General features: G+C 69.0%; 50 protein-coding genes and 1 riboswitch. Of the genes, 24 read left to right on the top strand and 26 right to left on the bottom strand.

The genetic code is table 11. From position 1 onward, the window contains the following. Positions 1 to 226 precede the first annotated feature (226 nt). A complete protein-coding gene (locus AC1RRS_RS00250) occupies positions 227 to 3,235 on the top strand; it encodes a TonB-dependent receptor domain-containing protein (RefSeq protein ID WP_492853455.1) in 3,009 nt (1,002 codons plus the stop codon). A 242-nt stretch (positions 3,236 to 3,477) separates the two neighbouring features. Here AC1RRS_RS00250 and AC1RRS_RS00245 read toward each other — a convergent pair whose 3' ends face one another. Further along, positions 3,478 to 3,753, bottom strand: a complete 276-nt coding sequence (locus AC1RRS_RS00245) for a FecR/PupR family sigma factor regulator (RefSeq protein WP_492853454.1) — start codon at positions 3,751 to 3,753, stop codon at positions 3,478 to 3,480. Between the two features lie 252 nt (positions 3,754 to 4,005). On the opposite strand from AC1RRS_RS00245, the gene AC1RRS_RS00240 reads away from it, so the two are divergent. Both AC1RRS_RS00240 and AC1RRS_RS00235 read left to right on the top strand, forming a co-directional pair. Continuing rightward, on the top strand, positions 4,006 to 4,368 hold the full coding sequence (locus AC1RRS_RS00240) for a CZB domain-containing protein (protein ID WP_110120960.1): 363 nt from the start codon (positions 4,006 to 4,008) through the stop codon (positions 4,366 to 4,368). Positions 4,369 to 4,465: 97 nt separating this feature from the next. Next, entirely contained in the window at positions 4,466 to 5,038 is a 573-nt protein-coding gene (locus AC1RRS_RS00235; RefSeq protein WP_492853453.1) for a hypothetical protein, read from the top strand. Positions 5,039 to 5,042: 4 nt separating this feature from the next. Here AC1RRS_RS00235 and AC1RRS_RS00230 read toward each other — a convergent pair whose 3' ends face one another. The 9 genes from AC1RRS_RS00230 to AC1RRS_RS00190 all read right to left on the bottom strand — a co-directional run bounded on the left by AC1RRS_RS00230 (position 5,043) and on the right by AC1RRS_RS00190 (position 18,026). Continuing rightward, on the bottom strand, positions 5,043 to 6,449 hold the full coding sequence (locus tag AC1RRS_RS00230) for an efflux transporter outer membrane subunit (RefSeq protein ID WP_492853452.1): 1,407 nt from the start codon (positions 6,447 to 6,449) through the stop codon (positions 5,043 to 5,045). After that, positions 6,446 to 9,649, bottom strand: a complete 3,204-nt coding sequence (locus AC1RRS_RS00225; RefSeq protein WP_492853451.1) for an efflux RND transporter permease subunit — start codon at positions 9,647 to 9,649, stop codon at positions 6,446 to 6,448. Before AC1RRS_RS00225 ends, AC1RRS_RS00230 begins: the two co-directional genes overlap by 4 nt. Continuing rightward, positions 9,646 to 12,780, bottom strand: coding sequence for a multidrug efflux RND transporter permease subunit (locus AC1RRS_RS00220; RefSeq protein WP_492853449.1), 3,135 nt, complete (start codon positions 12,778 to 12,780; stop codon positions 9,646 to 9,648). The genes AC1RRS_RS00225 and AC1RRS_RS00220 overlap by 4 nt, the downstream gene beginning before the upstream one ends. 14 nt (positions 12,781 to 12,794) lie before the next feature. Further along, positions 12,795 to 14,081: an efflux RND transporter periplasmic adaptor subunit gene (locus AC1RRS_RS00215; RefSeq protein WP_492853448.1), complete on the bottom strand. Its 1,287-nt coding sequence runs from the start codon at positions 14,079 to 14,081 to the stop codon at positions 12,795 to 12,797. Positions 14,082 to 14,185: 104 nt separating this feature from the next. Then, complete coding sequence (locus tag AC1RRS_RS00210) at positions 14,186 to 14,446, bottom strand: hypothetical protein (RefSeq protein WP_492853447.1); 261 nt, start codon at positions 14,444 to 14,446, stop codon at positions 14,186 to 14,188. A 175-nt stretch (positions 14,447 to 14,621) separates the two neighbouring features. Next, a complete protein-coding gene (locus AC1RRS_RS00205; RefSeq protein WP_492853446.1) occupies positions 14,622 to 15,791 on the bottom strand; it encodes a S41 family peptidase in 1,170 nt (389 codons plus the stop codon). Positions 15,792 to 15,866: 75 nt separating this feature from the next. Further along, the gene (locus AC1RRS_RS00200) at positions 15,867 to 16,628 is read right to left on the bottom strand and encodes a pseudouridine synthase (protein WP_492853445.1); all 762 of its coding nucleotides are present in this window, start codon (positions 16,626 to 16,628) and stop codon (positions 15,867 to 15,869) included. A 4-nt stretch (positions 16,629 to 16,632) separates the two neighbouring features. Beyond that, positions 16,633 to 17,673: a lysine-2,3-aminomutase-like protein gene (locus AC1RRS_RS00195; RefSeq protein WP_492853444.1), complete on the bottom strand. Its 1,041-nt coding sequence runs from the start codon at positions 17,671 to 17,673 to the stop codon at positions 16,633 to 16,635. A 227-nt stretch (positions 17,674 to 17,900) separates the two neighbouring features. Then, on the bottom strand, positions 17,901 to 18,026 hold the full coding sequence (locus AC1RRS_RS00190; RefSeq protein WP_492853443.1) for a hypothetical protein: 126 nt from the start codon (positions 18,024 to 18,026) through the stop codon (positions 17,901 to 17,903). Positions 18,027 to 18,155: 129 nt separating this feature from the next. On the opposite strand from AC1RRS_RS00190, the gene AC1RRS_RS00185 reads away from it, so the two are divergent. Then, positions 18,156 to 19,031, top strand: coding sequence for a LysR substrate-binding domain-containing protein (locus AC1RRS_RS00185; RefSeq protein WP_492853442.1), 876 nt, complete (start codon positions 18,156 to 18,158; stop codon positions 19,029 to 19,031). A gap of 81 nt (positions 19,032 to 19,112) precedes the next feature. Here AC1RRS_RS00185 and AC1RRS_RS00180 read toward each other — a convergent pair whose 3' ends face one another. From AC1RRS_RS00180 to epmA, 3 genes are all read right to left on the bottom strand, one after another. Beyond that, positions 19,113 to 19,553 (bottom strand): VOC family protein, encoded by a 441-nt coding sequence (locus tag AC1RRS_RS00180; protein ID WP_492853441.1) that lies wholly within the window; start codon positions 19,551 to 19,553, stop codon positions 19,113 to 19,115. Positions 19,554 to 19,666: 113 nt separating this feature from the next. Next, positions 19,667 to 20,029: a hypothetical protein gene (locus tag AC1RRS_RS00175; protein WP_492853440.1), complete on the bottom strand. Its 363-nt coding sequence runs from the start codon at positions 20,027 to 20,029 to the stop codon at positions 19,667 to 19,669. 4 nt (positions 20,030 to 20,033) lie between these two features. After that, positions 20,034 to 21,086 (bottom strand): EF-P lysine aminoacylase EpmA, encoded by a 1,053-nt coding sequence (gene epmA, locus AC1RRS_RS00170; protein ID WP_492853439.1) that lies wholly within the window; start codon positions 21,084 to 21,086, stop codon positions 20,034 to 20,036. 139 nt (positions 21,087 to 21,225) lie between these two features. Between epmA and efp the strand changes: the two genes are divergently transcribed. Beyond that, positions 21,226 to 21,792 carry an elongation factor P gene (gene efp, locus AC1RRS_RS00165; RefSeq protein WP_487292302.1) on the top strand — a complete coding sequence of 189 codons (567 nt, stop codon included), beginning with the start codon at positions 21,226 to 21,228 and terminating at the stop codon, positions 21,790 to 21,792. A 71-nt stretch (positions 21,793 to 21,863) separates the two neighbouring features. Here efp and AC1RRS_RS00160 read toward each other — a convergent pair whose 3' ends face one another. After that, entirely contained in the window at positions 21,864 to 22,799 is a 936-nt protein-coding gene (locus tag AC1RRS_RS00160) for an alpha/beta fold hydrolase (protein WP_492853438.1), read from the bottom strand. A gap of 194 nt (positions 22,800 to 22,993) precedes the next feature. On the opposite strand from AC1RRS_RS00160, the gene AC1RRS_RS00155 reads away from it, so the two are divergent. Beyond that, positions 22,994 to 23,395, top strand: a complete 402-nt coding sequence (locus AC1RRS_RS00155; protein ID WP_492853437.1) for a MerC domain-containing protein — start codon at positions 22,994 to 22,996, stop codon at positions 23,393 to 23,395. Here the strand turns inward: AC1RRS_RS00155 and AC1RRS_RS00150 are convergent. Further along, positions 23,392 to 25,212 (bottom strand): glycoside hydrolase family 9 protein, encoded by a 1,821-nt coding sequence (locus AC1RRS_RS00150; protein WP_492853436.1) that lies wholly within the window; start codon positions 25,210 to 25,212, stop codon positions 23,392 to 23,394. The two genes, AC1RRS_RS00155 and AC1RRS_RS00150, sit on opposite strands and share 4 nt — an antisense overlap. A gap of 98 nt (positions 25,213 to 25,310) precedes the next feature. Then, positions 25,311 to 25,967 carry a TetR/AcrR family transcriptional regulator gene (locus AC1RRS_RS00145; protein WP_492853434.1) on the bottom strand — a complete coding sequence of 219 codons (657 nt, stop codon included), beginning with the start codon at positions 25,965 to 25,967 and terminating at the stop codon, positions 25,311 to 25,313. Between the two features lie 57 nt (positions 25,968 to 26,024). Here AC1RRS_RS00145 and AC1RRS_RS00140 point away from each other — a divergent pair, with 57 nt between their 5' ends. After that, positions 26,025 to 26,864: an oxidoreductase gene (locus AC1RRS_RS00140; RefSeq protein WP_492853433.1), complete on the top strand. Its 840-nt coding sequence runs from the start codon at positions 26,025 to 26,027 to the stop codon at positions 26,862 to 26,864. A 103-nt stretch (positions 26,865 to 26,967) separates the two neighbouring features. On the opposite strand, the gene AC1RRS_RS00135 is transcribed toward AC1RRS_RS00140, so the two are convergent. Beyond that, the gene (locus tag AC1RRS_RS00135; protein WP_492853432.1) at positions 26,968 to 27,561 is read right to left on the bottom strand and encodes a metal-independent carbonic anhydrase family protein; all 594 of its coding nucleotides are present in this window, start codon (positions 27,559 to 27,561) and stop codon (positions 26,968 to 26,970) included. Positions 27,562 to 27,937: 376 nt separating this feature from the next. On the opposite strand from AC1RRS_RS00135, the gene AC1RRS_RS00130 reads away from it, so the two are divergent. Continuing rightward, positions 27,938 to 29,452 carry a DUF885 domain-containing protein gene (locus AC1RRS_RS00130; RefSeq protein WP_492853431.1) on the top strand — a complete coding sequence of 505 codons (1,515 nt, stop codon included), beginning with the start codon at positions 27,938 to 27,940 and terminating at the stop codon, positions 29,450 to 29,452. A gap of 147 nt (positions 29,453 to 29,599) precedes the next feature. On the opposite strand, the gene AC1RRS_RS00125 is transcribed toward AC1RRS_RS00130, so the two are convergent. Further along, positions 29,600 to 31,237 (bottom strand): pectate lyase, encoded by a 1,638-nt coding sequence (locus tag AC1RRS_RS00125; RefSeq protein ID WP_492853430.1) that lies wholly within the window; start codon positions 31,235 to 31,237, stop codon positions 29,600 to 29,602. Between the two features lie 533 nt (positions 31,238 to 31,770). Here AC1RRS_RS00125 and AC1RRS_RS00120 point away from each other — a divergent pair. The 4 genes from AC1RRS_RS00120 (at position 31,771) to AC1RRS_RS00105 (ending at position 35,353) form a co-directional block, all read left to right on the top strand. Continuing rightward, on the top strand, positions 31,771 to 31,950 hold the full coding sequence (locus AC1RRS_RS00120; protein WP_110120980.1) for a hypothetical protein: 180 nt from the start codon (positions 31,771 to 31,773) through the stop codon (positions 31,948 to 31,950). Between the two features lie 85 nt (positions 31,951 to 32,035). Continuing rightward, entirely contained in the window at positions 32,036 to 33,058 is a 1,023-nt protein-coding gene (locus AC1RRS_RS00115; RefSeq protein WP_110120981.1) for a sensor histidine kinase, read from the top strand. A gap of 100 nt (positions 33,059 to 33,158) precedes the next feature. After that, on the top strand, positions 33,159 to 35,096 hold the full coding sequence (locus AC1RRS_RS00110) for a transglycosylase domain-containing protein (RefSeq protein ID WP_492853429.1): 1,938 nt from the start codon (positions 33,159 to 33,161) through the stop codon (positions 35,094 to 35,096). Between the two features lie 80 nt (positions 35,097 to 35,176). After that, the gene (locus AC1RRS_RS00105; protein ID WP_492853428.1) at positions 35,177 to 35,353 is read left to right on the top strand and encodes a hypothetical protein; all 177 of its coding nucleotides are present in this window, start codon (positions 35,177 to 35,179) and stop codon (positions 35,351 to 35,353) included. A 907-nt stretch (positions 35,354 to 36,260) separates the two neighbouring features. Here the strand turns inward: AC1RRS_RS00105 and cuyB are convergent. Further along, positions 36,261 to 36,923: a cysteate racemase gene (gene cuyB, locus AC1RRS_RS00100; RefSeq protein ID WP_492853427.1), complete on the bottom strand. Its 663-nt coding sequence runs from the start codon at positions 36,921 to 36,923 to the stop codon at positions 36,261 to 36,263. A gap of 12 nt (positions 36,924 to 36,935) precedes the next feature. Next, complete coding sequence (gene cuyA, locus AC1RRS_RS00095) at positions 36,936 to 37,937, bottom strand: D-cysteate sulfo-lyase (protein WP_492853426.1); 1,002 nt, start codon at positions 37,935 to 37,937, stop codon at positions 36,936 to 36,938. 225 nt (positions 37,938 to 38,162) lie between these two features. On the opposite strand from cuyA, the gene AC1RRS_RS00090 reads away from it, so the two are divergent. From AC1RRS_RS00090 to ypfJ, 3 genes are read left to right on the top strand one after another with little or no spacing between them, the layout of a single operon-like run. Beyond that, a complete protein-coding gene (locus AC1RRS_RS00090) occupies positions 38,163 to 38,750 on the top strand; it encodes a tetratricopeptide repeat protein (protein WP_492853425.1) in 588 nt (195 codons plus the stop codon). A gap of 19 nt (positions 38,751 to 38,769) precedes the next feature. Further along, entirely contained in the window at positions 38,770 to 39,168 is a 399-nt protein-coding gene (locus AC1RRS_RS00085; RefSeq protein WP_492853424.1) for a hypothetical protein, read from the top strand. A gap of 17 nt (positions 39,169 to 39,185) precedes the next feature. Continuing rightward, complete coding sequence (gene ypfJ, locus AC1RRS_RS00080; protein ID WP_492853423.1) at positions 39,186 to 40,031, top strand: KPN_02809 family neutral zinc metallopeptidase; 846 nt, start codon at positions 39,186 to 39,188, stop codon at positions 40,029 to 40,031. Between the two features lie 2 nt (positions 40,032 to 40,033). Here the strand turns inward: ypfJ and AC1RRS_RS00075 are convergent, their stop codons facing one another. Continuing rightward, a complete protein-coding gene (locus tag AC1RRS_RS00075) occupies positions 40,034 to 42,178 on the bottom strand; it encodes a hypothetical protein (RefSeq protein WP_492853422.1) in 2,145 nt (714 codons plus the stop codon). 126 nt (positions 42,179 to 42,304) lie between these two features. After that, a riboswitch (TPP riboswitch) is annotated at positions 42,305 to 42,410 on the top strand. A 74-nt stretch (positions 42,411 to 42,484) separates the two neighbouring features. On the opposite strand from AC1RRS_RS00075, the gene thiC reads away from it, so the two are divergent. Both thiC and AC1RRS_RS00065 read left to right on the top strand, forming a co-directional pair. Then, on the top strand, positions 42,485 to 44,323 hold the full coding sequence (thiC, locus tag AC1RRS_RS00070) for a phosphomethylpyrimidine synthase ThiC (protein WP_492853421.1): 1,839 nt from the start codon (positions 42,485 to 42,487) through the stop codon (positions 44,321 to 44,323). Positions 44,324 to 44,431: 108 nt separating this feature from the next. Beyond that, the gene (locus AC1RRS_RS00065) at positions 44,432 to 44,626 is read left to right on the top strand and encodes a hypothetical protein (protein ID WP_492853420.1); all 195 of its coding nucleotides are present in this window, start codon (positions 44,432 to 44,434) and stop codon (positions 44,624 to 44,626) included. Positions 44,627 to 44,683: 57 nt separating this feature from the next. Here the strand turns inward: AC1RRS_RS00065 and AC1RRS_RS00060 are convergent, their stop codons facing one another. Next, the gene (locus AC1RRS_RS00060; protein WP_492853419.1) at positions 44,684 to 45,748 is read right to left on the bottom strand and encodes a type I restriction endonuclease; all 1,065 of its coding nucleotides are present in this window, start codon (positions 45,746 to 45,748) and stop codon (positions 44,684 to 44,686) included. Positions 45,749 to 46,006: 258 nt separating this feature from the next. Here AC1RRS_RS00060 and AC1RRS_RS00055 point away from each other — a divergent pair, with 258 nt between their 5' ends. Together AC1RRS_RS00055 and AC1RRS_RS00050 are read left to right on the top strand one after the other, a co-directional pair. Continuing rightward, positions 46,007 to 47,251: a S41 family peptidase gene (locus AC1RRS_RS00055; protein WP_492853418.1), complete on the top strand. Its 1,245-nt coding sequence runs from the start codon at positions 46,007 to 46,009 to the stop codon at positions 47,249 to 47,251. A 77-nt stretch (positions 47,252 to 47,328) separates the two neighbouring features. After that, a complete protein-coding gene (locus AC1RRS_RS00050; protein WP_492853417.1) occupies positions 47,329 to 47,682 on the top strand; it encodes a DUF1428 domain-containing protein in 354 nt (117 codons plus the stop codon). A 3-nt stretch (positions 47,683 to 47,685) separates the two neighbouring features. Here the strand turns inward: AC1RRS_RS00050 and AC1RRS_RS00045 are convergent, their stop codons facing one another. After that, positions 47,686 to 48,471, bottom strand: coding sequence for a tetratricopeptide repeat protein (locus AC1RRS_RS00045; RefSeq protein ID WP_492853416.1), 786 nt, complete (start codon positions 48,469 to 48,471; stop codon positions 47,686 to 47,688). Positions 48,472 to 48,599: 128 nt separating this feature from the next. Here AC1RRS_RS00045 and AC1RRS_RS00040 point away from each other — a divergent pair, with 128 nt between their 5' ends. After that, complete coding sequence (locus tag AC1RRS_RS00040) at positions 48,600 to 49,001, top strand: hypothetical protein (RefSeq protein ID WP_492853415.1); 402 nt, start codon at positions 48,600 to 48,602, stop codon at positions 48,999 to 49,001. Between the two features lie 67 nt (positions 49,002 to 49,068). Further along, complete coding sequence (locus AC1RRS_RS00035; protein WP_110121006.1) at positions 49,069 to 49,467, top strand: hypothetical protein; 399 nt, start codon at positions 49,069 to 49,071, stop codon at positions 49,465 to 49,467. Between the two features lie 236 nt (positions 49,468 to 49,703). On the opposite strand, the gene msrB is transcribed toward AC1RRS_RS00035, so the two are convergent. Further along, entirely contained in the window at positions 49,704 to 50,183 is a 480-nt protein-coding gene (gene msrB, locus AC1RRS_RS00030) for a peptide-methionine (R)-S-oxide reductase MsrB (protein WP_487292420.1), read from the bottom strand. A 66-nt stretch (positions 50,184 to 50,249) separates the two neighbouring features. On the opposite strand from msrB, the gene AC1RRS_RS00025 reads away from it, so the two are divergent. Together AC1RRS_RS00025 and AC1RRS_RS00020 are read left to right on the top strand one after the other, a co-directional pair. Further along, positions 50,250 to 50,570, top strand: coding sequence for a heavy metal-binding domain-containing protein (locus AC1RRS_RS00025; protein WP_110121008.1), 321 nt, complete (start codon positions 50,250 to 50,252; stop codon positions 50,568 to 50,570). Then, positions 50,570 to 51,154: a type 1 glutamine amidotransferase family protein gene (locus tag AC1RRS_RS00020; RefSeq protein WP_492853414.1), complete on the top strand. Its 585-nt coding sequence runs from the start codon at positions 50,570 to 50,572 to the stop codon at positions 51,152 to 51,154. Before AC1RRS_RS00025 ends, AC1RRS_RS00020 begins: the two co-directional genes overlap by 1 nt. Positions 51,155 to 51,157: 3 nt before the next feature. Here the strand turns inward: AC1RRS_RS00020 and AC1RRS_RS00015 are convergent, their stop codons facing one another. Both AC1RRS_RS00015 and AC1RRS_RS00010 read right to left on the bottom strand, forming a co-directional pair. After that, on the bottom strand, positions 51,158 to 51,589 hold the full coding sequence (locus AC1RRS_RS00015) for a GlcG/HbpS family heme-binding protein (RefSeq protein WP_233245308.1): 432 nt from the start codon (positions 51,587 to 51,589) through the stop codon (positions 51,158 to 51,160). Between the two features lie 41 nt (positions 51,590 to 51,630). Further along, positions 51,631 to 55,419: a LamG-like jellyroll fold domain-containing protein gene (locus tag AC1RRS_RS00010; protein WP_492853413.1), complete on the bottom strand. Its 3,789-nt coding sequence runs from the start codon at positions 55,417 to 55,419 to the stop codon at positions 51,631 to 51,633. Between the two features lie 140 nt (positions 55,420 to 55,559). Between AC1RRS_RS00010 and AC1RRS_RS00005 the strand changes: the two genes are divergently transcribed. Next, the coding region (locus AC1RRS_RS00005; RefSeq protein WP_492853990.1) for a biotin carboxylase N-terminal domain-containing protein at positions 55,560 to 55,704 on the top strand (145 nt) is incomplete at its 3' end.

Raw genomic sequence — 55,704 nt, 5'->3', positions numbered from 1 at the left:
AACGGTCCCGTAGCTCTGTTCAGAAGGCCGACTTAAGCGGCCCGCATCTATCAAGACGCAGTCGCACGACGTTTCCTCACGTTCGGCGACAAAATATTTTCTCCTTACCAATCCGTGACTTGGCTTTACGGCAAAATGTCGTCGGGAAGATGTGGGTTCCGCAACAGGCTGCGTCTTGAAGTTCGGAAGCGCGAGGGGCGTGACCGAATACGAAGGGGACTAAGCGATGCGATCCAGCACCTTGCGAGCGATGATGGCCGGCGGTTGCGCCTATGGCGCCCTGATGATCGGCGCGGCCGGCGCCTACGCCCAGGAGGCCGCGCCGGCGCCGGAAGAGCCCCAGGCCGTCGAGGCCGTGGTCGTCACCGGTTCGCGCATCGCCCGCCAGGACTATGTGGCCAACAGCCCGATCCAGACGGTCGGCGCGGCGGCGATCGAGGCCACCGGCCAGGTGACGGTCGAAAAGGCCCTGTCGCAGATGCCCCAGTTCACCGGCTCGTTCGGCCAGGGCAACACCGGCTCGACCAGCACCGGCCTCAACGGCGGCCAGTCCTACGCCAGCCTTCGCGGCCTGGGCGCCAAGCGCACCCTGATCCTGCTCGACGGCCGCCGCCTGCAGCCGTCCAACCCCGACGGCTCGGTCGACCTCAACATCATCCCCGAAGCCCTGATCGAGAACGTCGAGGTCATCACCGGCGGCGCCTCCACCGCCTACGGCTCGGACGCCACCGCCGGCGTCGTCAACTTCAAGCTCAAGCGCAGCTTCGAGGGCCTGACCGCCGACGCCCAGTACGGCATTTCCGAAAAGGGCGACGCGGAGTCGTTCCGCTTCTCGGTCACCGGCGGCTCGTCCTTCGCCGACGGCAAGGGCCGGGCGGTGCTGTCGTTCGACTACACCAACCGCGACCGCGCCCTGCAGAGCGCCCGCGACTACTACATCTTCCGCACCTCGGCGCCGGGCCTGTCGACCATCCCGCAGGGCACGGTGCTGTTCGGCGCCAACCTGCCGACCCTGGCCTCGATCAACAGCTTGTTCCAGGGGACCTACGGCACCGCGGCCCTGACCGGCAACAGCGCCGGCCGCTACACCGGCCAGCTCGGCTTCAACACCGACCAGACCCTGTTCTCGACCTCGGGCGTGCCGGTCCTGAACTTCCGCGACCCGCAGACCGACAACGCCTACATCGTCAACGCCAACGCCTCGGGCACCTCGCAGCAGGTCAACTTCGGCTACAACGGCAGCTCGATGCAGTCGGACCTCGACCGCTACGCCGTCTTCGCCAAGGTCGACTATAACCTGACCGACAATCTGCGGTTCTTCTCGCAGTTCACCTTCACCGACTACACCTCGGTGGGCGTGTCGAACCCGACCCTGGCCTCGAACGTCTACGGCCTGACCGTGCCGGTGACGAACCCGTTCATCCCCAACGACTTCAAGGCCATCCTGGCCTCGCGCCCGACCCCGAACGCCGCCTTCACCTTCTACAAGGCCCTCGATATCCTGGGTCCGCGCGTCCAGAAGTACAGCTACGACGTCTTCCAGTTCACCAACGGCCTGTCGGGCGACACCGGCTTCCGCGACTGGACCTGGGACGGCTACGTCTCGTTCAGCCGCGCCAAGTTCGACAACGAGCAGACCGGCGGCGCCAGCGCCAGCGCCATCTCGCGCCTGCTCAACAGCCCGACCGGCGGTACGGAATACTGCGCCGGCGGCTGGAACCCCTTCGGCAACCTGACCCCGTCGGGCGAGTGCGTGCGCTACATGTCGCGTCGCACGCTGAACCAGAACAGCCTCGAGCAGCGCATGGTCGAGCTTAACGTCTCGGGCACGCTGTTCGACCTGCCGGCCGGCGCGGTGAAGTTCGCCGCCGGTACCGACTATCGCTCCAACGAATACACCTTCAAGCCCGACAGCCAGCTGAACCAGCCCGACGGCACCAGCGACATCCTCGGCTACAGCGTGCTGCGCGACGCCTCGGGCTCGGTCGACACCTACGAGGTCTATGGCGAGCTGCTGGTCCCGATCGTCAAGGACCTGCCCTTCATCCAGGAGTTCAACCTCGACCTCGGCTACCGCTATTCCGACTACAGCTCGGTGGGCGGGGTGCAGACCTACAAGGCCGACTTCGACTGGAAGATCATCGAGCCGGTGCGCCTGCGCGGCGGCTACAACCGCGCCATCCGCGCCCCCAGCGTCGGCGAATTGTACGCTCCCGTCTCGACGGGTTCGGTGGCCATCGGCACGGCCTCGTCGACCACCACCAACGGCGACCCCTGCGACGTCCGTTCGTCCTACCGCACCGGCGCCAACGCTGCGGCGGTTCGCACCCTCTGCCTGGCGCAGGGCGTGCCGACGGCGATCATCGACAGCTACCAGCTGGGCACCGCCCAGGTCTTCGCCCTGACCGGCGGCAATCCCGACCTGCAGGAAGAAACGGCCGACACCTACTCGTTCGGCGCGGTGCTGCGCTCGCCGTTCGAGGGCCCGCTGCTGAGCCGGATCACCGCCTCGATCGACTGGTACGACATCAAGGTGAAGGACGCGATCGGCAGCCTGTCGATCGTCAACGCCTTCCAGTTCTGCTTCAACTCGGGCGGCGCCAACCCGACCTATGATCCGAGCAACTACTACTGCTCGCTGCTGACCCGCAATTCGGCCAGCGGCGTGCCGACCAACCCGGTCCAGCCGCTGCTGAACCTGGGCCAGTTCCAGACCACCGGCGTCGACGTGCAGGTCGACTGGAACTTCGACTTCGCCGACACCCTGCTGGACAAGATCCCCGGTTCGCTGTCGGTCAACGTGGCCCTGGGCTACACCGACAAGTTCAAGATCCAGAGCCTGCCGGGGGCCGCGGTCTACGACTATGTCGGCACCATCGGCACGGGCGTCGAAAGCACCGCCGGCACGGCCCACCCGAAGTGGAAGTCGGTCACCTCGACCACCTACACCTGGGGTCCGGCGAGCGTCGGCCTGCGCTGGCGCTGGATCGACGCCATGGAAAACTCCGCCAAGGTGGTCACCCCGACCAGCACCTCGCGCGGCGTCGTCTCCTACAACGCCTTCGACTTCAACGGCCGCGTCAAGCTGCCGTGGGACACCGACCTGCGCTTCGGGGTCAACAACCTGTTCGACAAGGCCCCGCCGCAGGTGGGCGACACCGAGGGCAACTACGACGCCCAGAACTACGACGTGCTGGGCCGCTCCTACTACCTGGGCGTCCGCAAGCGGTTCTGACCGTCTCTAGATACGGGCGCGTCGGCCCCCTTTGACGCGCCCGGCCTTCGCCGCCGATCCCCCCCGGCGGCGGCGAGGAGGGGCGTCGGTCTTGGCGGGCCGGCGCCCTTTTCGCGTTCTTGAGCCTCCTCCTCTGGGGGAGGTGGCCCAGAGGGCCGGAGGGGGTAGCACCGACCTGCGCCGAGCAGACCCCTCAGTCGGCTTCGCCGACAGCTCCCCCAGAGGGGGAGCATCTTGTGGCCTCAGTGCGCCAGCACGCCCGCGACCGCCAGGGCCGCGACGGCGATGCCGGCTCCGCCCAGGGCCAGGACCCTCAGGTCGCGCCATACCGAAGGCTCCGGCGGATCCCAGCTGGCGATCTCGTCCTCGACCGCCCGCACCGCCTCGACGGCGTCGCGGCGGCGGGGCTGGGCGATCCAGGCCTCGAACGCCTCGTGGTCCGCCTCGCCGGCGTCGGGCGCGCGCAGGCGCTCCAGCCAGGCGGCGGCCTCGCGCACGTCTTCCTTGGTCCGGGTCATTTCGGCGTCCCTCCGTCCTCGGATGAAGCGGAGGCCGTTGTTCCGGGAGACTGTTACGGTCGAATGTCGCGCCGGACGTGCGGCGATATCCAGGGTTGTCCGGCGGGCGCCGCGCGGGCCGGGCGCCCGCGAAATCGGCGATGGCGGGGCCTTGAGCCCACCCTTCGTCAAACTGCAACCTGGGCGCAATAATCGCGAAACCGAAAGTCGTCATTGCGCACGTTCAGTCGCCCCCAGCGTGAGAGCGTGGTCATGGACTTTCTCGAACAGACCCAGTTTCACAATCGCATCTGCGAGGACCTCGAAGAGGCCATGGCCGGCGGCCGCCAGGTCGACGCCGTCGCCGTCCGCGCCGAGCGCCAGTGCGCCGCGGGCCAGTGGCTGCACGGCGAGGGCCACCGGCGGATGCCGGGCAGCCACCTGCACCTGCACTGCCTGGAGGCCCACCGCGAGTTCCATCGCGTCGCCGGCCAGGTCGCCGACCAGGTCAACCGCGGCGCCGTCGCCGACGCCCGCCGGTCCCTGCGCAATGGCGGCGCCCTGGCTCAGGCCAAGGCCGACCTGACCGCCGCCTTCCGCAAGATGCGCATCGCCGCCGAGACGACGGCGGGGTAGGGGGTTCCGCAGGCTAGCGGAAGCGCTGGTAGACTTTCCTTCCGTGCGTTCTATGCCTATGGCGGTGCGGCTATGCGCAAGCCCACGCTGAGGGACGATGCCCGAGAAGAGCGCTCACTCGAATTATTTGCACCGTCGGTACGAATTGGCGGCGAAGGCCGCCGAGCGCGTCGCCGCGCTACGCGATGAAGTTCAGAAGCAAATGCTGTTTGGCTTGGCGTCGGCAAATGCAGCATCGGCCATCGCGCTCACCGCTGCGTTTGCCGGCTTCAAAGGTAAAATTGAGGAATTGGGGCTTTCCCCTGTTCTAATCGCCGTGGCTGTGGCCGCCTTCCTGATCGGAACTTGGATTTCAGCCATAGCCATCAGCGCGTTTCATACGCGTTTGATCGGGGACGCTGGCAACGCTGAACGTAAATCCATGATGTTGGCTTATGCGGCGGATCACATCGACAACACGAACACTGAGCTTTTGGCTCGGAAGCAGGCCGATGATGCCAGCGCCATCCATATTCCGCAGTACGAGGAGCGTGACAGGGTTCGATCGCTTTTGGCGATGTCGGCATTGTTCTGGGGCGGGAGTGTTTTGGCGCTAGCTTTCAATTTGATTGCTGCCGCCCTCCGACCGGAAGCGAGGCTCTTCGGCATCTGGCTGAGCGAACGGTTCTAATACCCTAAGGCCCCTTCACCCCCGTCCATCCGCCGCCCAGCGCCTGCACAAGGGCCACGGCGGCCGCCTGGCGCGACACCCGGGCCGTGGCCAGTTCGCGCCGGGCCGACAGGGCCGAGGCCTGGGCGGTGACGACGTCGGTATAGGCCACCTGGCCGGCGCGATACTGGTTCAGCAGCATCTGTTCGGTCTGATCGGCGGCGGTCGAGGCCGTCTGCAGGAGGGCGTACTGGCGCTCCAGCACCCGCACCGCCGTCAGCTGGTTCTCGACGTCCTGGAAGGCCTCCAGCGCCGTCTGGCGATAATCGGCGGCGGCCGCGTCGTACGAGGCGCGGGCCTGGGCGACCTGGGCCTTGCGGGCCCCGGCGTCGAACAGGGTCTGGGCCGCGGCCAGGCCCAGCGACCAGGTGTTGGTCGAGGCCGCGAACAGGTCGCCGAGCTTGGTGGCGCTGCTCGAGCCGTCGCCGGTCAGGGTGAAGGTCGGGAAGTAGGCGGCGCGGGCCACGCCGATCTCGGCGTTGGCGGCGGCCACGCGGCGCTCGGCGGCGGCGACGTCCGGACGGCGCTCCAGCAGGGTCGAGGGCAGGCCGACGGGGATTTCCGGCACGCTGGCCGACCAGTTCGGATCGGCGGCGATCGTGAAGCTGCTGGCCGGCTCGCCGACCAGCACCGCCACGGCGTTCTCGTAGGTGGCGCGGGTCTGGCTCAGGCCCTCCAGGGTCGACTGGGCGTTGGCCAGGGTGGTCTGGGCCTGCAGCACGTCCGAGCGCGGGGCGATGCCTGCGTCGTAACGGTTCTGGGTGATCTTCAGGGACCGCTGGTAGCCCTCGACCGTGGCCTGGACGAGAGCGATCTCGGCGTCGGTCTGGCGCAGGCCCAGATAGTTGGTGGCCAGTTCGCCCTGGGCTGACAGCTCGGCGGCGGCCAGGTCGGCGGCGCTGGCCTGGGCCGAGGCCTTGGCGTTGTTCACCGTCGCACGGATGCGGCCCCAGACATCGGGCTCCCAGCTGGCGCCGATGCCGGCCTGGTAGCGCTCGCCCTTGCTGGACGACGAGGCGCCGCCGCCGCCGGTCTTGGTGGCCGAGCCCGACAGGTCGATCGCGGGGAAGAGCGAGGCGCGCTGCTCCTTCACCAGGGCGCGGGCCTGGCGATAGGCGGCCTCGGCCGAGGCGATGGTCTGGTTGTTGACCTTCACACGCTGGGCCAGGGCGTCCAGCTGCGGATCGCCCAGCAGGGTCCACCAGTCGCCACGATCGACGTGGTCGGCCGGATCGGCGGCCTTCCAGCCGTCCAGCGCCTTCCAGGCGGCGGGCGTCGGCGAGGCGAGCTTGGGGGTCTCGTAGGCCGGCGTCGTGGAGCAGGCCGCGACGAGCGCGAGCAGGGGAAGCGAAGTCAGAAAGCGGGCGGTCATCGGGCGGGCTCCGGCGGGGCGGGCATGTGGGTCAGGTCGCGCTCGTCCTTGCGCCGCTTGCCGCGCAGGCGGTCCATGTAGACGTAGACGACCGGGGTGGTGATGAGGGTCAGCAGCTGGCTGGCGATCAGGCCGCCGATGATGGTGATGCCCAGCGGCCGGCGCAGCTCGGCGCCTTCGCCGAAGCCGATGGCCAGGGGCAGGGCGCCCAGGGCGGCGGCCAGGGTCGTCATCAGGATCGGGCGGAAGCGCAGGAGGCTGGCCTCGCGCACCGCCTCCAGCGCCGTCAGCCCCCGGGCCCGCTGGGCCTCCAGGGCGAAGTCGATGATCAGGATGGCGTTCTTCTTGACGATGCCCAGCAGCAGGAACACCCCGATCAGCGCGATGATCGAGAACTCCATGCCGAACAGCAGCAGGGCCAGCACCGCCCCGACGCCGGCGGCGGGCAGGGTCGACAGCACCGTCACCGGGTGGACGTAGCTTTCGTAGAGGATGCCCAGCACGATGTAGATCGCCACCAGCGCCGCGGCGATCAGATAGGGCTGCTGCTTCATCTGCTCGTTGTAGCTGCGGGCGCTGCCCTGGAAGCTGCCGCGCACGCTGGTCGGCAGGCCGATGTCGGCTTCGGCCTGGGTGATGGCCGCCTGGGCCTGCGACAGCGACACCCCGTCGGGCAGGTTGAACGATACGGTGGTCGCCAGCTCGCCGTTCTGGTGGTTGACCGAGGTCGGGGTGGCGTTCTGCGAGACGCTGGCGATGGCTGTCAGCGGCGTCATCGGTGTGGCCGAGGTGTTCAGCGTCGAGCCGGTCGAGGCGTCGCGCAGCGACGGATTGACCGACGCGCCGCTGGTGCTGGCCGTGGAGGTCGTGCTGCTGGTGCTGGTCGGCACATAGACATCGTTCAGCGCCTCGGGGCCCTGGGCGAACTTCTGGTTCCACTCCAGGATCACGCCGTACTGGTTGACGTCCTCGTAGATCGTCGCGACCTGGCGCTGGCCGAAGGCGTTGTAGAGCGCGTTGTCCACGGCCTTGGGCGTGACGCCCATGCGCGAGGCGCTGTCGCGGTCGATGGTGACCAGGGTCTCGACGCCGTTCTCCGACTGGTCGCTGTCGACGTCGGTCATGACGTCGGAATGCTCCTTCATCGCCTCGGCCAGCTTGGGCGCCCATTCCTTGAGGGCGGCGCTGGAGTCGCTGGTCAGGGTGTACTGGTAGGTCGAGTTGCTCGACCGCCCGCCCATCCGCACGTCCTGCACGGGGTTGAGGAAGATCGACAGGCCGGTGACCTTCTGCAGCTGCGGCCGCAGGCGGGCGATGACGGCGCTGCCCTTGTCCTTGCGTTCGGAGACGGGCTTCAGGTTGACGAACATGAAGCCGCCGCCCGAACGGTTGCCGCCGGTGAAGCCGACCACGGTGTCGACGGCCGGGTCCTTGCGGATGATGTCGACCACGGTCCGCAGCTTGGCCTGCATGACCTGCGAGGAGACGCTTTCGTCGGCCCGCATGCCGGCCATCAGCTGGCCGCTGTCCTGCTGCGGGAAGAAGCCCTTGGGCACGGCGATGTAGAGCCAGATGGTCATGCCGATGACCGCGATCAGGATCATCAGCACCAGCGGCTTGGCCGCCAGGGCCCAGTCCAGGCTGCGGGCGTAGAGGCGCTGGACGCGGTCGAACAGCTTCTCGAAGGCGCGGGCGATGCGGCCTTCCTGGTGACCCTCGGGACGGGCGCGCAGCAGGTAGGCGCACATCATCGGCGTGGTCGTCAGGCTGATGACCAGCGAGATCAGCACCGCCGCCGACAGGGTGACGGCGAACTCGCGGAATAGGCGTCCGACCTGGCCGCCCATGAACAGCAGCGGGATGAACACCGCGACCAGCGAGACGCTGATCGACAGCACGGTGAAGCCCACCTCGCGGGCGCCCAGCACGGCGGCCTTGAAGCGGTCCATGCCCGCCTCGATGTGGCGCTGGGTGTTCTCCAGCACGACGATGGCGTCGTCGACCACGAAGCCGGTCGCCACGGTGATGGCCATCAGGGACAGGTTGTTGAGCGAGAAGCCCAGCAGGTACATGACGCCGAACGTGCCCAGCAGCGAGACGATGGTCGCCGCCGTCGGGATGAAGGTCGCCCGGGCGCTGCGCAGGAAGGCGCTGACCACCAGCACCACCAGGACGATCGAGATCAGCAGGGTGATCTCGATCTCCTTCAGCGACGAGCGGATCGAGTTGGTGCTGTCGCTGGCCACCTGCACGCTGATGTCGCTGGGCAGCTGGGCGCGCAGCTCGGGCAAGGCCTCGCGCACGCTGTCGACGGTCTCGATGATGTTGGCGCCCGGCTGGCGGGTGATCAGCACGATGATCGCCGGCTTGCCGTTGAAGAGGCCCAGGGTGCGGGTGTTGGCGACGCTGTCCTTGACGTCGGCCACGTCCGACAGCTTGACGCCGGCGTCGCCGCGCCAGGCCACCAGCAGGCCGGCGTAGTCGGCCGCCGTGCGGCCGCTGCTCGAGGTGTAGATCTGGTAGCGCTTGCCGTCGCCTTCGAGGGCGCCCTTGGGCCGGTTGGCGTTGGCCGCCTGGATCGAGGCGCGCACGTCCTCCAGGCTCACCCCGTACTTGTTGAGCAGGAACGGGTTCACCGAGATCCGCACGGCCGGCAGCGAGCCGCCGCCGATCTCGACCCCGCCGACGCCCTGCACCTGCGAGACGCGCTGGGAGACGATGTTCGACACCGCGTCGTAGATCTGGCCCGGCGTCTTGGTGTCCGAGGTCAGGGCCAGGATGATCACCGGCGAGTCCGACGGGTTCATCTTGCTGTAGGTCGGATTACTCTTCAGCGTCGCGGGCAGGTCGGCGCGGGTGGCGTTGATGGCCGCTTGCACCTCGCGGGCGGCGCCGTCGATTTTGCGGTTGAGGTCGAACTGCAGGGTCACCCGCGTCGAGCCCGACGAGCTCTGCGAGGTCATCTCGTTGACGCCGGAGATCACGCCGAGGCGGCGCTCCAGCGGCGTGGCGACGCTGGAGGCCATGGTCTCGGGGCTGGCCCCCGACAGGCTGGCCGACACCGCGATGGTCGGATAGTCCACCTGCGGCAGGGGCGAGACCGGCAGCACGAAGAAGCCGAAGATGCCCGCCATGGCCAGGCCGACGGTCAGCAGGACCGTGGCCACCGGCCGGCGGATGAAGGGCGCCGACAGGTTCATGACGGCAGCCCGGGCAGCGGACGCTCGACCCGGCCCTCGTCGGCTTGCCCGTCCTCGCGACGACCCTTGGCGCTGGGCGCCAGGCGGTCGAAGGCGAGATACACGACCGGCGTCGTGAACATGGTCAGCAGTTGGCTGACCAGCAGGCCGCCGAAGATGGCGATGCCCAGCGGACGGCGCAACTCGGCGCCTTCGCCGAAGCCCAGCATCAGCGGCACGGCGGCGAACAGGGCCGCCAGGGTGGTCATCAGGATCGGGCGGAAGCGCAGGATGGCGGCCTGGAAGATCGCCTTCTCGGGCGACTTGCCCTCGTTACGTTCGGCCTCGATCGCGAAGTCGATCATCATGATCGCGTTCTTCTTGACGATGCCGATCAGCAGGATGATGCCGATGATCCCGATCACGCCCAGGTCATTGCCCGTCACCCACAGCGCTAGCAGCGCCCCGACCCCGGCCGACGGCAGGGTCGACAGGATGGTCAGCGGGTGGATGTAGCTCTCGTAGAGCACGCCCAGCACGATGTAGACGCAGACCACGGCCGCCAGGATCAGCCACAGCTGGTTGCTCAGCGAGTTCTCGTAGGCCCCGGCCGCGCCCAGGAAGGTGTGGGTCACCGACGTGGGCATGCCGATGTCCTTCATCGCCTTGCGCACCTCGTCCACCGCATGGCCCAGCGACACGCCCGAAGCGGTGTCGAAGCCGATGGTGGTGGCCGGGAACTGGGCGACGTGGGTCACCTGCAGCGGCGCCTGCTTTTCCTTGATGGTCGAGAAGGCCGCCAGGGGGGCGGGCGAGCCGCCGCCGGTCTTGAGGTTGAGATTGCCCAGCGAGGCCGGGTCGGTCAGCAGGCCCGGCTTGGCCTCCAGGATCACCCGGTACTGGTTGGTTTCGGTGAAGATGGTCGAGACGATCCGCTGGCCGAACGCGCTGTAGAGGGCGTCGTCGATGTCCGAGGCGGTGATCGAAAGCCGGGCGGCGGTGTCGCGGTCGATGTCGATATAGGCCGCCGAACCGGTGGCCGAGGCGTCGCTGTAGACGTTGCGGACGGCCTTCACCTCGGCCAGCTTGGCCGCCAGCTTGCCGGCCCATTCCTTGACCGTGGCGGTGTCGGCGCCCTCCAGCGACAGGCGGTACTGGGTCGGACCGCTCTCGGCGTCGATGGTCAGGTCCTGGGTCGGCTGGAGATAGAGGGTCACGCCCGGCACGGCGGCCACGCGCTCGCGCAGCCGCTGCATGATCTTCTCCTGCGAGCCGCTGCGGTCGGCCTTCAGGTTGATCTGCATCTGGCCGGTGTGGAGCATGCTGTTGTTGGCGCCGTCCACCCCGATGAACGAGGCGACGTTCTCCACCGCCGGGTCCTCCAGGATGGCTTCCGCCGCCTGCTGCTGCAGGCCAGCCATGCGCTCGTAGGACACCGACTGCTCGACCTCGGTGCGGGCCTGCAGCTGGCCGGTGTCCTGGGTCGGGAACAGGCCCTTGGGGATGACCATGTAGAGCACGCCGGTCAGCACCAGGGTGGCGACGGCGACGACCAGGGTGGCCTTCTGGCGGGCCATGACCCAGGCCAGGGCGACCTCGTAGCGGCCCTCGATCTTCTCGAACAGCGCCTGGGCCTTCTTGCCGACGCTGTTGGGCTTTTCTTCCTCTTCCGCGTGGCTCTTCAGCCAGCGGGCCGACAGCATCGGGGTCAGGGTCAGCGACACCACGGCCGAGATCAGGATGGTGATCGACAGGGTGATGGCGAACTCGCGGAAGAGGCGCCCGACCACGTCGCCCATGAACAGCAGCGGGATCAGCACGGCGATCAGCGAGATGGTCAGCGAGATGATCGTGAAGCCGATCTCGCGCGCGCCCTTCAGCGCCGCCTGCATCGGCTTTTCGCCCCGCTCCATGTGGCGGATGATGTTCTCGATCATGACGATGGCGTCGTCGACGACGAAGCCGGTCGCGATGGTCAGGGCCATCAGGGACAGGTTGTTGAGCGAGAAGCCCAGCAGGTACATCACCCCGCACGAGCCGATCAGCGAGATCGGCACGGCCAGGCTGGCGATGATCGTCGCCCGCAGGGAGTGCAGGAAGAAGAAGATCACCAGCACGACCATCACCACGGCCAGCACCAGCTCCATCTCCACGTGGTGGACCGAGGCGCGGATGCCGGTGGTGCGGTCGGCCAGCACCTCGACCTTCAGGGTGGCGGGCAAACCCGCTTGAAGCTCGGGCAGCTTGGCCTTGATGGCGTCGACCGTCTTGATGACGTTGGCGCCCGGCTGGCGCTGGACGTTGACGATGATCGACGGGGTCTTGCCGGCCCAGGCGCCCAGGCGGGTGTTCTCGGCGCTCTGCACCACGCTGGCCACGTCGCGGATGCGGATCGGGGCCTCGTTCTTGTAGGTGACGACGAGGTCCAGATAGTCGTCGACCGTCAGCAGCTGGTCGTTGGCGTTGATGGTGTAGGTGCGGGTCGGGCCGTCGAAGCTGCCCTTGGCGCTGTTGGCGTTGGCGTTGCTGATCGCGGTCTCGAGGTTCGACAGGGTCAGGCCGTACGAGGCCATCGCCTGGGTGTCGGCCTGGATGCGGATCGCCGGCTTCTGGCCGCCGCTGAGCGACACCAGGCCCACGCCCGAGACCTGGCTGATCTTCTGGGCGAGGCGCGTGTTGACCAGGTTCTGCACCTCGGTCAGCGGCAGGGTGTCGGAGGTGATCGCCAGGGTCAGCACCGGCGCGTCGGCGGGGTTGACCTTGGCGTAGGTCGGCGGGGCGGGCAGGTCGGCCGGCAGCAGCGAGTCCGCCGCGTTCATCGCCGCCTGTACTTCCTGTTCGGCGACGTCGAGCGTCTCGCCCAGGCCGAACTGCAGGGTGATGATGCTGGCGCCAGCCGTGCTGACCGAGCTCATGCGGGTCAGGCCCGACATCTCGCCCAGCTGCTTTTCCAGCGGGGCGGTGACGGTCTGGCTCATCACCTCGGGGCTCGCGCCCGGATACAGGGTCTGGACCTGGATGGTGGGGTAATCCACCTCCGGCAGGGCCGACAGCGGCAGCAGCTTGAAGCCGACCAGGCCGGCCAGGACGATGGCCGCCATGAACAGGGCCGTGGCGACCGGCCGCTGGATGAAGGGACGCGAGGGGTTCATCGCCTGGCTACCGACTACTCGGGACGCCGACGGCCTTCGCCGCCCTTGCCTTGTTCGCCCTTCTTGCCCTTGCCCGCGCCTTGACGCTGCACCTGGCCCGGCAGCTGCACCTTGCCGCCTTCGGTCAGGCGGTCGCCGCCTTCGGTGATCACCTTGTCGCCAAGGGCGAGGCCTTGCGTGACCGCCACCTGGGTGGTGGTCGCCTGGCCGGTCGTGACCTTGGTCTTGGTGACGGTCTGGTCGCTCTTCAGCTTCCAGACGAACGAGCCGTCCGAGCCCTGGCGCACGGCCGTGGCCGGCACGACGATGGCGTCCTTCAGGGTGTCGAGCTGGATGCGGACATTGACGAACTGGCTGGGGAACAGCTTGCCGCCGGTGTTGGGGAAGCGGGCCTTGCCCTTCACCGTGCCGGTGCCGGTGTCGACCAGGTTGTCCAGGGTCGAGAACGTGCCCTGGTCCAGGGTGTTGGTGCGGGTGCGGTCGAGCACGGTGACCGGCAGGGTCGCGCCGCCGAACACCCGCTGCGAGATGCGCGGCACGTCGTCCTGCGGGACGGTGAATTCCACGTCGATCGGCGACAGGGTGGTGATCACCGCCACGCCGCTCGAGTCGCCCGAGGCGATGTAGTTGCCGACGTCCACCACGCGCAGGCCCACCCGGCCGCTGACCGGGGCGACGATGCGGGCGAAGCCGAGGTTCAGCCGCGCGGTGCCGACGGCGGCGCGGTCGGCCATCACGGTGCCTTCCAGCTGCTTGACCGTCGCGGCCTGGGTGTCGACCTCCTGGCGGGCGATGGAGTCCTGGGCCAGCAGGGTCTGGTAGCGCTTCAGGGTCAGCTGGGCGACCGACAGCTGGGCCTCGTCGCGGGTCAGGTTGCCCTGCGCTTCCATCAGGCTCATCTGGAACGGGCGGGGGTCGATCTGCACCAGGGTCTGGCCGGCCTGGACCAGCTGGCCCTCGCGGAACAGCACCTGGGTGATGACGCCCGAGACCTGCGGCTTGACCGTCACGGTCGCCGCCGGGGTCACGGTGCCCAGGGCCTCGATCACCACCGGCAGGTCGGCCTTGGCCACCGTCGCCACCGCCACGGTGCTGGCCGGACCGCCGCGACGACCGCCGCCGCCCGGGCCGCCGGGACCACCGGGGCCGCCCATGTCGCCGCCGCCCTGGCCGCCGTTGTGCAGCAGGGTCCAGGCCAGGACGCCGACGCCCGCCAGGGCCGCCACGGCGACGGCGCCGCCGATGATCCGCGCCCGACGGCTGGGCTTGCGGGCGGAGTAGGACGGGCTGGATTCGGTCATGGACGGCCTCTGGGCGCGGGCGGGCGGCGAAGATGGTCGGGGATAGGCGAGGGTACGAAATGTCGGGTCGCCGACGCTGGCGACCCGACGCTCAAGCTAAACTGCTAGAGGCGGCATTTGATCCATTTGCCGTTCGGACCGCGGAAGGCGTCGCGCTTGGCGTCGAAGCTGCGGTACTTGGCCTTGCAGGCGCGGACGTGGCGTTCCTGCTTGGATTCCTTGCCCGGCTTGGCGTCGTGGCGTTGTTGTTGCGGCTGCTGTGCGGCCGGCGCCTGGGCGCCGTGCTGGTCGTGACCCTGGGCCAGGGCGGGGGCGGAAGAGGCGGCGGCGAGGTTCAGGGCGATCGCGGCGAGAACGGCTTTCATGTCGGTCTCCGAAATTGAGGGGACCGCACGGCTAGCAATGCGAAGTGGCGGCGATGTTGCCGCTTTGAAACGGCGTCCGGCGAACTTGCAAAAATGGGCGGAAAGTTTCGGTACAGGCGCGAGTTCAATCGCCCGTTTAGTTCCGGCCCATGGTCAGGATCGACGAAAAGCGCCCTCAGAGCTTGCAGGCGAAGTCTTCCCTTCGAACGCCGCTGACGCTCGACAGGCGCTCGGTCGGCAGCTTCAGGACCAGACCGGAATGGTCCAGGCGGTAGTCGTAGACCGCCCCCAGCAGGCCGGCCATCGGACATCCCGAGACCTTCGCGCCGAGGGCGTCCAGGCCGATCGCCAGGCCTTCGCCCATGCTGCCGGTCCAGCGCCCGACCCGCACCTTCACCGGACCGGAATGATGACGGCCCGCGCGGGGCAGCACCTCCTCGATCCATTGGCGCGGCACGCCGCTCTGGCGTTCCTCGGCGATCAGCCGGTGCACCTGATAGGGCCGCGCCGACGAGACGAACCAGCCCATCACGGCGCGGGCGACCACGGTGTTCCCACCGCTGGGCGTCTCGGTCAGGTCGAGAATGACGGTCTCGCCGGGGCGGGCCTGGGCCATCGCCTGGTCGAAGGCCGAAATCGTGGCGTCGTCGCCCAGCGAGTCGTTGAACCGGATGGTCAGCGCCTTGCCGCGCTCGACGGCGACCGGCGGCCGGTCCTGGCGCGGCGTGGCGTAGAGGCTCGGCAAGCTCACCATCCGCACCTCGCCCGACGCCTTGCGTATGGTCAGCACGCGCGGCCGGTCGCGACGCCCCGCCGCCAGTTGCCGCGCCGCATAGCCCGCGCCATCCGGCGGAACCTCGACCCCAAGATCGCGCCAGAAGGCCGCCACGGCCTGCGCCGTCGGCGCATGGTCGACCTCCAGCAGGCGATCGCCGACCGCCACGCCCGCCGTGGCCGCCGGCGTGTCCGGGCGGACGGCCGTGACGCGATAGCCGCCGGCGTCCGGCTCGATCCAGAGGTCGGAATAGCTGGGGACCAGCGCCCAGCTGTCGTTGAAGGAACGGCTCGTGATGGCGTGCGGGTCGGCCAGGGCCGCCAGGCGGCGCTCGGCGTAACGGGTCAGCGAGCGCGAGTCGCGCACCGCCTCGGCCTCGGCGCGAAGCTGCGGGCTCGACGGCGCCGTTCCGGACGGAAAGCGGTCGAGATAGGCGTAGTTGTCTTCGATCAGCCGGTCGATCGACAGCGCGTCGGCTTTGAAGTCCTCGGCTGTCTGGGCGAGAGCCGCGGGACCGTCGGCGAGGATCGCCATGATGAGAACCAGGGCGGGGGAAGAGCGAAGAAGCATGAGCGAAAGCTCCGGCGCCCGCCGCGCCGGGACAACTGAAACTTTGGTAACGCTTCTTCGTCTGGCTGCGGAGCTCTAACCCCGGATCAGCGCTTCGCGCTCGGCAGCCGTCAGCGGGCGCCAGCGGCCTTCGGGCAGGTCGCCCAGTTCGATCGGGCCGACGCGGTGGCGGAACAGGTCGATGACGTCCAGCTCGACCAGGTCGCACATCCGGCGGATCTGGCGGTTGCGGCCCTCGGTCAGCACGAAGCGCAGGGTTTCCTGGCCCAGGCGGTCGACGACGGCGCGCTTCAGCTTGCGGCCGTCCAGCTCCAGGCCGTGACGCAGCCAGTCGATCTTCTCGCGGGTCAGCTCGCCGCGCACCCGGACGCGGTATTCCTTTTCCAGCGTCGATTCCGGACCGATCACGGCCTTGGCCACCACCCCGTCCTCGGACAGGATCAAGAGGCCCCGGGAGTCCATGTCGAGGCGCCCCACCGGGGCCAGCTTGCTGTCGCGGCCGGGCACGGGGCCGGGCTGGCCGAACTGGGCGCTCCTGGTCAGCAGGCGCACGGCCGGGATCTGCTCGCCCTCGGGCTGGGACGAGACGATGCCGATCGGCTTGTGGATCATCACCGTCATCGCCGCGCCCAGCTGGGCGGTGGCGCCGTCGTTCAGCACCAGGGTCTGGCCGGGCAGGATCTTGCGACCGGCGTCTTCGACGACCTCGCCGTCGATCGTCACCAGGCCCTGGCCGATCAGGGCCTCGGCCTCGCGGCGCGAGCAGACCCCGCTCTGGGCCAGCCACTTGTTGACGCGCTGAGGCTCGGCCTCGTCGTAGGTGCGGGTCCAGGCCATGGGGTCAGTCGGCTTTCGGGGGATAGGCGTGGGTCTGGCCGCGCGGGTCTTCGACCGCGCCGTCGTCCAGATAGGTGGGGCCGATCGGAACCTTGCCGTGGCCGTCGGGGATGTCGAGCACGTAGGTCGGCTGGCACAGGCCCGAATAGCGGCCGCGAATGGCCTTCATCAGCGCCTGGCCTTCCTCGACCGAGGTGCGCAGGTGGCTGGTGCCGGGGGCCAGATCGCCCTGGTGCAGATAGTAGGGCTTGATCCGGGTCTCGACCAGCGCCCGCATCAGCGCGCCCAGGCTCTCGGGGTCGTCGTTGACGCCCTTCAGCAGCACGGTCTGGCCGATCATCGGCACGCCGGCGTCCACCAGCCGCGCGCAGGCGGCGCGGGCGGCCGGCGTCAGTTCGCGGGCGTGGTTGGCGTGCAGGGCGACATAGACCGCCTTGGAGCCGCGCTTCAGCGCCGCCACCAGTTCCGGCGTCACCGCTTCCGGATCGACGGACGGGATGCGGGTGTGGAAGCGCACGACCTTGACGTGCTCGATCGCCTCCAGCCGGTCCATCAGGTCGGCGAGGCGGCGCGGCGACAGCACGAAGGGATCGCCGCCAGTGACGATCACCTCCCAGATCTGCGGGCGAGCGGCGACATAGGCGAAGGCGGCGTCCAGTTCGGCCGGCGACAGGGTCTTCAGCCCCTCGGGCCCGACCATCTCGCGCCGGAAGCAGAACCGGCAATAGACCGCGCAGGTGTGGGTCGGCTTCAGCAGCACGCGATCAGGGTATCGATGGACGATCCCCTCGACCGGGCTGTGGGCGAAGTCGCCGATCGGGTCGGCGCTTTCGGCGGGCAGGGTGGTCAGCTCGGCTTCGGTCGCCACGAACTGGCGGGCGATCGGGTCAAACGGGTCGGCCTCGTCGATCAACTGGGCCATGTCGGGCGTGATGGCCACGGCGTACTGGGCGGCCACGCGCTCCAGCGCCGGCAGGCGTTCGGCGGCGACGAGGCCGGCGTCCGCCAGGGCCCTGGCGCTGCGGATGGTCTTGGCGGCGATCATGATCGCCGGGGATATGCGCCGAACGGGCGAGGTTGGCAAATGCGGCGGGTGGCGCTCCCCCTTCCTCCCGTCATTCCCGCCCTTGTGGCGGGAACCCCTCTGTCAACCGCAAGGGCGGACGGGGCGGCGTGCTTGGCACGCCGCTGGCGCTTCACATGCTGGCTGAACCAGGGTTTCCCGCCACAAGGGCGGGAATGACGGGAAAATAGAGCGGGAGGGCGTATCCCTCACCTCGGGCTGTACACCGGCACGCTGCCGGGCCAAGGCTCGGCGCGGAAGGGCGAGGAGGGGGCGCGGTCGATCGCGCCGATCAGGGCGAGCGCCAGGGCTCCGCCGGCAAGCAGCAGTTTCATCGTCGTGGTCCTGTTAGATGCGGTCGTGGGGAAGGGCGGCCGCAGGGAGACAATCGCAAATCCACGTCGGCTTTACGAACGATGGCTTCTGCGTCAGGTTGTGAGTCCAGCTAACGGAGATGGGTTGCGTTGCGCCTTCCACCCTTCAGCGCCCTGGTCGCCCTGGAGGCGGCCTATCGCCACCGCAGCTACAGCCGCGCGGCCGACGAGCTGCACGTCACCCATGGCGCGGTCAGCCAGCAGATTCGCAAGCTGGAGGACGACCTGGGCGCGGCCCTGTTCCGGCGCGAGGGCAACGGCATGGTCCCGACCCCCACCGCCCGCCGCCTGGCCGAACACGTGGCCGAGGCCCTGTCGATCCTGAAGGCCGGGGTCGAGAGCGCCCGCCAGACCCTCGAAGGGCCGCTGGTGGTCAGCGCCACCGCCGCCTTCGCCAGCCGCTGGCTGGTCACGCGCCTGGCCCGCCTGGCCGCCGACACCGGCGAGGCCGACCTGCAGCTGCGCATCGAGGATCGCAAGGCCGACCTGCGCACCGACGGCGTCGACATCGCCCTGCGCTTCGGGCGCGGGCCTTGGGCCGACGTGGAGTCGATCCCGCTGCTGGGCGAGCGGCTGTTCCCCGTCTGCTCGCCGGGCTTCCTTGAAAAGCACCCGATGAGCTGTCCGGCCGACCTGCTGACCGTGCCGCTGCTGCGCCATACCGGCGTCCACTGGGCCGTCTGGTTCCGGGGCATGGGGCTGGAGCCGCCGGCCATGATCACGGGCCTGGCCTTCGACGACACCTCGGTGATGCTCGACGCCGCCGCCCAGGGGATCGGCGTCGCCCTGGCCCGCGAAGGCCTCTCCGAACGCGACCTGCGCGACGGCCGCCTGGTGCGTCCGTTCTCCGGCGAGGTCGAGGTCGAGACCGGCCACCACGTCGTTTGGCGCGCCGACGCGCCCCGGCTGGCGCGGATCCTCAAGGTGCGCGACTGGCTGCTGGCCGAGGTGGGGCGGGAGGCATAGGCGTCCATCCCCCACCGTCGTCATCCCGGCCGTGGCGCGCAGCGCGGAGAGCCGGGATGACGAGCTTTCAAGGCGCTGAAGCTACGTCCCCGGCCGCCAGTCCGCGCCAGGGATGGTGTTGACCATCCACGGAATGCCGAACCTGTCGGTCAGGCTGCCATAGCCCGGCGACCAGAAGGTGGCCGCGAACGGCATGCCCACCTTGCCGCCCTTGGCCAGGGCCTCGAACACCCGCCTGGCTTCGGCGGCGTCTTCCGAGTGGAAGGTCACGTCGAAGCCGTTCTTGGGCTTGTCGATGTTGGGGGCGAACTCGGGCGGCAGGTCGGCGCCCATCAGCGCCTGGTCGCCGACGTCCAGCCAGCAGTGCATCAGCCAGTCCTTGTATTTCGGATCGATCGGCATGTCGGGCGGGCCGTCGCCGAACGGCATGGCGGCGGTGACCTTGCCGCCCAGCACCTGGGCATAGAATTCGAAGGCCTGGCGGCACTCGCCCTTGAAGCTGAGGCTGGTGACGATCTTCATGGCGGCTCTCCCTTTCCGCGTCTGTCCGGACCATAGGACGCGCAGCCGCCGACGGAACCGACATTCCGTCTGAAAAAGATCGTACGGCCGCCGCTCCGTCCCGTCGGGCGAGCTTAGCGCACGGTCCGGGCCAGCTTCCGCGCCTTGGGCGTGGCCGTTTCGATCGGTACGTCGCCGATTGGGGCCGAGGCAGGGGAGCCTTCAAGCAGGATGATCGTGTCGGTCCGTCCGTCGTCGCGGGCGCAATAGAGACCCTCGGCGCCCTGCGCTCGCCAACGGAAGGCCCAGCCACGTTTGCGGAGCTGGCCGACGTCGCACAGGCTCAGCAAGGTCGGTGACTGGCCGCGCTCGAACCGGGCGTCGGCGAAGCCGGCGTCGCGAACGGCGTCGCGCGCCGCCGCCCGACGCTGATCCTGGGCGTTGGGCGCGCAGGCCTGGACCGCGACGACGAGGGAAACCAGGGCGAGCCTCTTCATCGCCTCAGACCTCCGCCACCGGAACCCACAGCACCTCGTCGATGCGGCGCGCGCCGGTGGCCAGCAGCACGAGACGATCGAAGCCTAGGGCCGAGCCGGCGGCGGGCGGCATGTGCTCGAGGGCCGCCAGGAAGTCGTCGTCGATCGGATAGCGCTCGCCGTAGACGCGCTGCTTCTCGTCCATCTCGGCGACGAACCGCCGGCGCTGCTCGGCGGCGTCGGTCAGTTCGCCGAAGGCGTTGGCCAGCTCCACCCCGCAGGCATAGAGCTCGAAGCGTTCGGCCACGCGCGGATCGCCCGGCTTGGGCCGGGCCAGCGCGGCTTCGGCCGTAGGGTATTCGCACAGCACCGTGGCCCGACCGATCCCCAGGTTCGGCTCGACCTTCTCGACGATCACCCGGCTGAAGACGTCGGCCCAGGTGTCGTCGGCCGACACCCGGACCCCGGCCGCCACGGCCGAGGCCGCCAGGGCGTCGCGGTCGGTCCGCCCCCCTTCGCCAAGGCTCGCCAGCAGGTCGACGCCCGCGTGGCGCTCGAAGGCTTCGGCCACCGTCAGCCGCTCGGGCTGCGCGAACGGATCGCAGTCCAGGCCCCGGAACGAGAACAGCGTCGTTCCCGCCGTCTCCGCCGCCAGGGCCAGCAGGGCCGCGCAGTCGTCCATCAGCGTCTCGTAAGGCTGCCCGACCCGGTACCATTCCAGCATGGTGAACTCCGGATGGTGCAGCGGCCCCCGTTCCCGGTTTCGCCACACCTTGCCCAGGCTGAAGATCCGCTCTTCGCCGGCCGCCAGCAGCTTCTTGCAGGCGAATTCCGGCGAGGTGTGCAGGTGCAGGGCCGCGCGCTCGCCGGCCAGGGTGATCGCTTCGGTCGAGAAGGCGTGCAGGTGCGCCTCGTTGCCGGGCGAGACCTGCAGGCAGGCGGCTTCGATCTCCAGGAAGTCGCGGCTTTCGAACCAGTCGCGCACCGCGGCCGTGATCCGGTTGCGGGCCAGCAGGAACGGCCGGCGGTCCTGGTGCTTGCGCGGGCTCCACCAGGGAGAAGGAGAGGGGGCTGTCACGGGCTGGCTCGGAAAGGGCGAAACGACGGAAGGACTGGCGATCTAGCCCCGTTCGCTATAGAGGGGCACACGGATTCATCTGCAATACACGCGCGCGCGGTCTTGAACGCGCCGTCGCCCGATCTTCGAGGACTCTCACGTGAAGGTAGCCGCCAGCTCGCTCCGCAAGGGCGCCGTCGTCGACATGGAAGGCAAGCTCTATGTCGTCCTGACCGTCGACAACATCCACCCCGGCAAGGGCACCCCGGTGACCCAGCTGAACATGCGCCGCATCAGCGACGGCGTGAAGGTTTCGGAACGCTACCGCACCACCGAGCAGGTCGAGCGCGCCTTCGTCGACCAGCGCAACCACACCTTCCTGTACCAGGACGGCGAGGGCTACCACTTCATGAACCCGGAAACCTACGACCAGGTCGTGGCCTCCGAGGACGTGATCGGCGACGCCGCGCCCTACCTGCAGGAGAACATGACGGTCCAGCTGTCGACCCACAACGACGTGCCGATCGCCATCGAACTGCCGCGCACCATGATCCTGGAAGTCGTCGACACCGAACCGTCGGTGAAGGGCCAGACCGCCAGCTCGTCCTACAAGCCGGCCCTGCTCAGCAACGGCGTCAAGACCACCGTCCCGCCGTACATCGCCGTGGGCACCCGCGTGGTCATCCTGACCGAAGACAACACCTATCAGGAACGCGCCAAGGACTGATCGTCCTTCACGCGACTGGAACTGACGAACCCCGGCGGCCGCGAGGTCGCCGGGGTTTTTCGTTTTTGGGCCTACCCCAGCCGCACGAACGTCTCGATGTGCGCGGCGCTCGACACCGGATGCTGGTGCTGCGGGCCGTGGCCGGCGTTGGGGTAGGTCAGCAGCTGCAGGGTCGGCAGCTGGTCGTTGAGGGCGTACCAGTTCTCGACCGGGCAGATCAGGTCGTGGTCGCCGCCGATGTGCAGGATGGGGATCGCGGTGGTCTTCAGGATCTGCAGGATCGGCGGGGCGGGGAACGGATTGGCCTTGGGCGCGTCGCCCAGGCTCTGCGCGGCCCACTGGTAGGGCACGGGCGGCGACAGTTCGGCGGTGCGCGCGGCGATGCGGTCGTGCGAGGCCTTGGCCGCCGCGCGGCTGGCCGGGCTGTTGGGCTCGAAGAACAGGATCACCTCGTCCTCGAAGTCGTTCTCGCGGGCGGCGGCCTGGTAGAACAGCGGCTCGGCCAGCTTGGCGGCCGGTCCCGGCGGCGTCGTGCCGATCAGCACCAGGTGGCTGATCTTGCCCGGAAAGATCGACAGCGCCGCCTGGGCCGCGATCCCGCCCAGCGACCAGCCCAGCAGCACCACCTTGTCGAGGTTCAGGGCGGTGACCAGATCACCGGCGTCCTTGGCCCAGGAGAACGGGTTCAGCGTCTTCTCGCCGGTCGACAGGCCCAGGCCCGTATAGTCGAAGGTGATGACCCGAAAGCCCCGCTGCGCCAGGCTGTCGAGGAACAGCGGGTCCCAGCTGTCGAGGTTGCCGCGAAAGCGGGTGCACAGCACCAGCGGCGTTCCCTCGCCGACCGAGCGGTAGGCCAGGCGCCGGCCGTGGCTCTCCACATAGCGGGTGGGGGCGTTCACGGCGCCGGCGGGAGCGGCCTGCGCCAGCGCCGGCGGGGCCAGGCCCAGCGCCAGCCCCGACAGCAGCACGCCCCGGCGCGAGCCGGCCCAGCGATCGATCGTTTGCATGGCGAGGGTCCTCCAGTCGCTTTGGTCGCGGCCGGACCATCGCCGATCAGGCACGCGGCGACTTGGACGATCCCGCCCGGGGTCGGACGGAGCGGACGCGTCGGACGCGTTGGCGGAAATTCCGCTGGGCGCCTCTTGACTGAGTGTTATGTAATAACATTTAAGTCGCCTCGACCGTCGTACCGGAGTTCCGCATGCCCCGCCACAACCACCTGCAACGGGGTCTCGACGGCGCGGCGATCGGGCTCTCGAGCCTGTGTCTCGTGCACTGCCTGGCCCTGCCGGTGATGGCGGCCCTGCTGCCGCTGGCGGCGAACCTGTCGCACGCCGAGTGGCTGCACCCCCTCTTCCTGGCCATGGCCGCGCCGATCTCGGTCTTCGCCCTGGCGCGCTCGGGCAACTGGCGGCGGCCGCGCATGGTGGCGCTGGCCGCCGGAGGCCTGGCCCTGATGACCGCCGGCGCCTTCGTCCCCATGAGCGACTGGGCCGAAGCTGGCCTGACCAGCCTCGGCGGCCTGATGCTGGCCGGCGTCCACCTGCTGAACGCGCGGATCTGCTCGTGCGCGGAACGCGGCGAGCTGGAGCCGGCCGCCTAAGGCGCCTCATCCAGGAACGCCGCCACCCAGAAGAACGGCGCGTTCCAGTTCACCGCCACCTCGTTCTGGGTGAAGGCGCCGGCGTCGTCGACCCAGCAGGTCTGGGCCGCGCACTTGCCCTGCATCTTCTTGGCCACCTCATCGCTGAAGGCGGTGTTGTTGGGCCCGCCCGAGATCACCCCCGGCGGCGGGGCGGGGTACTTGCCCTGGCCGACCCAGAAGCGGTGGTGCGGATGCTTCATCGGCCGCGCGCCCCAGCCGGTGACATAGGACTGGTCCAGCGGGTTGCGGCCCAGCACGTAGTCCATGGCGTCGGCCGCGGCCTGGCGATAGGCCGCCTTGCCCGTGACGTCGTAGGCCGCGCCCAGCACCATGGCCCGGTTCATGATCACCGCGTTGGAGCCCCAGGAATAGCGCGTCCCGGCGTCGGGCAGGCGATAGCCGGCCTTCAGGTCCTCGGCCGCATAGCCGTCGGCGGCGGCGACCAGCCCCGCGCGCGCGGCGTCGCGCGCGTCGGCGGGGACCGTGTTGGAGATCGCCAGCGACATCACGCCCAGGGTCGCCGTCCAGCCCCAGCCCGGCGCCTGGGCCGGCTTGCCGGCGGCCGGCATGTGCGGTGAAGCCCGCACGATCTCGCCATAGGCGGCCTCGCCGGTGGTCGCCCACAGCTCGGCCGCGGCCCAGAACAGCTCGTCCGACAGCTCCGGATCGCCATAGCCGCCTCCGCCGGTGAATTGGCTGTGGGCGTAGATCTCCGGATTGCGCCGCGCCGCCGCGAAGGCCGAGCGGGCCACGCTCAGGCAGCGGGCCGAGAAGGCCGGATCCACCGTCTTCCACACCCGTGCGCACTGGGCGGCCACGGCGGCCAGGTTCAAGGTCGCGGCGGTGGTCGGGTGGTAGAGGAAGCGCGGCGCGGGGTCCTCGTGCGGGGCGGTCGGCACGCCGGTCCAGAAGCCGTCGGTCAGCTTCTGATGGGCCATGCCCGAGGCGTCGACGCTGGTGAGCGTCAGCGGACCCTTGCCCTGATGGCCGACGGGCAGGGCCATGGTCGTGCCCGCCGGAACCTGCATGGCCAGCAGGAACTCCAGCTCCCACCGCGCCTCGTCCAGCAGGTCGGAGACGCCGTTGCCGGCCTCGGGAATACGCTGGCTTCCGTCGGCGAAGGCGTCCCTGCGCCCCAGGGCCGCCAGCCGCTCGCGATAGTTCACCAGCGTCCACACCGCGATGCCGCCGTTGACCACGTACTTGCCGTGGTCGCCGGCGTCGTACCAGCCCTTGCTGGCGTCGAGGGTGTAGCCGCAGCCGGCCCAGGCCTGGCCGCGCTCGTCCTTGCCGTTGAAGCAGGTCGCCTTGTCCGGCGCGTGGCCGGCCGGGCGGGCCAGCTTGGGGTCGTCGCCGAACCGGGCCTCGATCGGTATGCCGCTGCGGTTCTGGTAGAAGAAGGCCAGGGCGTCGCGCTTGAGCCGCGCATAGGGATGGGCGGCGATCGCGAACGGCCGGCTGGCCCGGCCGCCGGCCTTCAGCCGATAGCCCGCGCCGGCCGGCGCCGCCGAGAAGTCGATCTGGTGCAGGCGCTCGCCCGAGGCCTCGTCGGGGCCGACCACGATCGTCCTGCCCTTCAGCACCACGCGCCCGGCGGCGTTCTCCAGCGTCCAGTCCAGCGGCTGGGCCGAGGCCTCGGGCAGCACGGCCAGCTTGCCGGCGCTTTCCAGCACGCCCACCTGGTTCAGCCGGATCGGGGAGGGCGGCTCGGCGGCCATCACGGGCGCGGCGAAGGCGGAGGCGGCCAGCAGGGCCAGGATCGGACGGGACGGCAAGGCTTCCTCCGGGAACGCGAGACAGATGGGCGTCTTCGTGCGCCCCGTCGGCAAACTAGGCGATCAGTGACAGCGTTGTCACTGGTTCTCTTCGCGCTTCACGACCGCAGCAAGCCAGCGCGCCGGGTAGGCTCGACGAAGCCCAGCAGGACGGTGAGGGCCGTTGCTCGCGCCTTTTCGGGAAGCTGAGCATCGCTGATCTCGTCGGCGATCCAGAAGGATAGGCAGCCGCGAAAGCCGATCGCCAGTTGCTCCGGCGCACGCTCGGCGGCGACCTTGGCCAAGGCGGGATCGACGCCGTCGCCATCGCCGAACGCCGTGGCCCACAGGGCTCGTGATTGGGCGCTGACCTCGCTCGGCTTGGCGCCAGGAAAGCCTAGCGAACGGATGATCGCCCGGTTGATCTGGGGCTCCTCGAGCATGACGGCGACCGCGATCGATACGGCGGCGAGCACGCGGCTGATCGCGTCGCCGGCCAGCGCGGCCTCGAGAAAGCGCTCGCTCATCAGGTCGATCCGGCGAGCCGACAGCGCCTGCGCGATCGCCGCCTTGCTTCCGAATTGATTGAACGGCGTGGCGAAGCTCACGCCTGCTTCGGCCGCCAGCTCGCGCATCGAGAACGAGGCGGCGCCATCGGCGCGGAGCAGGCGCTCGGCGGCGTCGAGCACCGCCTCTCGCGCCAGTGTTCGCTTTTGCTCTCGAACCGTCATCTCGACCATGGGGGCCAAGGTGATGCGCCCCGCGTCTTGCGTCAATAAATTATATCATGATATAAAATTCTACTCTCACATCTGACGGCTTCGAGATCTGCCATGACCGCATCGACCAAGACGTTTCTGATCACCGGCGTCAGCTCCGGCCTGGGCCGCGCCTTCGCCAGCGCCGCCTTGCAGGCCGGCCACGTGGTGATCGGTACGGTCCGCAACGCGCAAGCCGCGTCGGAGCATGAGGCGCTGGCGCCGGGGCGCGCTCATGCGCTGCTGCTCGACGTCACCGATTTCGACGCCGTGGCCGCTCAGGTTCCCGATGCGGAGCGCCGGTTCGGCGCGGTCGATGTGCTGGTCAACAACGCGGGCCACGGCCAGGAAGGCGTGGTCGAGGAGTCGTCGCTCGACGATCTGCGCCGCCAGTTCGACGCCAATGTCTTCGGCGCGGTGGCGATGATCAAGGCGGTGTTGCCGGGCATGCGTGAGCGCGGCTTTGGCCGCATCATCAACGTCACCTCGATGGGCGGCTTCATCACCATGCCCGGCATCGCCTACTATTGCGGAAGCAAGTTCGCGCTGGAGGGCATTTCCGAGGCCCTGGGCAAGGAGGTCAAGTCGCTGGGCATCCACGTGACCGCCCTGGCGCCGGGGCAGTTCCGCACCGACTGGGCCGGGCGTTCGATGGACCGTGCGCCGCGCAGCATCGCCGCCTACGACGCGATCATGGATCCGATCCGCTCGGCGCGTCAGGCCAAGAGCGGACGCCAGCCGGGCGATCCGGCCAAGGCGGCGCAGGCCTTGCTGACGCTCGTGGAATCCGACGCTCCGCCGACCCGGCTGTTTCTTGGCGAGGACGCGCTGGCTGTCGTCGAGCAGAAGCTGGACCTGATGCGAGCCGAGATCGACGCCTGGGATGCGCTCTCGCGATCGACGAACTTCGACTAGGTGGAAGGGGGGGGGCCGTGCGAGCGGCAGCGCAACGCCCGCCCCATCAGTTGAACCGGCCCGCCCGATCGACCGAGCGCGACGGGCCGGTTCCGCCGCCGCCTCAGTACCCGTTGAACTGCAGGGACGAGTGGTGGACGATGATCCGCACCACGCCCTTGTCGTCCTTCTTGAACACCCAGGTCTTGTCGACCACCACGGCGGGCTTGTCGTCCTGGCCTTTCACGTACAGTTCGACCGTGCCCATGGTGCTGGCGACGGCGCCGTTGATCTGGATGCCGACGGGCTTGAACACCACCCGGCGCCACGGCTCCTTCAGCGCGAAGCCGTCGTCGTTGTATTCCGGATCGTCGTCGACGAAGTAGGACAGCGCGCCCTCCTTGGTCAGGCGGAAGACGTGGGGCTTGGTGGTCAGGGTCGGCTTGAACAGCACCGGACCCAGATTGTAGCCGTAGGCTCTGTCGATGAAGGCGCTGGCCACCGCCTTGGCCCGCGGCAGGTTCTCCCGCTTGCCGTTGTAGGCGACCGAGATGGACACCAGGCCTCTGCCCCAGGCGTCGGCGGCGGCGAGAACCTCGGCTTCGGTGATCTGCTGCGGGGCGGCGTCTCCGGCCACGGCGAGGGCCGGGGCTGTGGTGGCGGCGAGGGCCAGGCCAAACAGCGAGGCTGTCAGGGCGCGACGAGTGGCGTGTTTCATCGGTCTTACCTCCATGGCGGAACGTCGGCCTCGCATGGGCCGCGCGCGGGTCGTTGGACGCGGACGCTGACTGTCACTGTCTCTTCGGGGCCGGCCCTGGGACGCCCGGAGGATCGAAACTTCAAGCGGGGAGAGCGTGGCCCTGGCGACGCGGCCCCCCCAGCGTCGATTTAAGCGTCGGTTCGGGCGTCGGTCCGAGCGCGATGCGGCCGAGGCTATGCTCGGTTCCTCCCCCAAGGTTCCGGAAGTAGCTTTTGGGTGGTTTTACCGATTCATGCAACCTGATGATGCATCTGGCGGCGATCGCCGATCGCTCTGGACACCGGTGTCTTTCCCGTTACGACAGGGATCAACAACGGCAAGGGAGAGGCCGGGAATGATCGATCGTCGCGGGATGCTGCTGTTGACGGCCGCCGGCCTGACGGCGGGGCCGGCCTTGGCCCGCCAGAACGGAGACGCGGCCCTGAAGACCCTCCTGGACGGCTTTCCCAAGGTCGCCGGCGCGGCCGATCGCCTGAAGGCCCTGGCCGCCCTCGATCGGGCGACCCTCTCGCCCAAGGCCCGCCTGGACTACGACGCCGTGCGCAACGCGACGGCCATCGAGGCCGAGCTGGTCCGCCGCTTCCCGTTCGGCGCCGGCGCGGCCGGACCCTATGTCGTCACCACCCGGGCCGGCGCCTGGCTGAAGGTCGCCGACTCGGCCGGCAAGCCCGAGGCCGAGGCGGCCCTGGCCAAGCGCATCGACGCCGAGACCGACCAGATCGAACGCGAGGCCGCTGTCGGCGTCGTCCCGCCGGCCTTCCTGATCGCCCGCCTGGAGACGGCGATCGTCGAGCCCGTCCGCAAGGGCGGCCTCGGCAAGGATCTGGCCGCCTCCCTGGTCTGGCAGGCCGAGGCGCTGTCGAGCCTCAAGCCCCGCGCCGGCAAGGCGGCGGGGATCCGCTTCAAGGACCGCGAGGCCTATTACGCCCTGGCGCTGAAGGGCCAACTGGGCGCGGCGCTCGCGCCCGCCGAGGCCCGTCGCCGGCTGGACGAGACGATCCGGGGCCTGCACGCCCGCGCCGACGTCCTGCTGAAAGCCCAGGGCCTGACGAAGGGCGGGGTAGGCGAGCGCCTGCGCGCCCTGGCCGCCGACGAGCGCTTTCTCTACAGCGACGACGACGCCGGCCGCGATCGCGCCGTGGCCGACATGGCGCCCTGGCTGGCCAAGGCCCGCGCGCGCCTGCCGCTCGCCTTCGCCAACCTGCCCGGCGCGGTGAACGCGGTCTCGGTGCGTCGGATGTCGCCCGCCGACGAGGCCTCGGGGCGCCAGGGCTATCGCGACCTGCCCTCGGCGGACGGCTCCAAGCCCGGCGCCTACTATCTCGATCTCAAGCAGATCCGCCGCCGGCCCAGCTGGAGCCTGCCGGCCGTGGTCCACCACGAGGTGATCCCCGGCCACATGCTGCAGATCCCGCTGGAGGAGGCCTCGGGCGCGCACCCGTACCGCACGCGCGTCGCCTGTCCGGCGGCCATGGAGGGCTGGGCCGTCTATGCCGAGCACCTCTTCTGGGAGATGGGCGCTTTCGACGGCGAACCCCTGGCCGAGATCGGCGGCCTCTACTGGATCCTGTTCCGCGCCGCCCGCGACCGCATGGACCTGGGCGTCCACCTGGAAGGCTGGACCCCCAAGCGCGCCATGGCCTTCCTGGCCGACACGCAAGGCGACCCGGTGATCTTCGCCCCCTTCACGCAAGAGGTCGAACGCGCCGCCATCGCGCCGGGCGTCGCGGCCGGGCAGGGGATGTACTGGCTGGAGCTCTCCCGCCTGCGCCGCGCCTGGGGCGGGACCCTGCGGGAGTTCCACGGCAAGGTGCTGGATCGCGGGACGCTGCCGCTGGGGATGATCTAGCGCCGCGCGGGCCCCCTCCGGCCCTCCGGGCCCCCTCCGGCCCTCCGGGCCACCTCCCCCAGAGGGGGAGGATCTAGAAGCGCCGAGCCAGATGCTCCCCCTCTGGGGGAGCTGTCGCGGAGCGACTGAGGGGGCCGCCGCAGGCGGCTAAGCCGCCCCGACGTACTTCAGCAGCGTCACCATGTTCTCGATGTAGCTGCCGGTCGAAATCCCGATCTTCGGCTTGTCGGTCACGTACGGGGAGGTGTCGCTCGCATCGCCCACGTGCGTGCGGCTGAAGTCCCCCGGCGCGGGCGTGGTCGAGCCGTCGCCGATATAGGGGTTGGAGGTCGCCTTCAGTTCGGTCGGCCACCAGCCGGCCTCGTTCAGCGCCGCGATCAGGCCGGCGACCTTGTCGGGGGCGCTGGCGGCGGTGTCGCCCTTCAGGGCCCCGACATTGAGGTCGGACACCGACACGTCCTTGAGGGTGAAGTATTTCGGCAGCGCCTGGCGGCCGGCCTTCAGCGGCGAGGCCTTGCTGGCGACTTCGGGCGGCGTGGCCTTCAGCGTCTCCAGCCGCTTGCGCAGGGCCGGGATGTTGATCCCCCGGAACGACGAATAGTGCGCCACGGTGTTCTCGGGGTTCTGGTCGACATAGTAGCGGCCGTTGACGACGTTGCTGCCGGTGCGGTGCACGTAGAGCGGCTTGCCCGTGCCGATCTCGACGAAGGTCGGGAAGGCCCGGCCCTTCTGATATTCGACCGGCAGGCGCAGGGTCTCCAGCCAGTCCAGCGCCTCGGAGAGCCGCGCCAGGTACTTCGGATCGCCGGTCAGCTCGTAGAAGCCCATGCAGGCGGTGATGTTGGCGGCCGTGGTGTGGGTGGCGAAGGCTTCCGGCTCGTAGGTGCGGGCGCCGGCCGGCTTCAGGTCGGCGACACGGTGTTGGAGCCCCCAGCCCGGCTGGGGCTGCGGCTGCTGGCAGGCGACGAAGCAGTCCATGGCCTTCTTGATCGCCGGCAGGGCGCGCGGGTCGCCCAGGGCCTGCCAGACCATGATCAGGAACTCGATGTTCTCGCCGGCCACGTCGTCGTTGAAGGTGATGAAGCCGGTGTAGTCGGGCCGGCCGTGGTGGTGGAACTCGTCCTTCAGCGGGAAGCGCTGCGGCCAGCCGCCGACCGGGTACTGGCTGTCGAGGACAAAGCCGATGGCCTTGTCCAGCGCCGGCTTGAAGGCCGGGTCCTTCTTCTCGACATAGAGCCGCAGCAGGAACTGGGCGCTCTCGGCCGTGCCGGCGTCGTCGAAGGTGGCGTTGCCGTAGTAGTGCTGGAATTCCTCGAGCCGCCAGCCGTTCTTGCCGATGGTGTCGTACCACTTGCGGATCGAGGCCTCGCCGGCCAGGTCGCCCAGATAGTTCCAGCCGCCGGCTGGGTGCTGGATCTTGATCAGGGCCCCGGCCACCTGCTTGGCGGCCTCGTAGTAATAGTCGTCGCCGGTGGCGTGATAGGCGTCGAGGAACAGGTGCCCCATGGTCGCCGTGCCCGGCGGCTGCACCCAGATCATCGTCGGATAGGCCTCCATCTCGCCCCAGCGGCGCGAGAAGTCGGGCAGGTAGCTCCAGACGTAGCCGCCCTGGTAGGCGACCTTCTCGACCATGAAGGTGGTGGCCCGCTTCATCGTCGCCAGCGCTTCGTCCTTGCCCGGGGCCTCGGCGGCCAGGGCCTTGAACGGCGCCAGCCCCGCGGCGGCGGCGAAGGCGGCCGCGGTGGTCGCCATCAGGCGGCGGCGGGTGAGGGGGCTGAGCGGCATCGACGCTTACTCCGGGGTCCTGAACTTGCGCGACGCGAGGACGCAGGCGGCATGGACAAGAAGCGGTCGGAACGCCTGTCGCCAAGCGTCGCCTTGGTTTCCTTCCCCGTCGGAGGCCAAGCTCCGAGTCCTTGCCGCCGTTGGCCCGGCGCGTGTTGGGCGACACAATGTCCACCGGTGTCATTGTTGGCAAGAGCGCCTTTGGCGAACCGGCGCGAAATTTCCCCTGCCGCGTGTGCGACAGGCCGCTGCGTTGTGTCGCGCAAGGCTTTCCGCGAAATGACGACCATCGGTTTATGAGGCGACGCCGCCGCGCCGGATGGCAGCGGGCGACGCCGTCCTGTTGGGGAACAGGACGACACCCCCGGACCCTCAGGGTCCGGGGGTGTTTTCATTTCGGGCGCCTGTATTCCCGGGCGCCGCGCACCTTGTGCAAATACACACTAAGGCGCTGATACCGCTAACGAAGTTCGCCGAGCTGCGTCGCGCGGTCGCATGGAGAACGGCGTTCATCTCCAGTAAACAATCACCCCATGCCGAGCCAAAACGATCATCTCAAAGAAGCCGAACGGCTGGAGCGCCAGGCGGAGATCGCTGACAGCGCCCATGCCCGCGAAGCCCTTCGCCGCATGGCCCAGACCTCGCGCGTCACCGCCGCGATGGTCGGGCTGATGGAAGCCTGCGCCGAGGATGCGCCCAGCATCTCCTTCTGACGGCGCCCACCGTACGCGCCTTTGACGAGCGTCCCGGCCTCGCGCAACTCTGGCTCCCAAACGGGGGCGGAGCGAAGGAGGGGGCATGGCGCAGGACCGTACGGACGCAGGCGTGCTGGCCGCCGCTGGGGCCTATTTCCACAGCGTGCTGGAAGCCAGCCAGGACTGCATCCGCGTCATCGATCCCGAAGGGCGCGTCGAATACATGAACGGCCGCGGCCGGGTGCTGTTCGAGATCGACGACTTCGACGGCCGCAACCGCGACCGCTACTGGCCCGACATGTGGCCGCCCGAAAGCCGACCCGCCGTCGAGAACGCCCTGAACAAGGCCCTGGCCGGCGGCGCGGCCTTCTTCCGCGCTCTCTGCCCGACCGCCAAGGGCAATGTCCGCTGGTGGGACACCACCGTCTCGCCGGTCCGCGACGAGGCCGGAAGGGTGGTGCGGGTGCTGGCCGCCTCGCACGACGTCACCGCCGCCATGCTGGCCGAGCGCCACCGCCAGCTGCTGGTCAACGAGCTCAATCACCGGGTCAAGAACACCCTGGCCATCGTCCAGTCGATCGCCGCCCAGTCGCTGCGCAACGCCGGGGTCGATCCGGCCGTGCGCCGCGCCTTCGAGGGCCGGCTGATGGCCATCGCCGCCACCCACAACGTGCTGACCGACGAGAACTGGGCCGCCGCCAGCCTGCGCCAGATCGTCGAGGGCTCGCTCAAGCCCTATCTCGGCGGCGAGCATCGCGCGACCATCGCCGGCCCCGACCTGATGGTCTCGCCCAAGCCGGCCGTGGTCATGGCCCTGGCCTTCCACGAACTGGCCATCAACGCCCTGAAGTACGGCGCCCTGTCGGTTCCTGGCGGCGAGGTCGAGGTCGGCTGGGCCTCCGAACCCGGCGCGCGCCTCGTCATCACCTGGACCGAGCACGGCGGGCCTCCGGTCAAGACGCCCACCCGGCGCGGCTTCGGCTCGCGGATCATCGAGCTGGCCCTGGCCAGCGAACTCGACGGCGAGGTCGCCCTCGACTATCGCCCCGAAGGGCTGGTCTGCACCGTCCGCGCGCCCCTGACCGCCCTCGACAAGGTCGACGCCTTCATGGCGTTGCAGGCGTGAGCCTTCCGACCCAGGCCAGGCAACCTTGACCGTTCCCGGACGCTTTCCTGCCGCAACTGCCTGCCATCCAGGGGCGGGCTGAACAGGAAACGGGGGCCGGGTGGCCGATCTCGACTGGCGAGCTTGGACGGTGAAGGCGCGACACGTCGTGCTCGCCATCGCCGCCTTCGTCGCCGCCAAGGCAAGAGGCGCGCTCGCCTTCGTCCGCCGCCATCCGCGCTGGATGGGCCTTCTGGCCGCCGTCTTCACCGTGCTGCTGGCCGCCTTCGTCTGGGTCGGGGTCAGCCTGCCGCTGTCGCGCGCCCTTGAGCCTCTGCCCAGCCCCGCCGTCGTGCTGCTCGACGCGCAAGGCAAGCCCTTCGCCCGGCGCGGGGCCTACAAGGAAGCTCCGGTCGTCGTCGCCGACCTGCCGAACTACGTGCCCAACGCCTTCATCGCCATCGAGGACCGGCGCTTCCGCCATCACTTCGGCCTGGACGTCTGGGGCATGGGCCGGGCCGCCGCCGTCAATCTCAAGGCCGGCAAGGCCCGCGAGGGCGCCAGCACCATCACCCAGCAGCTGGCCAAGAACGCCTTCCTCAGCAACGAGCGCACCCTTCGCCGCAAGGCGCAGGAGGCGGTGATCGCCGTGTGGCTCGAACTGCGCCTGTCCAAGGACGAGATCCTCGCCCGCTACCTGTCGAGCATCTATTTCGGCGACGGGGTCTATGGCCTGGGCGCGGCCTCGCGGCACTATTTCGGCCGCCCGCCGGAGAAGCTCACCCTCGGCCAGGCCGCGATCCTGGCCGGCATGGTCAATGCGCCCAGCCGCCTGGACCCGGTCGACAACCCCAAGGCCGCCGCCGCCCGCGCCGACCGGGTGCTGGCCGACATGGTCGAGGTCAAGTTCATCACCCCCGAGCAGGCGGCCGCGGCTCGCGGCGCCCGCGCCAGGGCGGTGCGCGCCAGCCTGCCGGTCGGCGGCTATTTCGCCGACTGGGTCTCGCCCCAGATCGCCGACGCCTTCGAGACCGCCCGCTACGGCGAGGTCAAGGTTCCCACCACGCTGGACGGCCGCCTGCAACGCCGCGCCGAGCAGGCCGTCAACCGCGCCCTGGCCAAGTCGGGTGGCCGGCTGAAGGCGGGGCAGGCGGCCCTGGTCGCCATGCGCCCCGACGGCAAGGTGGTGGCCATGGTCGGCGGCCGCTCCTACGCCGCCAGCCAGTTCAACCGCGCCGTCCAGGCCAGGCGCCAACCGGGCAGCGCCTTCAAGCTCTTCGTCTACCTGGCCGCCCTGCGCGACGGCGCCCACACCGACATGCGGGTGGTCGGCGACCCGGTCACCATCGGCGGCTGGAGCCCGAAGAACTACGAGGGCGAGGCGGGCCAGGACATGACCCTGCGCGACGCCTTCGCCCAGTCCAACAACATCATCGCCGCCCGCATCTGGCAGACGGCCGGCGGCGAGGCGGTGGTCCAGGCCGCCCGCGACCTCGGGATCACCTCGCCGTTGAAGGCGACCGACGCCAGTCTGTCGCTGGGCACGGCTGAGACCACCCTGCTGGAACTGACCAGCGCCTACGCTTCCGTCGCCTCGGGCCACATGCCGGTCGCGCCCTACGGCCGTCCGCGTCCGGTCGGCGAGGCGGCCCCGCCCAGCCAGCCGCTCGACACGGCCCAGCGCGCGGCCCTCTACCAGCTGCTCGGCGCCGTGGTCGAGGAGGGCACCGGCCGCGCCGCCCGCACCGGCCAGCTGACCTATGGCAAGACCGGCACCACCCAGGACCATCGCGACGCCCTGTTCGTCGGCTTCACCGGCGACCTGGTGGTCGGGGTCTGGGTCGGCAACGACGACCACTCGCCGATGAACGGCGTCACCGGCGGCGGCCTGCCGGCCCAGATCTGGCGCGACTTCGTCGGTCAGGGGCTGAAAGCCGGTCTGATCGCCCGCGACCGCGCCCCGGTCCCCCGCGCCCCGCCGCCGTCGGAAGACGACGAGATCGAGCGTGAGATCAGCCGCGGCATCCCCGGCTGGCTGCGTCGGATCTTCGGCGGCTGATCATAACTCTGTGTCGCAGAGTTGTGATTGGACGGGCGCGGCCGGCCATGGCCTGCTGCCCGCGACCCACGGAGGACGCCATGCCGCTCCCCAAACCGCCCCCCAAAACCAAATGGGCCGCCGCCATGGCCGACGGCCAGGCCAAGCGCGACGCCAAGGCCGCCAAAGCCCGCAAGGCCGCCCAAGCCGCCACCGACCTCAACACCACCCTCGGCCCCGCCGCCCTGGTGGCGATGCTGACGGGTTCGAACACCTGATCGCGCCAGATCCTCCCCCGTGAAACGGGGGAGGGGGACCACGAAGTGGTGGAGGGGCGAGACTCTGTGATCCCTCTCCCCTTGCGGGAGAGGGTGGCCTGCGAAGCAGGTCGGGTGAGGGGTCTCTCAGAACTCAAAACCGCGTGCAGCGGTCAGGCCGGGCGGAGACGTCCAACGTCTGAGAGACCCCTCATCCGTGGGCTTCGCCGCCACCTTCTTCCGCAAGGGGAGCAGGATCGGGTGATACGCACGCTGCTCGCACGGCGTAATCGGAAAAGAGTTGAGCGAACTCAACGCCCTGCAACTTTATAACCCCAACTTATCCTCCCCCACTCGAGCCGCCCCATAATCAAACCCATCCCAGCCATGGGGAGGGCTCTTGGTACCGGCCCGAGTTAGCGGCTGTGGATCGCATCGAGCGGGGCCGCTTGTTGCGTCATGGGAAGGGCGGGTTTGCAGGATCGCTCAGAAGGCGTGATTGGGCCGCCAGCCGTTCCGTGACGAGACAAGCGGGTCGACAGGGCCGGGATCGTTTCAAACCGGCCTAACAGGATCAGCCGAGGCGCCGCCGGATCACCGCGGGGCTATTGGTCCTGCCCGTCCGAGGGACAACCGGGTCCAGGGTTGAAAAAGCACCCGCGCCCCCGGTCCTTCGAGCCTACGGTGCGGCGGAGCGGTCTGACGAAGCCGAAACGCTAAAACACATCACGGTCTCCGGGCTCCGCCCGGTCGCTCCGCGCCTCCCCATCACCTTTCGTGAGTTTTCACGGGAGTGCGAGAGCCCATGCCTGCGCCACCCCCTCAGTCGCTCCGCGACAGCTCCCCCAGAGGGGGAGCATCTCTGCAGCGTAGATCCTCCCCCTCTGGGGGAGGTGGCCCGAAGGGCCGGAGGGGGTCCGCGAAGCGGCTACCTGCACACCGCCACGCACCGCTGCGCCAACGCCTGCGTCGCGTCCACGAAAGGCACGGTCAGATCGTCCTGCCCCATGACCAGCGGAACCTCGGTGCAGCCGGCCACCACGGCCTGGGCGCCCAGCCCGACCAGCCGGTGGGCCAGGGCCGCCATGGTCTGGCGCGAGGCGTCCGAGAGGTCGCCGCGCTTTATCCGATAGAGCAGGGCCATGAACTCGACCTGCTCGTGGTCGCCCAGGCTCACCGCCTCCAGCCCAAGGTGCGAAAGGCGGTCGCGATAGATGGCCAGGGCCGAGCCGGTGCCCAGCACGCCGATCCGCGTCGCGCCGTGAACCCGGGCCGCCTCGACCGCCGTCTCCGGCAGGTCGATCAGCGGCAGGCCGCTGGCCTTCACCTGTTCGGCGAAGGCGTGGGCGGTGTTGCAGGCGATGGCCAGCACCTCGGCGCCGGCGTCGCGCAGCCCCGCCGCCATGGCCGCCAGCACCGGGCCAGCCGCGTCGCCCTCGTGGTTGCGGTCGGGAACCTTGGGATTGATGTCGACCAGCACCCGGATGTGGTCCTGCTCGCGGACCACGGGCGTGGCCGCCTGCAGCTTGGCCAGGAAGTCGAGGGTGGCGGCCGGACCCATGCCGCCCAGCACGCCGAGGACCTTGCTCATCGCGTCTTCTCCCTAACCCAGCGCCGGTTCCAGCACCGACTGGTAGCCGAACAGGCCCTGGGCCCCGCCCGTATGCAGGAACACCACGCGCTGGTTCTTGAACGCGCCCTTGCGGGCTTGATCGATCAGCCCCTTCATCGCCTTGCCCGAATAGACCGGATCCAGCAGCAGGCCCTCCGTCCGCGCCGCCAGGGCCAGGGCGTCGACCACCTCCTGGTCGACCAGGCCATAGCCCTCGCCGACATAGTCGCAGTCGGCGACCACGGCCTCGCGCCTCACCCGACCCGCCGCGCCGATCGTCTGCGCCGTGGCGACCGCCAGGTTGAAGACGTTCTCCTCCTGCTTGGCTTTCGGCGCCCGCACGCCGAAGCCGAGGATCGGGATGTCGACCGACAGGGCCGCGAAGCCCGCGACCAGGCCCGCATGGGTGCCGGCGCTGCCGGTGGCGGTGACCAGCCGGTCGATCTTCAGGTCCAGGCCGTCGGCCTGCACGACCAGTTCGCGGGCGCAATCGACATAGCCCAGGGCCCCGACGGTGTTCGACCCGCCGCCGGGGATCACATAGGGCTTGCCGCCGCGCCGACGGACGATCTCGGCGGTCGCCTCCAGCTCCTCGTTCATGTCGGTTCCGCCCGGCACGAAGCGGATCGAAGCGCCCATCAGCTTGTCGAGCAGCACGTTGCCGTTGCCGACGTAATCGCTGGCCTTCGAGCCCGTGCGTTCTTCGAGGATCACCTCGGTCGCAAGACCGTAGCGGGCGCCGGCCGCGATCGTCTGGCGCACGTGGTTGGACTGCACGGCGCCTTGCGTCACCAGGGTGTCGGCGCCCAGGGCCAGGGCCTCGCCGAGCAGGAACTCCAGCTTGCGGGTCTTGTTGCCGCCGCCGGCCAGGCCCGTGCAGTCGTCGCGCTTGACCCAGAGATCGATCCCCAGTTCCGCCCCCAGCCGCGGCAGCGGCTCCAGCGGGGTCGGCAGGTGGGCGAAGCGGGCGCGGGGAAAGCGGGCCAGGTGCATGCGAAACTCCTATCCGGACGCTTGGAGATAGGCCGCGCCGCGCGGGCTGGCAAAGCGTTTCGCGGCGTTTTGGCGGGTCTTCGCGGCGCGGCGGTGCTATGCTGGCGCTCGCCGGCCGGCCTCGACGCCGCCCGGCTCGAAAAGCCCGTCCCCGCGCGTCCGCGGCTTGGGTTCTCCCATCCCCGCGGGCCTGCCGGAAGGCCGGGTGAACGTTGGGAGAAACGCATGGAAGCCAAGACCATCTCGTCTCGGCCGCGCACCCGCGGCTGGATAATGGGCGTCGCCGCCCTGGCCCTCCTCGCCCCCGCCGGCGGGGCGAGCGCCTCGGTGCTCATCATCGGCGGGGGCATGGCCAAGGACTGCTCCGAGGCCGTCATCAAGGGCCGCTCCGACGACCCGACGCTGCGCCTGTGCACCACGGCCCTCGAGGTCGAGAGCCTGAAGGCCGGCGACCGCGCCCGCACCTTCGTCAATCGCGGGGTGATCCAGCTGCGCCGCAAGGCCTATGTCCTGGCCCGCGAGGACTTCGACGCCGCCGGCCGCATCGACCCGACCCTGGGCGAGGCCTATGTCAATCGCGGCGCGGCCTATGTGGCCGAGGAACGCTTCGCCGACGGCCTGGCCGAGATCGACCGGGGCCTGGCCCTGGGCGTCAAGGATCCGGAACGGGCCTTCTACAATCGCGGCCTGGCGCACGAGAACATGGGCGACCTGCCCGCGGCCTATCGCGACTACAGCCGCGCGGCCGAACTCGATCCGACCTGGGCGGCGCCGAAGGCCGAGCTGGCGCGTTTCACCGTCGAGAGCCGATGACGACAGCGACGGAGACGGCATGAGGCGAAGGTCTGGAAGGATCGCCCTGGCGGCGGGAACGGCCGTTTCGGCGCTAGCCTGGGCGGCGGGGGCCGCTGCTCAGGTCGATCCGGGCCTGCTGCGCGAGCGGCAGGCCGCCCGGATGGAGGTCGACAGCCTGCGCCAGGACCAGCTGGCCGCCGCCCGCCGCGCCCAGGCGGCCCGCGATCGCGCCGATGCGGCCGCGACCTTGCGCGCGACCCAGCCGCCGGCCGCTCCGGGATCCCTCCAGCCCGCGCCGCCCCAGGTCCTGCCCGAGCGCGGCGACCCGGCGGCGGCCCTGTCGCTGCGCCTCGACGAACTCGACCGCTTGACCGACGCCCGCCTGGCGCGGAGCAATGCCGCCATCCGGGCCGTCAAGCCCGCTTCGGAACGTTGAAAGGGAGCCTTGCGCGCATGGAATGGGGAGGCGGCCGGCGCTCCGGCAATATCGAGGACCGACGCGGCCTGGGTCCGGTCGGCGTGGCGGGCGGCGGCATCGGCGCCGTGGCCTTGGCCGTGGTCGGCTATCTGGTGTTCGGCATCAATCCCGAGACCACGCTGAGCGTCGTCAACGGCGCCCAGCAGCCCGCCGCCCAGCAGGAAGGCCAGCGCGGCTCGGTGCAGGACGAGGGCGGCCGCTTCGTCGACGTCATCGAGACCTCGAACGCCGACGTCTGGGGACCGATCTTCGCCCGCTCGGGCGGCAAGTACGTGCCGCCGGCGGCCGTGGTGTTGTACGACGCCTCGACCGGCACCGGCTGCGGCGCGGGCCAGGCGGCGATGGGGCCGTTCTATTGCCCGGCCGACCGCAAGGTCTATCTCGACCTCAGCTTCTGGAACGAGCTGGAGACCAAGTTCGGGGCCAAGGGCGAGTTCGCCCGCGCCTATGTCATCAGCCACGAGATCGGCCACCACATCCAGAACCAGCTGGGCGCCAACCGCCAGGCCGACCGCCTGGGTCGGCAGGGCGCGCAGAGCGGCTCGGTGCGGCTGGAGCTGCAGGCCGACTGCTACGCCGGCGTCTGGGCCCGCCACGCGCCCGAGGTCTCCAATATCCAGATCACCCGCGCCGACATCGAGGACGGCCTGGGGGCCGCGGCCTCGGTCGGCGACGACGCCATCCAGGAAAAGGCCCAGGGGCGCGTCATGCCCGACGGCTTCACCCATGGCACCAGCGCCCAGCGCATGCGCTGGTTCGGCAAGGGCTATGACGCGGGCAAGCCGGCGGCCTGCGACACCTTCTCGGCGAGCGCGCTCTAGGCCTATTCGGCCGGCACGGCGGCCGGCTGGGGCGCGGACTGGGGCGCGGGCTCGGGCGGCGACTTCGGCTCGGGCTTGCGCTTGAGGTTGTCGCCCAGCACCTCGCGGGCCCGCTTCCAGATGTCCTCGGCGAACACCGCGCCGATGAAGCCCATGGCCAGCATGCCGATCGGGTTGGTCTGGCCGCCCTCGTTGAACAGCCGCGCGCCGCACTCGCTGAGCAGGAAGATCGTGAAGGCCGCGCCCATGCCGTGGACCAGCACCCGGGCCGGGGCCCCGCTGACCGCCACGCGCTCGCCCACCCGCACCAGCCCGTCGTCGTCGACGACGTAGTTGGCGCGGAAATAGACGATGTTGTTGCTGCCGGCGTGGTCGCTGCGGGAAGCCGCGTTGATCCGCAGCGCCAGGGCCTTCAGGGCCAGGATCTCCTGCCGGCGGATCTGGCGCTGGCGTTCAGCCGGGGGCGAGACGTCGTCGTCGGCCGGCGGCGGGGTCTGGGTCAGGGCCTCGCTGCGGGCGAACAGGTCTTCGATCCGGGCGCGGGCGGCGGCGTCGACCGGCTGGTCTGGCTCGTTGGCGGCTTCGGGACGGTCGGGCCGGCCCAGCATGCGGATCGCCGCGCCGAACAGGCCAAAGCCGATCAGGCCCAGGATCAGCAGGGTCGAGGCCGGGACCCCGATCAGCCAGCGGTACAGCACCCGCTCGATCAGGTTGCCCAGCCGCAGGTTGCGATCGGCCTCCACCTCGTCGGAAGTCGTCTGCAGCGTCGTCTCGGTCGGCGCCTTGCAGGTCTTCTTGATCTCCTCGGTATAGGGCGCGGCGGCGGCCAGGTTGCGCAGGTTCATCCGACGGTCGACGATCGACACGGTCTGCACCCCGGCCAGCGCTCCCAGGCACTGACGCAGCTGCAGGCGGCGGGAGACCACCTGCTCGCGATAGCGCTCGACCAGGATGTCGACATAGCCGGGCAACTGGCTGGGCGGGAACCGGCCGACCGCCTCGTTGTAGGCGGCGACGATCTCCAGCTTGCGCGACACCCGGTACTGCTCGAAGCGCTGGCTGAGCTTTTGATAGTCGTTCACGCCCTGGACGATGATCCGCAGCTGCTCGGCCTGGTCCACCGCCGGCGTGACGGGCAGGGCGGCCGCTCCGACGGCGACCGGCGCGGGTTCTCCGCCCACCTCCGGCCCTCGCACGGTCGCGGCGGGCGGGGAGGGCGGCACGGCGTTGGCGGCGTTCACCGCCTGGCCCAGCAGCAGGCCGGTGTTGACGGTCAGAGGCTCCATGCTCTGGTTCGACATCGCCTTGGCCTCGACCTCGTCGAGCCGCCGATTCAGCTCGGCCTGGTCGACCGCCGTGGTCTCCTGGGTCAGCAGCAGCAGCGAGCCGATGGCCAGATACGAGGCCGGGATGAGGATCGCCGTATAGACGACGGCGGCGATCCACTTCGGATAGGCGATGATCGGCTCGCGCGAGCCATCGCCCGGGTACCATTGCAGTCGCGCCTCGGCCAAGGCGCGGGCCAGGACGAGGCAGAGGCCGAACACGATCAGGAACCAGATCCAGGCCCCGCCTGTCACCGCCGTGGCGCTCGTCGCCGACAGGCCGGCGGGGATCAGGTCGGCCGGCGTGCAGGCCCGGTCGCCACGGCTGATGAAGCCGTGCAGCACGCCGGTGATCCGCCCCTTCAGCACCGCCTGCCGACGCTGCTCGGGCTTGGTCAGGGCGTCGCCCGAGCAGGGGTCGATGCCGCTGACCGCCTGCGAGACCAGGGCCGGCGTCCAGGCCAGGGCGGCTTCGACCACCCGTCCGGTCTTCTGGGCCAGCGAGCCGATCGCCGGCGGTGAGGCGACCGAGGCTATGGCCAGCGACATGGCCACGGCCACCACCGAGGCGCTGGTCAGCGCCTGCTGCTGCGGGGTCACGGCGACGGCCAGTCCCCAGAAGATCGTCGCCCAGACCAGGGCCGCCAGCGACAGCAGCGCCAGCCAGCCGCCGAAGAAGGCCAGGTCCAGGGGCAGGTCCGGCAGATAGAACAGCAGAAGGCCTATGATCGCCGCCGGAACCGCGGCCGCGGCCAGCAGCGGCAGGCCCAGCGGCATCTTGGACCGCGCGAAGAAAGCCAGAAGATCGAAACGCTCGCCCATGTCGGCTCCCCTCGCCACGGCGTTGTGTCGCTTGAGATGTATCCGCCTGATCGCACAACCTGTAAATGCGTTGGCGAAACGACGTTCTTGCGCCCTTGACCCGCGCGTCAATCACCCTAGTGTCCGCCCTGTTCACCGGGGGGTCGCTGTCGCGGCTGAGATTGGGCTTGAGCCCTGACCCGTCGAACCTGATCCGGGTCATGCCGGCGAAGGGAGGGAACGCGGTCCGGAGGCGTACAGTCCAGGCCGTACAACCGACTTAGCTCGACACGTCCGGGTCTCTTCAATGCTTGAGGAGCCCGCAACATGAACGCCCAAACCCCCATCATTCCGGCGACCAGCGACGTCGCCACCGGACCCATTCCCGGGTCGCGCAAGGTCCATCAGGCCGGCGAGCTGTTCCCCGACATCCGGGTGCCGTTCCGCGAGGTGGCCGTCCACCCCTCGGCCAACGAGCCGCCGGTGACGATCTACGACCCTTCCGGCCCCTACACCGACCCGACCGCGACCATCGACATCGAGAAGGGCCTGGAACGGGCTCGCGAAGCCTGGGTCGTCGCCCGCGGCGACGTCGAGGTCGTCTCCAACCCCCGCGAAGTGAAACCCGAGGACAACGGCTTCGCCCAGGGCAAGCACCTGGCCCCGCAGTTCCCCGACAACGGCCGCAAGATCTATCGCGGCGCGACCGGCAAGCTGGTCACCCAGCTGGAATACGCCCGCGCCGGGATCATCACCGCCGAGATGGAATACGTCGCCATCCGCGAGAACCTGCGCCGCGAGCAATCGGCGCCCTGCGTGCGCGACGGCGAGGACTTCGGCGCCAGCGTCCCCGACTTCGTGACGCCCGAGTTCGTGCGCCAAGAAGTGGCCCGCGGCCGCGCCATCATCCCGGCCAACATCAACCACGGCGAACTGGAGCCGATGGCCATCGGCCGCAACTTCCTGGTCAAGATCAACGCCAATATCGGCAACTCGGCCGTGCTCGGCACCGTCGCCGACGAGGTCGACAAGATGGTGTGGGCCACCCGCTGGGGCGCCGACACGGTCATGGACCTGTCGACGGGCCGCAACATCCACAACATCCGCGACTGGATCATCCGCAACAGCGCCGTCCCCATCGGCACCGTGCCGATCTACCAGGCGCTGGAGAAGGTCAACGGCGTGGCCGAGGACCTGAACTGGGAAGTCTTCCGCGACACCCTGATCGAGCAGGCCGAGCAGGGCGTCGACTACTTCACGATCCACGCCGGCGTGCGGCTTCCGTTCGTGCCGATGACCGCCAAGCGCGTCACCGGCATCGTCTCGCGCGGCGGCTCGATCATGGCCAAGTGGTGCCTGGCCCACCACAAGGAGAACTTCCTCTACGAGCGCTTCGAAGAGATCTGCGAGATCATGCGCGCCTACGACGTGTCGTTCTCGCTGGGCGACGGCCTGCGTCCCGGCTCGACCGCAGACGCCAACGACGAGGCCCAGTTCTCGGAGCTGCGCACCCTGGGCGAGCTGACCAAGGTGGCCTGGAAGCACGGCGTGCAGGTGATGATCGAGGGGCCGGGCCACGTGGCCATGCACAAGATCAAGGCCAACATGGACGAGCAACTGAAGCACTGCCACGAGGCCCCCTTCTACACCCTCGGTCCGTTGACCACCGACATCGCCCCTGGCTACGACCACATCACCTCGGCGATCGGTGCGGCGATGATCGGCTGGTTCGGTACGGCCATGCTCTGCTACGTCACGCCCAAGGAGCACCTGGGCCTGCCCGACCGCAACGACGTCAAGACCGGCGTCATCACCTACAAGCTGGCGGCCCACGCCGCCGACCTCGCCAAGGGCCATCCCGGCGCGGCCATGTGGGACGACGCTATCAGCCGGGCCCGGTTCGAGTTCCGCTGGGAGGACCAGTTCAACCTCGGCCTCGATCCCGAGACCGCCCGGGCCTTCCACGACGAGACCCTGCCCAAGGAGGCGCACAAGACCGCGCACTTCTGCTCGATGTGCGGTCCGAAGTTCTGCTCGATGAAGATCAGCCAGGAAGTTCGCGACTTCGCCGCCGCACAGGCGCCGAACGCCGCCGACCTCGGGATGGCGCAGATGAGCGAGAAGTTCAAAGAACAGGGCTCGGAGATCTATCTGAAGGCCGAGTGAGGCGGCGCGCGGCGGGTCTTCACGCTCCGGTGAAGACCCGCCGCGCACGCTTAAAAATTACCCTCATGGGTGTATCGTCGCGACGTTGCAACTCATGAGGTTACCGCTATGGCGCTCCGCCCCATCGTCCTCGCGCATGCCAACGATCCGCATTGGATCATCGAACTTTGGCTCAAGATCCACGGCGGCGACCCTGCACCCGACGTTCGGGTGGTCAACAAGGCCACGATCGACATCGTCAAGGCCCTGGTCCCGCACCTGGATCCCGCCAAGCAGAAGGCCGTCCTGGCCGCGCTGGGCTGAGTTCTCGACCCGCGAAATCCGAGCGAGGCCTTCTCTCAGAAAGGCCTCGCGAGCCTTTTAGGCTACGCCATCGAGTTCCTTCAGGCGGGCTTCGATTTTGTCGCTGAGTTGGTAGATTTGCGTCAAGTCATTTAAAAGGTGTCTTTGCTCTTCCTTGCCAACGAAAGTGCCTAGATATTTTGTCGTGATGCCATTGAAGTGCATGCGAGCAATGGTCTTTCGATTGTTGTCATCCAGAAGGATGGCGCAGTAGGACTTTGCATCTCGGATGATGACGCGTTTGGGGTCCACGTGCTTGGACGCGATAGCTTGAACGATATGAAAGCCCGAGATTTCTTCTGGAGTCGTGATGACACCATCCTCGTCGGCTTCGTCCTCTACGCCTTCCTGATCTGGCAGAGGCGGATTGGAAGCGTTCAAAGCCGATGAAAGCCGATCTGTCACGTGGTCTCTGATTATCGTTGAAATTGCGGTGCCGATCATCTTGCCGAAGTTTTCCTTCACCGCTGGGGTGAGGCGTCCATCATGGACGCGGCCAGCGAACAAGCGCACCAGTTCCTCGGAAGGATCGGCGAACTCCTTCTCTATTTCTTTTCGCAAAAGCGATTGCAGTTTCAGATTGCCAGCTTCCTGAACGATCTTGTCGATGTCGAAAGAGGCTTTCGCGAATTTTTCCAGCGTCTTCACATCGGCTGTCTTCACGCTGTCTAGCGTGAACGTGAAGAAGGGTTTGTCGTCCATCTTGTTCGGGCGCTCAACGTCCGAATAGAACTGGTACACGACGCCGTTGGTCAGTACCGCCAATCGGGCGTCCGTAACGCTAAAATAACGGAAAAGCTGACCAGCATGATTGATGTTAAGCTCGACCGTCGATGGCTTGCATTCAATCAGGATCGAGACCTTACCCTCGCGGCATATGGCGTAGTCTACTTTCTCGCCCTTCTTAGTGCCGACGTCGGCCGTAAATTCGGGAACGACCTCGCTGGGATTGAACACGTCATAACCGAGCGATTGAAGGAACGGCATCACAAGGGCCGTCTTCGCGGCCTCTTCCGTTAAAAGAACTTCGCGATGCTCCTGGGCCCGCTTTTGAAGTTCCAGTATGCGTGTGGCGAGATCCATGAAATTTCCCCCAAATTCTTAGCTTGGCTATTAAATGCCACTCGCAGGCGCTGTGCAATTGAGAGGTGTGTGTGAATTTTCACTCTCGCGTCTCGCCGTGCATCAGGCTGTTGCGCTGAGTGGGTTTGGCTCGCGAGGAGCTTTATGAAATTCGTTGGGCTTGGCGTACTTGCAGCGATCTGCTCGGTGCTGTCGCCTTCATGGTCGTCAGCGAAAGAACAATATCGCCCCGTCCTCGAAACTGGCGTCGTCGCGCCCGTGCTGCAAGGCGTCTGGCGGTCGCGGGGCTACGGCTGGATCGTGCGGTTCGACGCCAAGGGGCCGAGCCTCTATCACGTGGCCGGGGCTGACTGCTGGCGTGACCCGAGGCCGGAAGCCGATCCCGACGGCGTGCTGAAACTGTGGCGGCCGGCAGGGAAGGAAACGGTCGAGATCGCCGGCGAGGCCGACGGCACCCTCTATCGCTTCGATCGGCTGAAGGCCTTGCCGAAGGCCTGCTCGGACCAGCGTCCCTGGACGCCGCAGCGGACCCTGAGCGCCGTCGCCGACGCCTTCGCGGCCTACTATCCCCTGTCGGCCGAGCGGGGCTTCGACTGGACCGCTCGCCGCCGCGAGGCCTTCGCGGCGCTGGGGCCGGCGCCGGACGATGCGACCCTGTGGAAGGCGCTGGGCGTTCTGCTGCGCGGGATCTCCGACCCGCACGTCCAGCTCGACGGCGTCATCGCCGGCGAGCCGCGATCCCGCCGGTTCGGCGAGGCGCGGGTGCTGCTGAGCGCGCAGGGCGGACCCGGCGGCGAGGCGGCCTGGCGCAAGGCCTGGCGCGACGGCGTGCTGGCCGCGCCGTTCCACGCCCGTCAGGTCGCCAACGGTCGGATCTTCTGGGGACGCGACGGCGATGTCGGCTACCTGGCGATCGTCAGCATGGGCGGGTTCGACCTCGCGGCCGGCGATGACGACACCGTTGCGCTGGACGCGGTCCTGGACGAGGCCATGACCGCTTTTTCCGGCGCCTCGGCGGTGATCGTCGACGTCTCCAACAATCGCGGCGGCTACGACACCATCAGCAGGCGGATCGCGGCGCGGTTCGCGGCCGGGCGCGTCGTCGTCGGCTCCAAGATCCCGACCGGCGTGGCCGGGCCGTCGCAGGATCTGGTCGTCGAGCCGTCGGACCGCCCGCGTTATCTCGGACCGGTCTGGCTGCTGACCAGCCGCATCACCGTCAGCGCCGGCGAGACCTTCACCCTGATGATGCGCGGCCTGCCCAATGTCCGCCAGGTCGGGGAAACCACGCGCGGCGCGCTGTCGGACCAGGTTCCCATGCCGCTCCCGAACGGCTGGCGCTTCGCCCTGCCGGCCGAGATCCATCGCGACGCCGAAGGGCGGGTGGTCGAGGGCGTGGGGATCGCCCCGCAGGTACCGCTGACCGTCCATCCGCCCGAGGATCCGGGCGCTGGCCACGCCAAGGCGCTGGCCCGTCTCATGGAAATGATCCGCGCCCGCTGAACTTTTTCCTCGCCGTTGTCGGCCTTCCGGGCGTTCGATCGTCCTGGGGGAACGACAACATCCAGGGAGGATACCCCATGACCTATGTCGATGGTTTCGTGGTCGCCGTGCCGAAGGCCAATGTCGAGGCCTACAAGGAGATGGCGACTCTGGCGGGCTCGATATGGATGGAGCTCGGCGCGCTGTCCTACGTCGAGGCGATCGCCGACGACGTGCCCTACGGCGAACTGACCTCATTCCCTCGCGCCGTCCAGCTGAAGGACGACGAGGTGACGGTCTTTTCGTGGATCACCTACGAGAGCAAGGCCAAGCGCAACGAGGTGATGGCCCAGGTCATGGCCGACGAGCGCCTCAAGCCGTACATGGAGAACATGCCGTTCGACGGCAAACGCATGATCTTCGGCGGTTTCGAGGCGATCGTGGAGCGCTGAGGCCTATTTGAGGGCCTTGGACTCCTCGCCGTTGACCAACTGCATGCCGCGTTGCTCGGCGCCGGCGCGAAGCTGGGCGATGTAGGCCAGTTCGTGCTTGGCGCCACCGTGGTCGGGCTCGATCTCTTGCGAGGCCTTGTAGGCGGCTTGGGCCTCGTCCAGGCGGTTGAGCTCGATCAGCGTGAAGCCCTTGGCCCGCAGCAGGCGCGCCTTGCCCTGCTGGTCGCCGAGCAGCATGCCGCTGGCGTTTTCGAAGGTCGCTTCGTAGAGCGCCAGCGCCTCGGCGTGCCGCTTCTGCAGCGTCAGCACCATGCCCTTCTCGGTGACGAGCATCAGGTTGTCGGGCTGCAGGGCCAGGCCCTTGTCCAGCCAGAACGTGGCCTTCCTCATGTCGCGGGCCTCGACGGCGGCCGAGCCCAGCAGGAAGATCGCCTGGCCATAGGTGTTGTACTCGATGTCGACCCGCGTCGTTCCACCGGGATTGGCGTCCTTGCCCGTCGCGCCGGCGATCAGGGCGGGGATCAGGCCCTGGTCGAGACCGGACGCGCGGACGATGACGCGGTCGCCCTTCCGCTCGATCAGGGGGTAGGCATCGGGCGTGCGCGACGCCACGTCCTCCAGCGCGGGGACCATGGCCTGGATCTTCTTCAGATCCGACCCCATGGCCTTCTGGACGATCTGGCGATCCTTGTCGGTGCGGGCTTCGGCGGCGGTCGGCGCGGCGAGCGCACCGTTGGCGACGGGTGCGGCGGCGAGCAGCAGGGCGGTGAACGCGACGACGAAACGCATGACGGGCCTCCGGTGAAGTTCGAAGGCTATTCTACAATCGTAAGATTGCAAGTCCTGCGGTTGTGGTGATTGCCATTCTCCTTTTCGGGGAGCGGGAACGGCGCGAGCGTCCTTCGCATTCCATGCCCATGCTCGAACTCCTCCTGGACCTCTGCAATCTTGTCGGCGGCTTCCTGCTGGCGATCGGCCTCCTGGCGCTGTTGCCGCGCGCGGGCGACGACCTCGCGCGGTTCGCGGGCAGGTTGGCGCCGTTCGGCTGGATCGTGGGGATCGCGGCCCTGGTCTGCGGCGGCTACTTCCTGATCGTCCATTTGGTCTCGGGGCCGCACGTCTTCCACTTCGAGATCGTCGGCCTGGCGGTCGGCGTCCTGCTGCTGTGGGATCGCCTGCGGGCCGGGACTGTGGCCCGGCGCCTGGGCGCGAGCGGCGACCTGCCGGCCAGCGGCTCGCAAGGCGCGGGCCTGGTCCTGGCGGTGTTCGGGATCATCGCCATGATCGTCGGGTTGCAGGGCTTGCTCACGCCCGATTGACGAGTAACGACCGCTTAAGGGCGAAGGCGCAGACTCCTGCCCAGTACGAGCGGTCAGGGAGGCCGTCATGTCGTCCACCGTCACCTCCAGCACGCGGCGATTCAGCGATCACTTCGAGCCGCAGGACATCGATCCGCAGGAGCAGCGCAGGCTGCGCGGCCACCTGGAGCAGATCGACTACACCGCCTTCGTCTCCAACCGCGAGATCATGGCCCAGACCCTGGGGCGGCTCGACGCCGGGCATTTCCAGAAGCTGGCCGTGAGCACGGCCCAGTCCCGGGCGCGGTGGGCCGCGGCGGCCCTGGCGATCAGCCAGTCGGGCCGTCCGCCCGAACCGGCGGAAGTCGAGAAGCTGGCCGCCCTGCGCACGGCCTATGACGAACTGTCGGCCGCCTACGAGGCCCTGCGCCGGATGGTCGAGCGCGGCTATGTCGCCTACGGCCCCACCGTCGCGCCGGGGGACTAGGGGTTCGCGTCGGAAGAAGGTTGGGGGGAAGGGGCCTTCTCCCGACGCGTCCGCCATGGAGCGCCAAACCCTGCCGGAGGCTAAGCGCGGGCGGTTCGGGCGGTCGTCTAGGGGACGTCGCCCGAGCGAGTCGCCGATCCATCGGCGTCGAGCGCGAATGTGCTCTTTATAGTTGTGTGCGACAACCCATTTTTTCCACCGACGGTCGAACTTCCGTAAGGGAAGCTTCGCTGTGATCAGGGTAGCCGATCACCGCGATGCAGCGGGTCGGGCAGGGGCTCGCCGCTCGCCACGAATTGCAGCGACACCGAATTGATGCAGTAGCGCAGCCGCGTCGGGGCCGGACCGTCGGGGAAGACGTGGCCCTGGTGGCTGTCGCAGCGGGCGCAACGGGTCTCGATCCGGACCATGCCGTAGGAGGTGTCGCGCACGGCCTTGACGTGCTCCTCGTCGTACGGCGCGTAGAAGCTGGGCCAGCCGGTGCCGCTCTCGAACTTGGTCTCGTGCTTGAACAGCGGCAGGCCGCACAGCCGGCAGCCATAGACGCCGGGGTTCTTCTCTCCGAGCAGGCCGCCGCAGAACGGGGCCTCGGTGCCGTGGTGCAGCAGGACGCGCGCTTCCTCGGCGGTGAGGTCGCCCTCCAGGCGCTCGCGCTCTGGCTCGGTGGGTGGGGTCAGGTCGAAACCTGTGGAAGACAGGGTGGCGGCTTGGGTCATGGATGCCAATCTAGGGTTTCGAGCGGCTCGCCGGTAGGGCGCGCGGCATCTAAGGGACGGAAACGCATGATCACCTCGACCACTCCGTACGTCGCCGAGCGAGAGACGGTGGCCACCCTGGGCGTCGTCTCCGGCGAGGCGATCATCGGCGCGCACATCTTCCGCGACCTGTTCGCCGGCATCACCAACATCATCGGCGGCCGCGCCGGCGGTTACGAGAAGGCCCTGCGCGAGGCGCGCGACATCGCCCTGCAGGAGATGATCGACGAGGCCCGCCGCTTGGGCGCCGACGCCGTGGTGGGCGTGGATCTCGACTACGAGGCCCTCGGCGCCGACAACGGCATGCTGATGGTCACCGCCGCCGGCACCGCCGTGAAGCTGCGCTGATGACCGTCGCCGTCGCCTTTCTCCAGCCCGGCTGGGCCGACTGGGAAGCTGGTCCCGTGCTGGCCTCGCTGCGCGAATACTTCAAGGTCCAGATCGAGATCGCCACCCCGACCGGCGATCCGGAGACCTCGATCGGCGGGATTCTCGCGGCCGCCGACTATGGCTTCGACGATCCGGTGCTGTCCGACGCCGACGTCTTCCTGCTGATCGGTTCGGACGCCTGGCAGGGCTACGAGAACGAGACCCTGTTCGCCCTGCTCAAGCAGGTTCACGCCGACGGCAAGATCGTCGCCGGGATCTGCGGCGCGACCATCGCCCTGGCCAAGGCCGGCCTGCTGGCGGGCAAGGCCCATACCTCGAACGGCAAGGACTGGCTGGCCGAGCAGGCGCCGGGCTACGCCGGGGCCGAGGGCTATGTCGAAACCCCGCGCGCGGTGGTCGACGGCAAGGTCGTCACCGCCTCCGGTTCTGCGCCGGTCACCTTCTCTGCCGAGGTCACCCGTCTGGTCGCGCCCGAGGCGTCCGAGCGGCTCGACGGCTATATCGCCATGTTCGCCAAGGAGTTTGGGGGCGGGGAGGGCTGAGGCCTACTTCACCGCCGCCGCGCCGGCGCGGGCGATGATCCCGTCCTGCTCCGGCGTGGCGCCCGAGACGCCGATCGCCCCGACGATCTTGCCGCCGGCGACCAGCAGTTCGCCGCCCTCGATGGCCAGGGCGCCGTTGGAGATGGCGTTGAGGTTGCCGGCCTTGACCGCGTCCTGGAACGCCTTGGTCGGGCGCTTGAAGCCGGCCGCGGTCTCGGCCTTGCGGCGCGCGACGCCCGGGGCGGCGTAGGACGCGCCGTCCATCTTCCACGACAGCACGGTCTGGCCGTTGGGCTCGACCACGGTGATGACGGCCGCCCAGCCGTTCTTCAGCGCCTCGGCCTCGGCGGCGCTGGCCGCCGTCTTGGCTTCCGCCAGCGTGACGTTGCGCCCGTACTCCAGGGCGTCGGCGGCGAGCGCGGCGGGGGCGGACATCGATAGAGCTCCAAGAATGGTCAGGACGGCGAGGCGACGGCTCATGGCAGTTTCACCTCGTCGTTGAGGGCGGTGATTTGGGGCTGGGCGCTGACGATGCGCAAGCGCAGTTCCGACGGCTTGGCGCCCGCCGGGATCTTCAGCCGGGCTGTGGCGGTCTTGGGCAGCAGGTCCTTCGGCGCCGCCAGGGCGGGCACGGCCGTCGAGGCCAGCACCTTGCCGCCGGCGTCGACCAGTTCCAGCCGCGAGGCCGCCGCGTCCTGGGCGCCCAGGTTGTGGACCTTGGCGGTGATCGTCGAACCCTTCACCGTGACGTCGCCGCGCCCGATGCCAAGGTCGGCGCGCTGGGCGGGATCATCGCCCGCCTGGGCCAGGGCCATCTCGACAATGCTCGTCTGGCCCGGCGGCAGGACCACCGTCACGGCCTTGGTGCGTTCGAAGGCGACCTGTCGGGTCTCGCCGCCGCCGTCGATCTTGTCGTCGCCGGTGCTGTCGATCCCTTGGGTCAGCGTCCACTGGCCAGGCGCGACGTTCCAGCCGGTCATCACCGCCGTCACCGGCTTGTCCGACAGATTGTAGGCCACGACCTTGAAGCCCTTGGCCGTCCCGTCCTTGACCAGGATGGCGACGTCCTCGCCCTTCACACCGCCTTCGAAGCGCCAGCTGACCAGGTGGCCCGGGTTCATCTGGCCGCGCTTGTTGGCGATGCCGCCCAGGCGCGAGCGTTGCAGCACGTCCGACGGGATCTCCACCCGGTCCGACCACCAGTGGCCGTCGGTGTGCATGTACATGTGCTGGTCGGCCCACTGGATCTCGTCGGCATAGGCCTTTTCGAGCCAGGCCTTGTCGCCGGTCAGGGTCCAGGCGGCGAAGCGTTCGATGGCCCCGCCCTTGGCCGCGGACTTGACGATGGCGTCCTTGTTGGCCTCGCCCAGGCCCAGCATCGACAGGGCGTTGTCGTTGAGGTCGTTCAGCGATTTGACGCCGTTCTTGCCCATCCGCCACTGGATCGGGGCCAGGTACTTGGCGTCGCCCGTCCAGCGCCAGGCCTGCCAGAAGATCTGGAACGGACCGCTGGCGCCGGAGCCTTGCAGCACAGTGCCGCCGCGCTCGGCGTCGGTGCGCCAGTTGATCTCGTTGGGATAGGAGCCGTCGGGCTTCACGTGCGCCAGATAGCCGTCGGCCAGGCCCAGCACGATGTCGCGGGCCGTGCGGTCGCCGTTGTAGTCGCCGATCAGGATGGCCGGGTGCACGACGCCGAACGAATAGGGCTTCTGCCACTCCCACGGGCCCTCGCGGTACGAGATCGCGCCGCTGTACCAGTTGGTGTTGAAGTGGACGTGGCCGGCCGGGTTCTTGTCGATGATGGTCGGTAGGGCCTTCACCGTCGTGAACAGCCGCTCGACCGCCAGCGGGTCGCCGTAGTCGAGATACATCGCCTCGCTGTTGGAGTTGATGCCCTCTTCGTAGGCGTGCAGTTCGTCGGTGACGATGGTCGACAGGCCGTTCGTGAACATGCCGTTGCGGTAGACCGCGTCGGTCAGGCGGTTCAGCGAGTCGCGCACCTTGTCGGGATCGACGCCCATCAGGGCCAGGCCCGGCCACTGCTGCAGCAGGTCGCTGTCGTCCGACAGGCCGCCGCCGAAGTCGCCGTAGGGAACCTGGCGCTCGTCGATCCACCAGTTGATGAACTTGGCGACGCGCTTGAGGTCTTCGGTCTGGCGGAAGGCCCACAGCGGCACACCGTCCGGCGCCTTGGGCTGCTCGAAGGCCGGCCAGCCCTGGCTGCCATAGGTGATGTCGCCCCAGTACTCGCGGCCTTCCTTGTGGTCGGGATCGACACGCAGCAGGTCGGAGATGTCGGCGTAGAGGCGGCGATAGAGGCCCTGGCGCTTGGAGGTGGTGTGCTCCTCGACCAGGAAGGCCCAGTTGTCCTTCACCTGGTTGAAGCGGTCGGCCACGTGCTCGGCCTTGGCCTCCTCGCGGGTCTTGAAGACCAGGCGGATCTTGGCGCCGTCCAGCGCCTTGGGTCCGAAGTCGGCGCTGTCGGCGGCGATGGTCAGGTAGAGGCTGTCGGCCGTCAGGATGCGGTCGCGCAGGTCGAGCCAAAGGGTGCGGGCCTCGCCGGCCTTCACCGAGACCGAGACGTCGATCATGTTGCGGCCCGGCCAGATCGGGTCCTTGACCTGGATGTTCAGCGGGATCGTCGTTCCGGCCGCGCCGGGCAGGGCGGGGATGTCCAGCGCGATGCCGTCCAGGCCGTCGCGGGCGTTCTCCCAGCCATAGGCCCAGTTGCGGGCCAGGGCCTGAGCGGCCGGGGCGTCGCCGAAGCCCGACGGGATCATCACGTGGACGATCGGCAGGCCTTTCGTCGTGAGGTCGGCGGCCGGACGCTTGCGCTGCGGGGCCGCGTCGGGGATGGCCACGACCGTCGCCCGCTCGCCTGCCGGGAAGCGCCCGGCGACATAGGCGTTGAGGTCGGCCAGGTTCAGATAGTCCGGCGCCACCTCGGCGCGGACCGTGTAGTTCATCTTGAAGACGCCGTCGGGCTCCTTGCCGGCGCTGACGTCATAGGCCCAGATCTCCTGGATCGGGGTTTCCTGGTCGGTGTTGGTGAAGGTCAGCACGCCGCCCTTCAGCGGCTGGGCCAGCATCGTGACCGAACGGGCCAGGCCCTTGGCGCGAACGCCGACCTTCGCACCCTTGTCGCCGGCCTTCGCCGCCCAGGTCAGGTCGCCATAAGCGGTCCCCTGGATTTCCAGACGGCTGATCGGCTCGTCCGGCAGGGCCAGGGTCAGGGCCTTGCCGCCCTCGACATAAGTGTTCCAGTCGGGAAGCTGGAAGTAGTCGTCGCGGCCTTCCAGGCGCGAGCGGTTGTAGACGCCGGGCCAGGTCGTTTCGGGGATGCCGTCGTTGGCCCGCCACATCCACTCCTTGAGGTCCTTGGCGTCGGTGAACTCGACCTTGCGGATGCGGGTGGCCGGATCGGTCAGCAGGGGCGGGGCCTCGCCGGTCCAGCCGTAGCGCAGCTTCCAGGCCGCGTGCGTGGCCGGGTCGTCCAGCGTCGGGACCGGGGCGGCCGCGGTCGGGGTCTCGTTGCGGGCCAGGGCAGCGACGCCGGCCGCGTCCAGGGCGCGGTCGTAGACGCGGATCTCGTCCAGGTCGCCGCCGCGCAGGAAGTTGTAGCGGCTCTGCACCTGGTGCGGGGCGATCACTCGGCCGGCGACGCCGAACTGGTCCAGGCCCGCGTCATAGACCCGTTTGGCTTCCTTCTTCGCCACGGGCTTGCCGTCGATGAACAGCTGCACGCCGGTCTGCTCGTCCCAGGTGAAGGCCAGGTGCGTCCAGGCGTCGGCGGCCGGCGGCTTGTCGAGCTTGAACGAGACGCGGGTGCGGGCCAGGCCGTTGTCGGTGACGAAGGCGTCGAAGCCGTGGCCGTTCCAGTCGATGCGCAGGAAGGCCATGTCCCAGCTGGTGTGGTCGGCGTAGCCGACACGGAAGATCACGAAGGGCGCGACGCCCACCGGATAGCCCGAGCGCCAGAAGAACGAGAGCGTGCCGCGCTGGGCCTGGATGTTGCCGGGGGCGTTCCAGGCCAGGACGCCGTCGTCCTGGGCCGAGAGAGCAGGGCCGGCCTTGCCGGTCGGAATGACGGCGACCTTGTCGGCGAAGTTGGGAATGGCGTCGCCGACCGCGTAGTCGGCCTTCAGGCCCTTGTCGCCGGAGACGTGGAAGAGAAGGGCGGGTTCAGCCGGCCCGGCTGCGGCGGCCGCGCTGGCGGCGGCGATGACTGAAAAGGCGGAGGCCAGAAAAAGCGCCTGCTTCACCACGCGTCACTCCCTAAGTCGTTCTTATTGGAAACCGGTGTCATGGTTCCTGCGACGCTTTTAGCGCGAGCCGTCCGCGTTGCAAACCGGCCTTGGCCTGTTACGCCTAGGGACAAGGCGAAAAGCCGCGCAGGGATGGGCCGATGTTCAACAAGATCCTGATCGCCAACCGGGGCGAGATCGCGGTGCGGGTGATCAAGACGTGCCGTCGGTTGGGGATTGCGACGGTGGTCGTGTACTCGGACGCCGACGCCGACAGCCTGGCGGTGGAGATGGCCGATGAGGCCG

The sequence above is a fragment of the Caulobacter sp. GW821-FHT12A07 genome (assembly GCF_058807655.1).
Note: the sequence above shows the minus strand (reverse complement) of the source record. Positions and strands in the feature narration are given on the sequence as shown.

Coding starts and splice junctions, on each gene's coding strand:
- AC1RRS_RS00250 (WP_492853455.1), top strand. CDS start 227: ATGCGATCCAGCACCTTGCGAGCGATGATGGCCGGCGGTTGCGCCTAT.
- AC1RRS_RS00245 (WP_492853454.1), bottom strand. CDS start 3,753: ATGACCCGGACCAAGGAAGACGTGCGCGAGGCCGCCGCCTGGCTGGAG.
- AC1RRS_RS00240 (WP_110120960.1), top strand. CDS start 4,006: ATGGACTTTCTCGAACAGACCCAGTTTCACAATCGCATCTGCGAGGAC.
- AC1RRS_RS00235 (WP_492853453.1), top strand. CDS start 4,466: ATGCCCGAGAAGAGCGCTCACTCGAATTATTTGCACCGTCGGTACGAA.
- AC1RRS_RS00230 (WP_492853452.1), bottom strand. CDS start 6,449: ATGACCGCCCGCTTTCTGACTTCGCTTCCCCTGCTCGCGCTCGTCGCG.
- AC1RRS_RS00225 (WP_492853451.1), bottom strand. CDS start 9,649: ATGAACCTGTCGGCGCCCTTCATCCGCCGGCCGGTGGCCACGGTCCTG.
- AC1RRS_RS00220 (WP_492853449.1), bottom strand. CDS start 12,780: ATGAACCCCTCGCGTCCCTTCATCCAGCGGCCGGTCGCCACGGCCCTG.
- AC1RRS_RS00215 (WP_492853448.1), bottom strand. CDS start 14,081: ATGACCGAATCCAGCCCGTCCTACTCCGCCCGCAAGCCCAGCCGTCGG.
- AC1RRS_RS00210 (WP_492853447.1), bottom strand. CDS start 14,446: ATGAAAGCCGTTCTCGCCGCGATCGCCCTGAACCTCGCCGCCGCCTCT.
- AC1RRS_RS00205 (WP_492853446.1), bottom strand. CDS start 15,791: ATGCTTCTTCGCTCTTCCCCCGCCCTGGTTCTCATCATGGCGATCCTC.
- AC1RRS_RS00200 (WP_492853445.1), bottom strand. CDS start 16,628: ATGGCCTGGACCCGCACCTACGACGAGGCCGAGCCTCAGCGCGTCAAC.
- AC1RRS_RS00195 (WP_492853444.1), bottom strand. CDS start 17,673: ATGATCGCCGCCAAGACCATCCGCAGCGCCAGGGCCCTGGCGGACGCC.
- AC1RRS_RS00190 (WP_492853443.1), bottom strand. CDS start 18,026: ATGAAACTGCTGCTTGCCGGCGGAGCCCTGGCGCTCGCCCTGATCGGC.
- AC1RRS_RS00180 (WP_492853441.1), bottom strand. CDS start 19,553: ATGAAGATCGTCACCAGCCTCAGCTTCAAGGGCGAGTGCCGCCAGGCC.
- AC1RRS_RS00175 (WP_492853440.1), bottom strand. CDS start 20,029: ATGAAGAGGCTCGCCCTGGTTTCCCTCGTCGTCGCGGTCCAGGCCTGC.
- AC1RRS_RS00160 (WP_492853438.1), bottom strand. CDS start 22,799: ATGCAAACGATCGATCGCTGGGCCGGCTCGCGCCGGGGCGTGCTGCTG.
- AC1RRS_RS00155 (WP_492853437.1), top strand. CDS start 22,994: ATGCCCCGCCACAACCACCTGCAACGGGGTCTCGACGGCGCGGCGATC.
- AC1RRS_RS00140 (WP_492853433.1), top strand. CDS start 26,025: ATGACCGCATCGACCAAGACGTTTCTGATCACCGGCGTCAGCTCCGGC.
- AC1RRS_RS00135 (WP_492853432.1), bottom strand. CDS start 27,561: ATGAAACACGCCACTCGTCGCGCCCTGACAGCCTCGCTGTTTGGCCTG.
- AC1RRS_RS00130 (WP_492853431.1), top strand. CDS start 27,938: ATGATCGATCGTCGCGGGATGCTGCTGTTGACGGCCGCCGGCCTGACG.
- AC1RRS_RS00125 (WP_492853430.1), bottom strand. CDS start 31,237: ATGCCGCTCAGCCCCCTCACCCGCCGCCGCCTGATGGCGACCACCGCG.
- AC1RRS_RS00120 (WP_110120980.1), top strand. CDS start 31,771: ATGCCGAGCCAAAACGATCATCTCAAAGAAGCCGAACGGCTGGAGCGC.
- AC1RRS_RS00115 (WP_110120981.1), top strand. CDS start 32,036: ATGGCGCAGGACCGTACGGACGCAGGCGTGCTGGCCGCCGCTGGGGCC.
- AC1RRS_RS00105 (WP_492853428.1), top strand. CDS start 35,177: ATGCCGCTCCCCAAACCGCCCCCCAAAACCAAATGGGCCGCCGCCATG.
- cuyB (WP_492853427.1), bottom strand. CDS start 36,923: ATGAGCAAGGTCCTCGGCGTGCTGGGCGGCATGGGTCCGGCCGCCACC.
- cuyA (WP_492853426.1), bottom strand. CDS start 37,937: ATGCACCTGGCCCGCTTTCCCCGCGCCCGCTTCGCCCACCTGCCGACC.
- AC1RRS_RS00090 (WP_492853425.1), top strand. CDS start 38,163: ATGGAAGCCAAGACCATCTCGTCTCGGCCGCGCACCCGCGGCTGGATA.
- AC1RRS_RS00085 (WP_492853424.1), top strand. CDS start 38,770: ATGAGGCGAAGGTCTGGAAGGATCGCCCTGGCGGCGGGAACGGCCGTT.
- ypfJ (WP_492853423.1), top strand. CDS start 39,186: ATGGAATGGGGAGGCGGCCGGCGCTCCGGCAATATCGAGGACCGACGC.
- AC1RRS_RS00075 (WP_492853422.1), bottom strand. CDS start 42,178: ATGGGCGAGCGTTTCGATCTTCTGGCTTTCTTCGCGCGGTCCAAGATG.
- thiC (WP_492853421.1), top strand. CDS start 42,485: ATGAACGCCCAAACCCCCATCATTCCGGCGACCAGCGACGTCGCCACC.
- AC1RRS_RS00065 (WP_492853420.1), top strand. CDS start 44,432: ATGGCGCTCCGCCCCATCGTCCTCGCGCATGCCAACGATCCGCATTGG.
- AC1RRS_RS00060 (WP_492853419.1), bottom strand. CDS start 45,748: ATGGATCTCGCCACACGCATACTGGAACTTCAAAAGCGGGCCCAGGAG.
- AC1RRS_RS00050 (WP_492853417.1), top strand. CDS start 47,329: ATGACCTATGTCGATGGTTTCGTGGTCGCCGTGCCGAAGGCCAATGTC.
- AC1RRS_RS00045 (WP_492853416.1), bottom strand. CDS start 48,471: ATGCGTTTCGTCGTCGCGTTCACCGCCCTGCTGCTCGCCGCCGCACCC.
- AC1RRS_RS00040 (WP_492853415.1), top strand. CDS start 48,600: ATGCTCGAACTCCTCCTGGACCTCTGCAATCTTGTCGGCGGCTTCCTG.
- AC1RRS_RS00035 (WP_110121006.1), top strand. CDS start 49,069: ATGTCGTCCACCGTCACCTCCAGCACGCGGCGATTCAGCGATCACTTC.
- msrB (WP_487292420.1), bottom strand. CDS start 50,183: ATGACCCAAGCCGCCACCCTGTCTTCCACAGGTTTCGACCTGACCCCA.
- AC1RRS_RS00025 (WP_110121008.1), top strand. CDS start 50,250: ATGATCACCTCGACCACTCCGTACGTCGCCGAGCGAGAGACGGTGGCC.
- AC1RRS_RS00020 (WP_492853414.1), top strand. CDS start 50,570: ATGACCGTCGCCGTCGCCTTTCTCCAGCCCGGCTGGGCCGACTGGGAA.
- AC1RRS_RS00015 (WP_233245308.1), bottom strand. CDS start 51,589: ATGTCCGCCCCCGCCGCGCTCGCCGCCGACGCCCTGGAGTACGGGCGC.